Annotated in this window: 44 protein-coding genes; 20 read left to right on the top strand and 24 right to left on the bottom strand. The window is 52.3% G+C overall.

Annotation, left to right across the window (positions count from 1 at the left end; genetic code table 11):
- The 11 genes from HVE01_RS14270 to purL all read right to left on the bottom strand — a co-directional run.
- Nucleotides 1–530, bottom strand: a 530-nt coding sequence (locus tag HVE01_RS14270; RefSeq protein WP_146944853.1) for a BapA/Bap/LapF family prefix-like domain-containing protein, incomplete at its 3' end; no start/stop codon positions are given.
- Between the two features lie 205 nt (nucleotides 531–735).
- Nucleotides 736–1,155: an OmpA family protein gene (locus HVE01_RS14265; protein ID WP_146944852.1), complete on the bottom strand. Its 420-nt coding sequence runs from the start codon at nucleotides 1,153–1,155 to the stop codon at nucleotides 736–738.
- Between the two features lie 498 nt (nucleotides 1,156–1,653).
- Nucleotides 1,654–2,886: a beta-barrel domain-containing protein gene (locus tag HVE01_RS14260; protein WP_146944851.1), complete on the bottom strand. Its 1,233-nt coding sequence runs from the start codon at nucleotides 2,884–2,886 to the stop codon at nucleotides 1,654–1,656.
- On the bottom strand, nucleotides 2,883–5,093 hold the full coding sequence (locus HVE01_RS14255; protein ID WP_146944850.1) for a type I secretion system permease/ATPase: 2,211 nt from the start codon (nucleotides 5,091–5,093) through the stop codon (nucleotides 2,883–2,885). Before HVE01_RS14255 ends, HVE01_RS14260 begins: the two co-directional genes overlap by 4 nt.
- 129 nt (nucleotides 5,094–5,222) lie before the next feature.
- The gene (locus HVE01_RS14250; protein WP_244973752.1) at nucleotides 5,223–6,608 is read right to left on the bottom strand and encodes a TolC family protein; all 1,386 of its coding nucleotides are present in this window, start codon (nucleotides 6,606–6,608) and stop codon (nucleotides 5,223–5,225) included.
- Nucleotides 6,609–7,654: 1,046 nt separating this feature from the next.
- Nucleotides 7,655–8,524 carry a 23S rRNA pseudouridine(2605) synthase RluB gene (rluB, locus tag HVE01_RS14245; protein ID WP_125751341.1) on the bottom strand — a complete coding sequence of 290 codons (870 nt, stop codon included), beginning with the start codon at nucleotides 8,522–8,524 and terminating at the stop codon, nucleotides 7,655–7,657.
- Nucleotides 8,511–9,311, bottom strand: a complete 801-nt coding sequence (gene scpB, locus HVE01_RS14240) for an SMC-Scp complex subunit ScpB (RefSeq protein ID WP_146944849.1) — start codon at nucleotides 9,309–9,311, stop codon at nucleotides 8,511–8,513. Before scpB ends, rluB begins: the two co-directional genes overlap by 14 nt.
- The gene (locus HVE01_RS14235; protein WP_146944848.1) at nucleotides 9,308–10,267 is read right to left on the bottom strand and encodes a segregation and condensation protein A; all 960 of its coding nucleotides are present in this window, start codon (nucleotides 10,265–10,267) and stop codon (nucleotides 9,308–9,310) included. The genes scpB and HVE01_RS14235 overlap by 4 nt, the downstream gene beginning before the upstream one ends.
- A 108-nt stretch (nucleotides 10,268–10,375) precedes the next feature.
- Complete coding sequence (radD, locus tag HVE01_RS14230) at nucleotides 10,376–12,205, bottom strand: DNA repair helicase RadD (RefSeq protein WP_146944857.1); 1,830 nt, start codon at nucleotides 12,203–12,205, stop codon at nucleotides 10,376–10,378.
- Between the two features lies 1 nt (nucleotide 12,206).
- Nucleotides 12,207–12,998: a crotonase/enoyl-CoA hydratase family protein gene (locus tag HVE01_RS14225; RefSeq protein ID WP_146944847.1), complete on the bottom strand. Its 792-nt coding sequence runs from the start codon at nucleotides 12,996–12,998 to the stop codon at nucleotides 12,207–12,209.
- A gap of 225 nt (nucleotides 12,999–13,223) precedes the next feature.
- A complete protein-coding gene (gene purL, locus HVE01_RS14220) occupies nucleotides 13,224–17,165 on the bottom strand; it encodes a phosphoribosylformylglycinamidine synthase (RefSeq protein WP_146944846.1) in 3,942 nt (1,313 codons plus the stop codon).
- A 182-nt stretch (nucleotides 17,166–17,347) separates the two neighbouring features.
- Between purL and mltF the strand changes: the two genes are divergently transcribed.
- Nucleotides 17,348–18,811 (top strand): membrane-bound lytic murein transglycosylase MltF, encoded by a 1,464-nt coding sequence (mltF, locus tag HVE01_RS14215; protein ID WP_146944845.1) that lies wholly within the window; start codon nucleotides 17,348–17,350, stop codon nucleotides 18,809–18,811.
- A gap of 49 nt (nucleotides 18,812–18,860) precedes the next feature.
- Here mltF and tadA read toward each other — a convergent pair whose 3' ends face one another.
- Entirely contained in the window at nucleotides 18,861–19,313 is a 453-nt protein-coding gene (gene tadA, locus HVE01_RS14210; protein ID WP_206049819.1) for a tRNA adenosine(34) deaminase TadA, read from the bottom strand.
- Between the two features lie 110 nt (nucleotides 19,314–19,423).
- Between tadA and HVE01_RS14205 the strand changes: the two genes are divergently transcribed.
- Nucleotides 19,424–20,248, top strand: a complete 825-nt coding sequence (locus HVE01_RS14205) for an acyl-CoA thioesterase (RefSeq protein WP_125751365.1) — start codon at nucleotides 19,424–19,426, stop codon at nucleotides 20,246–20,248.
- Nucleotides 20,249–20,332: 84 nt separating this feature from the next.
- On the opposite strand, the gene HVE01_RS14200 is transcribed toward HVE01_RS14205, so the two are convergent.
- Together HVE01_RS14200 and rpmE are read right to left on the bottom strand one after the other, a co-directional pair.
- Entirely contained in the window at nucleotides 20,333–21,604 is a 1,272-nt protein-coding gene (locus tag HVE01_RS14200; RefSeq protein ID WP_146944844.1) for a malic enzyme-like NAD(P)-binding protein, read from the bottom strand.
- A gap of 476 nt (nucleotides 21,605–22,080) precedes the next feature.
- Entirely contained in the window at nucleotides 22,081–22,296 is a 216-nt protein-coding gene (rpmE, locus tag HVE01_RS14195) for a 50S ribosomal protein L31 (protein WP_009724828.1), read from the bottom strand.
- Between the two features lie 19 nt (nucleotides 22,297–22,315).
- On the opposite strand from rpmE, the gene HVE01_RS14190 reads away from it, so the two are divergent.
- The 13 genes from HVE01_RS14190 (at nucleotide 22,316) to tatC (ending at nucleotide 35,326) form a co-directional block, all read left to right on the top strand.
- Nucleotides 22,316–24,700 carry a primosomal protein N' gene (locus HVE01_RS14190; RefSeq protein WP_146944843.1) on the top strand — a complete coding sequence of 795 codons (2,385 nt, stop codon included), beginning with the start codon at nucleotides 22,316–22,318 and terminating at the stop codon, nucleotides 24,698–24,700.
- A gap of 144 nt (nucleotides 24,701–24,844) precedes the next feature.
- A complete protein-coding gene (argS, locus tag HVE01_RS14185; protein ID WP_125751374.1) occupies nucleotides 24,845–26,530 on the top strand; it encodes an arginine--tRNA ligase in 1,686 nt (561 codons plus the stop codon).
- A gap of 3 nt (nucleotides 26,531–26,533) precedes the next feature.
- Nucleotides 26,534–27,319 (top strand): SPOR domain-containing protein, encoded by a 786-nt coding sequence (locus HVE01_RS14180; RefSeq protein ID WP_125751376.1) that lies wholly within the window; start codon nucleotides 26,534–26,536, stop codon nucleotides 27,317–27,319.
- 209 nt (nucleotides 27,320–27,528) lie between these two features.
- Entirely contained in the window at nucleotides 27,529–28,062 is a 534-nt protein-coding gene (gene hslV, locus HVE01_RS14175) for an ATP-dependent protease subunit HslV (RefSeq protein WP_009724832.1), read from the top strand.
- Nucleotides 28,063–28,073: 11 nt separating this feature from the next.
- Nucleotides 28,074–29,396: an ATP-dependent protease ATPase subunit HslU gene (gene hslU / locus HVE01_RS14170; protein ID WP_146944842.1), complete on the top strand. Its 1,323-nt coding sequence runs from the start codon at nucleotides 28,074–28,076 to the stop codon at nucleotides 29,394–29,396.
- Between the two features lie 237 nt (nucleotides 29,397–29,633).
- On the top strand, nucleotides 29,634–30,035 hold the full coding sequence (locus HVE01_RS14165; RefSeq protein WP_146944840.1) for a gamma-butyrobetaine hydroxylase family protein: 402 nt from the start codon (nucleotides 29,634–29,636) through the stop codon (nucleotides 30,033–30,035).
- A gap of 121 nt (nucleotides 30,036–30,156) precedes the next feature.
- Nucleotides 30,157–30,912 (top strand): bifunctional demethylmenaquinone methyltransferase/2-methoxy-6-polyprenyl-1,4-benzoquinol methylase UbiE, encoded by a 756-nt coding sequence (ubiE, locus tag HVE01_RS14160; protein ID WP_125751384.1) that lies wholly within the window; start codon nucleotides 30,157–30,159, stop codon nucleotides 30,910–30,912.
- A 22-nt stretch (nucleotides 30,913–30,934) separates the two neighbouring features.
- Nucleotides 30,935–31,612 carry a ubiquinone biosynthesis accessory factor UbiJ gene (locus HVE01_RS14155; RefSeq protein ID WP_146944838.1) on the top strand — a complete coding sequence of 226 codons (678 nt, stop codon included), beginning with the start codon at nucleotides 30,935–30,937 and terminating at the stop codon, nucleotides 31,610–31,612.
- A complete protein-coding gene (gene ubiB, locus HVE01_RS14150; protein ID WP_125751390.1) occupies nucleotides 31,612–33,234 on the top strand; it encodes a ubiquinone biosynthesis regulatory protein kinase UbiB in 1,623 nt (540 codons plus the stop codon). Before HVE01_RS14155 ends, ubiB begins: the two co-directional genes overlap by 1 nt.
- A 96-nt stretch (nucleotides 33,235–33,330) precedes the next feature.
- Nucleotides 33,331–33,687, top strand: a complete 357-nt coding sequence (locus HVE01_RS14145) for a phosphoribosyl-ATP diphosphatase (RefSeq protein WP_146944836.1) — start codon at nucleotides 33,331–33,333, stop codon at nucleotides 33,685–33,687.
- 23 nt (nucleotides 33,688–33,710) lie between these two features.
- A complete protein-coding gene (gene tatA, locus HVE01_RS14140) occupies nucleotides 33,711–33,995 on the top strand; it encodes a Sec-independent protein translocase subunit TatA (protein ID WP_125751410.1) in 285 nt (94 codons plus the stop codon).
- Between the two features lie 3 nt (nucleotides 33,996–33,998).
- The gene (gene tatB / locus HVE01_RS14135; protein ID WP_146944834.1) at nucleotides 33,999–34,547 is read left to right on the top strand and encodes a Sec-independent protein translocase protein TatB; all 549 of its coding nucleotides are present in this window, start codon (nucleotides 33,999–34,001) and stop codon (nucleotides 34,545–34,547) included.
- Nucleotides 34,544–35,326 (top strand): twin-arginine translocase subunit TatC, encoded by a 783-nt coding sequence (gene tatC, locus HVE01_RS14130; protein WP_125751416.1) that lies wholly within the window; start codon nucleotides 34,544–34,546, stop codon nucleotides 35,324–35,326. The genes tatB and tatC overlap by 4 nt, the downstream gene beginning before the upstream one ends.
- A gap of 126 nt (nucleotides 35,327–35,452) precedes the next feature.
- On the opposite strand, the gene elbB is transcribed toward tatC, so the two are convergent.
- The gene (gene elbB, locus HVE01_RS14125; protein WP_125751419.1) at nucleotides 35,453–36,112 is read right to left on the bottom strand and encodes an isoprenoid biosynthesis glyoxalase ElbB; all 660 of its coding nucleotides are present in this window, start codon (nucleotides 36,110–36,112) and stop codon (nucleotides 35,453–35,455) included.
- A 208-nt stretch (nucleotides 36,113–36,320) separates the two neighbouring features.
- Here elbB and hemB point away from each other — a divergent pair, with 208 nt between their 5' ends.
- Entirely contained in the window at nucleotides 36,321–37,328 is a 1,008-nt protein-coding gene (gene hemB, locus HVE01_RS14120) for a porphobilinogen synthase (RefSeq protein ID WP_125751422.1), read from the top strand.
- Nucleotides 37,329–37,451: 123 nt separating this feature from the next.
- Nucleotides 37,452–39,665, top strand: a complete 2,214-nt coding sequence (gene ppk1 / locus HVE01_RS14115) for a polyphosphate kinase 1 (protein ID WP_146944832.1) — start codon at nucleotides 37,452–37,454, stop codon at nucleotides 39,663–39,665.
- 199 nt (nucleotides 39,666–39,864) lie between these two features.
- On the opposite strand, the gene metE is transcribed toward ppk1, so the two are convergent.
- On the bottom strand, nucleotides 39,865–42,162 hold the full coding sequence (gene metE, locus HVE01_RS14110) for a 5-methyltetrahydropteroyltriglutamate--homocysteine S-methyltransferase (RefSeq protein ID WP_146944830.1): 2,298 nt from the start codon (nucleotides 42,160–42,162) through the stop codon (nucleotides 39,865–39,867).
- A 99-nt stretch (nucleotides 42,163–42,261) separates the two neighbouring features.
- Here metE and HVE01_RS14105 point away from each other — a divergent pair, with 99 nt between their 5' ends.
- Nucleotides 42,262–43,200, top strand: coding sequence for a LysR family transcriptional regulator (locus HVE01_RS14105; protein ID WP_125751431.1), 939 nt, complete (start codon nucleotides 42,262–42,264; stop codon nucleotides 43,198–43,200).
- On the opposite strand, the gene HVE01_RS14100 is transcribed toward HVE01_RS14105, so the two are convergent.
- Both HVE01_RS14100 and HVE01_RS14095 read right to left on the bottom strand, forming a co-directional pair.
- A complete protein-coding gene (locus HVE01_RS14100) occupies nucleotides 43,163–44,758 on the bottom strand; it encodes an ATP-binding protein (RefSeq protein ID WP_146944828.1) in 1,596 nt (531 codons plus the stop codon). The two genes, HVE01_RS14105 and HVE01_RS14100, sit on opposite strands and share 38 nt — an antisense overlap.
- 18 nt (nucleotides 44,759–44,776) lie before the next feature.
- Nucleotides 44,777–45,535 carry a winged helix-turn-helix domain-containing protein gene (locus HVE01_RS14095; RefSeq protein WP_125751438.1) on the bottom strand — a complete coding sequence of 253 codons (759 nt, stop codon included), beginning with the start codon at nucleotides 45,533–45,535 and terminating at the stop codon, nucleotides 44,777–44,779.
- 227 nt (nucleotides 45,536–45,762) lie between these two features.
- On the opposite strand from HVE01_RS14095, the gene HVE01_RS20135 reads away from it, so the two are divergent.
- On the top strand, nucleotides 45,763–45,885 hold the full coding sequence (locus HVE01_RS20135) for a hypothetical protein (protein WP_268763070.1): 123 nt from the start codon (nucleotides 45,763–45,765) through the stop codon (nucleotides 45,883–45,885).
- A 134-nt stretch (nucleotides 45,886–46,019) separates the two neighbouring features.
- Here the strand turns inward: HVE01_RS20135 and HVE01_RS14090 are convergent, their stop codons facing one another.
- The 3 genes from HVE01_RS14090 to HVE01_RS14080 form a co-directional block, all read right to left on the bottom strand.
- The gene (locus HVE01_RS14090; RefSeq protein ID WP_146944826.1) at nucleotides 46,020–46,535 is read right to left on the bottom strand and encodes a retropepsin-like aspartic protease family protein; all 516 of its coding nucleotides are present in this window, start codon (nucleotides 46,533–46,535) and stop codon (nucleotides 46,020–46,022) included.
- 14 nt (nucleotides 46,536–46,549) lie between these two features.
- Entirely contained in the window at nucleotides 46,550–47,899 is a 1,350-nt protein-coding gene (locus HVE01_RS14085) for an MFS transporter (RefSeq protein WP_125751445.1), read from the bottom strand.
- 386 nt (nucleotides 47,900–48,285) lie between these two features.
- A complete protein-coding gene (locus HVE01_RS14080) occupies nucleotides 48,286–49,911 on the bottom strand; it encodes a BCCT family transporter (RefSeq protein WP_125751448.1) in 1,626 nt (541 codons plus the stop codon).
- Nucleotides 49,912–50,134: 223 nt separating this feature from the next.
- On the opposite strand from HVE01_RS14080, the gene HVE01_RS14075 reads away from it, so the two are divergent.
- Nucleotides 50,135–50,491: an FxsA family protein gene (locus HVE01_RS14075; RefSeq protein WP_089039809.1), complete on the top strand. Its 357-nt coding sequence runs from the start codon at nucleotides 50,135–50,137 to the stop codon at nucleotides 50,489–50,491.
- 23 nt (nucleotides 50,492–50,514) lie between these two features.
- On the opposite strand, the gene HVE01_RS14070 is transcribed toward HVE01_RS14075, so the two are convergent.
- From HVE01_RS14070 to HVE01_RS14060, 3 genes are all read right to left on the bottom strand, one after another.
- On the bottom strand, nucleotides 50,515–51,408 hold the full coding sequence (locus HVE01_RS14070; RefSeq protein WP_125751451.1) for an AEC family transporter: 894 nt from the start codon (nucleotides 51,406–51,408) through the stop codon (nucleotides 50,515–50,517).
- A 118-nt stretch (nucleotides 51,409–51,526) separates the two neighbouring features.
- On the bottom strand, nucleotides 51,527–54,511 hold the full coding sequence (gene glnE, locus HVE01_RS14065; RefSeq protein ID WP_146944824.1) for a bifunctional [glutamate--ammonia ligase]-adenylyl-L-tyrosine phosphorylase/[glutamate--ammonia-ligase] adenylyltransferase: 2,985 nt from the start codon (nucleotides 54,509–54,511) through the stop codon (nucleotides 51,527–51,529).
- Between the two features lie 73 nt (nucleotides 54,512–54,584).
- The gene (locus tag HVE01_RS14060) at nucleotides 54,585–54,956 is read right to left on the bottom strand and encodes a diacylglycerol kinase (protein ID WP_038478183.1); all 372 of its coding nucleotides are present in this window, start codon (nucleotides 54,954–54,956) and stop codon (nucleotides 54,585–54,587) included.
- Nucleotides 54,957–54,974 lie beyond the last annotated feature (18 nt).

The raw sequence follows: 54,974 nt of genomic DNA, 5'->3' as shown, positions 1-54,974 counted from the left end.
TCTGCATCTGCGTCAGCATCTGCATCCGAGTCGCTATCAGAATCCGAGTCGGCATCTGCGTCTGCATCGGCATCGGCGTCAGCGTCGGAATCAGAGTCGCTGTTTGAGGAAGACGAAGAGGAGGCAGCTGCAGCAATGCCAACTAAACCAAGCATTCCTAATGCAGCTGCCAAAGTTGGGGAGCTACTATCTTGCATTTGCCCGCCTGCTGCCACTAGGGTTTCAGAGAACTCAAATCCAGACCAAGGTACCTCGTACTGCCCCCACCAAATCACCTCTTCAGAATCCTTGAGAAGTAATTCCGTGCGCTCCCCCTCTAGGGTATTAAAAAAGCCAGCGATGACAATTTGCTCACCGGATTTCAGGGTGATAATCAGATCCATTCCCGACTGATCAAAAGCGGCAGTTTCTTCAGGTCCTACAGAAATCGTAACGACGCTCGGTTCCTGCAAATCAACAACACTGCCTCTTGGTATTTCAACCGAATCACCACCCGCTTTAGGAGTAATGACAATGAGTGCATTGTCCATGCTTCACCTATTTTCGTTTTACTTCCAAAGGGTTACCTTGACGAATTCGCTTTCCCCAAACATCCTGTAGAACACTGGTGCATCTCGGCCAGAAAACTCTCAAGGCTGGAAAGAACTTTCAAAGTCAAAACCAATTATTGTTGGATTAGGCCCTCCTTTAATTAGAAGTGTTTGGCAAACTTGAAAAAGCTAGCCACGCTCAGTTTCAAATACTTTCTGGTGAGAAAATCTCGACGCGGCGGTTAAACGCCAAGCACTCTTTTGATAAAGCAACTGCTTTTTTCCGCTGTTCAAAAAGCCGCAAGTTGTATTCTGCCGAACCAATTTGGCCTTTCTTCCCAGCCACTAAAATCTTGGAAACTTGAAACCTCGCCTGGGCGCCTTGAATAACACACTGATGTTCTGATAGGCCTGACGAAAGAAAGGCATAGCTATCAAACTCAAATAAAAAATCAGCTAAAAAGCTGACTTTCTGAGACTGGGCTGACGTTGAGAGTTCAGCATCTGCGTGAGATAGTTGAGCACTAGGAAACGCCTCTACATAAGCAGAACAGATAGTACTGCTTGATGCTAACTCCCCCCCACCTACCGATAGCACAGCCCTTGGTTGATTATATTGTTCCATAGCTTTTCCGTTACACGTCATCGCTACCGATACGATTGGAAGAGCGCCCCCACCAATGCTCGAACCTTGCTAGCCAGTAACAGTAGCTTGTTTGCGAAACGTCTCACGTGCGTGGAGCATGTCATCAACTCGGCCCCGACGACGTAACCTTATTTATTATTCATTACGAAACTCACTAAAATTAGATCACATTAATAATACGCGCCACTTATGCCACTACACTTTTTGAGCAGTGCCAAATTGACGTATTTAAGTAATAGTGCTACTAGAACGACCTACTGTGCTAGCCCTAGTGATCTGCTCCAGTAGGCAAGGAGAAAGTTAAGCAGTTAATGAGGAAAGGGAGGAAGATTAACACCAATAACTCTCAGCCAAAGAAGCTTATCGATGAATTATTACTAAAGATAACTTACGAAGCAGTGAAAAAAATGGCGGCAATCACCCAAAATTCGCCACCACTTACTTGTAGTATTCACTACTCGCGACACATACTACCTGTTATCTTTCTCGCATCGCGTTCTGTGCGCGATTCAGTGGTTTTACCAAGTAATCAAAGACAGTTTTACTGCCCGTGCGTATATCCACTGTCGCCACCATACCAGGCACAATATCAAATGTTGTGCCTATATCATTTTCTAACGAATCCTTCTCTGTTCGTACAAACACACGGTAGTAAAAAATATTAGGGTCGGCTTCATCCTGTACCGTATCCGGTGAAATCGTCACAACCTCACCTTCCATGCCACCATAAGTACTATGGTCATAAGCCGTTATTTTAATGTTAGCCATCTGCCCAGGATGAATAAACGCGATATCTCGTGGCGAGATACGTGCTTCGATCAGTAATTGATCATCCAAAGGCACAATAGTCATTAACCGACCATTAGGTGGAATCACCCCTCCCCTGGTTGTTACCTCCACATCTTTTACCACCCCCCTTACTGGAGAAAGCATAGTAAGCCGGGAAAGCGTATCCGAGCGCCCCATAATCACAGAAGAAAAAGCTTCTATGTCAGCGCGAGCCTCAGCAAGTTCTTCCCTAGCCAACACAAAGTACTCTGATCGGACATCGGCAGCTTGGAGCTCCAACTCAGCTTCCTGGCGGCGCAGCCTGAGCACTTCCACGTTACTTGCTGCCCCCACCTGAGCGAGTGATCTTGTTAGCCCTAACTCTTCTCGCACTATTGCTAACGTATCTTCGATACCTGAAAGCGAACTCTCTAGTGCATTGGTTCTTGTTGCGTACAGTGACCGCTCTCCGGCCACTAAACCTGAATAATTATCTAGTTCTTCTGGAAAAGTAAGAGGCTCTTCATTTACCTCAGCCTCCAGTCTGCTTGCCCGTGCTAAGGCCGCTCTGTATCTAGCTGCTGTTTCTTCAACGATAGATTGAGACTGGGTTGGATCTAGTTGAGCCAGCACTTGCCCAGCTTCAACAATATCTCCTTCTCGCACGTTTAGCTGGGTCACGATCCCACCTTCAAGCGACTGCACAATTTGTTCGCGTGAAGAGGGAATCACCTTGCCCTCGCCGGAAGCCACTTCGACCAGCTCTGCGAAGTAGGCCCAGACAGCGAAGCTCAAGAAGCAGGCTAATACCCACCAAATAATACGCACCGAACGGGTCGTTTTAGCATCATCGGAATGTTGATCCTGGCGTTGCCTATCTTGTTCAAAATCAAGAAAAAGCAACCTTTTCGAATCTGCTTTATGATTGTTTGACTGACTCATGATGCCCCCTCCCCACCTTTCCGATGCAGGTTTTGCGACGAATTTACACCACGTTTAACAGTCGTAGGGTTACGTTTAAGTTTAGCGAGCACGTCAGCTTTTTTACCATCCATCACAATACGGCCATTATCAACCACGATAATACGCTCCACTAAGCTCAATAAGGCCATGCGATGCGTGGAGACCACTAAGGTTTTATTAGCCGCGAATGCAGCTAGTGATTGAATGATATGTTTCTCTGAACTGTCATCCAGTGACGCGGTAGGCTCATCAAGCAGCAAAACATTGGGCTGGCGAAGAAAGCAACGGGCTAACAATAGTGCCTGTTTCTGCCCTCCAGAAAGGCCGCTGCCACCTTCTAAAATAACGTGGTCGAGCCCATCTGCAAGCTTGCGAATGAAACCTTGGGCACCTGACATTTCCAACACCTCGATCAAGTCCTGGTCGGATGCCATGGGTTTAGCCATCAATAGGTTTTCACGGATAGTGCCGTGAAATAACCTTGCGTTCTGGCTAAGGAAAGCCACATCACGCCGAACATCAGCAGGGTCAATGTGTGAAAGGCGGATACCGTCCAGCGTTACTTCACCCTCCGAAGACTCCAACATCCCCGAACACGCCTGTAACAGCGTCGACTTACCCGCACCATTACGTCCTAAAACAGCCACTTTCTCACCCAGTTTTATTTGTAGCTGCTCAATCTTAAGTGATGGCGTTTTAGCGTCGGCACTGTATTTAAACGTTGTATCGCTAAATAGATAATCACCGTTGATAACTGGACGATGAACACTTTTTTCTGTTTCAGGATAGTCCGTCGAACGCTGCATTAATTTATCAAGACCTTCAGCAGCCACCTTGGCTTGTTGCCATTTGCTAAGCACTTGCGTCAAACCTGTCATTGGCGACAACATTCTGGACGATAGAATAGAAGCCGCTATCAACGTACCGCTTGTTAGGTCACCAGACATCACCATTGGAGCCCCAACCAGAACAACCGTTGCAAACACCCCTGTGATAATGGTTTGGCTCCAGACACTTAATGTGTTGGTAATGTATCTTAGCCTAAGACTTGAGTCGGCAACTTCGGACGTATAATGATTCCACTGGCCTTGAAACCTAGGTTCAGCCTGTAGCGATTTTATATCATCCATACCTTGTATAGACTCAACTAACATTGCATTACGCAGCGACGACTCTCGCATTGACTCAGTAGCTAATTTCTTTAGTTTCCCCTGTATCAAAATAGCGGGCAACAGCATGAGCATCACCGCCACCACTGGCACTAACACTAAAGAGCCGGCGATATACCAAAAAACAAAACAGAAAAGGATAAAAAAGGGCATATCTGAAAACGCAGTAACCGTCGTTGACGTCATTAGCTCTCTAACGCGTTCTAACTCGCGAATTTGCGATATAAATGTGCCTGTTGACGTCGGTCTTTCTGAGTTTTTAATTCTTAGCGCATGACCATATACTTTATCAGACATGCGTAAATCAGCACGTTTGCCCAGTAGATCTGTTACCCGAACCCTTACCCTTCTCAAAATAAAGTCAAAGATCAGTGCAACCACAACGCCACTAAATAACACATAAAGTGTTGAGTAGGATTCAGCGGGTATCACACGATCATAAACTTGCCGCGTAAATACAATTCCAGCCAGCGCTAGAATATTAGAAATTAAAGCGGCCAACATAATGTGTCCATACGGTTTCCAATCCCGCAGAACAATTTTTCTTAACCAGTGCTTATCATGAGGTTTTATATATTCATCGACGCGTGAATCAGGCACCGAACGTGCTGGCCGAGCCATATAAAGACCTACAGCGTGCTGTTCAAGCACACTTATATTAAGCCTGCTTTTTACTCCCCCATCACCACAATAAACCAGTCCAACTTCATTCTGACTGCTTATTGTTTCAATAACAGCTAGCTGGCCATTGTCAAACTGCACAACAATGGGCAACCGCCAGGGCGTCATTAATTTTTTATTGTAAGGCTCAATCGTCAGTGTCATGCCCAATTGATGAGCAATACCACGAAACGCATCAGAAAGCGCCGCCCCTTGGCTCCAAGCTGAACGAATTTTAGCGTTTTCAGCAGAGTAATCTAATCGATAGTGGCGGGCGACTATTGCTATTGCCTCTATCCAATGATCAAATATGGCGTTTTGAGCCTCACCATGCTCTACTGATTCTTCATTTGGCATATTTATACACCTTATATTTTATAATTAAATCATAGTAGACAGTTGTGCGAGAAAAAGCGCATCTCATAAACACATAAAAGCCTCACGGAGAGCACTCAAAGAAAAATCATGAACAAGAGGCGAGCGCAACTACAACGGAGATAAACTAACACCTTGAACAGTTTCATTACTTATTTCAAACATATCGCGAAAACCTGAAGATGCATAAAGGCAGTCAAGTTGAACCGCATACATATCGTAACGCGCACTCTCCATATTAATCCTAGCCTGCTGTATTTCTTCCTCTGCGTTCAACAAGTCAAGCAATGAACGCGTCCCAAGTGATAAATACTGTTGTCGATATAGCTCCTGAGTGATCGCCATGTCCTCTACTCTTTTCCTTAGAATATCAATTTGGCTCATAGCACTACGAGCTTGCTCCTGGGCATCCTGCACTCTTCTTTGTAACTCAATTAAAATATTATCTTTTGATGCCTCTAGTGCTTGCAGTACATAGTCAGCAGATCGCCGTTGCGCAAGGGTGGCTCCACCTTGATATAGGCTGCTGGATACATTAAACCGCAGCGATACATCTGTATCATCATTGTTGCCGATCTGGTTAACAAATTGATTAAAGCCTGCCTCTGCGGAGATCGTTGGGTAAAAATCTGCCTCACGCCGAGCAATTTGTGCTCGTGCTTCTTCGCGCTGGGCATCAGCCACCATGATTTCCGGTACATTATGAAACTGATCAGAAGCTGCCTTACATACTTGTAACAGGCCATCAGGAAGTGTGTCCGCAACGCTAACTGGCCCTTGCGCTCCGATAAGCCGACTTAAGTTATTTTGACTAATCGTCAACTGTGACTGGTACTGCTCACGTATTGCTCTAGCCGCTTCCACCCTTGACTGCGCCTGCACCTCATCAGAGCGTGTACTAGCGCCAAGTTCTGAACGTCTTTCCGCTAACAACTGTATATCGGTGACACTGTTAATTTGATCATCTGCAATCGCTAGCAAAGCTTCAAATCGCTGAATATCAATCACCGCTTGAGCGACTTCAAGCGCTAGCTGATCAATTGCCAATAGAACTCTTGCCTGATCGCGCTCTACTCCAAATAATTCGGCTTTTACCTCATTTTCAACTTTGCCAAAGTCATAGAGCATCTGGGAGGCAGTAATATTAAACGCCTCTTCCGTTTGGCTACTGGATGTTCTGTACTCTGATGAGAGTCCTGCATTGACTTGAGGTAGCGCCCCTGAACGTGCCACCGCCACCTGCTCATTTTGCTGATATAAGCGTCCCAATGTTTCCGCAATAGAAGGGTACCAGTTAACCGCTTGTTGCACCGCGGCTTGCATGGTTAGCTGTCGAGCCTCTTGCACTGGCTGATTAGTGTTACCCTCCAATGTCGACGGTTCACTCACCTGCGCCCACGTCGTGTTAATCCCGCCCCATGACAAAAAACTGGCAGCCAATGCCCATGCTACGTAGGGAGTCTTATTTTTAAGTTTGTCAGCACTGAGGTTTCTCATAGTTAGCTTCACTCCATGTCGCGATGATCACTTGAGTGACATGACGGCTTTCCTTGCAGCATCTATTCCAGTATTTAGCCATCAATACCACTAAGAGTGGCCGCATCGATTGCAAAAAACTGCGTGCCAATATTGGGCTATCTTTGTCTAAAAAACGTACAAGCCCTTCGGACTCGGTTCTTTGGCAATAATGCCAACGTTAAAGTCTTAATCAAGTCACATCTGTATTTTAATTAAGCTCATCTAAAGTGGATTCTGCAACTCAGAGCCCGCTACCAACACCTCGCCAAGGGTTTCAAAACCATTTGGTACTTTACCTTTCTCGTTACTGCTGTCTTTAAACTCAGGTAAAACCAAGGCTCCTTCAACCATAACGATTAAATTAATATGGATGACAAGGCTTCGGCTGACGGCTAATCAACTTTAGAATTACGCTACAATTTTTAACTCAACATCACCTTCCATATACACGCATTGCTTTACAACAATATCTTCCACAACTGCTATAACATCATGCTGTCAAAGAGGGCCTACCTGTAGTACTAGCGCTGTGGTTAATATAGACGTCCCATTGCGTCAAAATCATATCTCTTTCAACCAATTACCACCTGTCGGTGTTAAGTAAAAAGAGCCCCAACTAGTATTCTTATTGAGCAGACGGGCCACCTCACAGCTCCCAATTATTACCGTTTGACCTGTCAGCGCATTACTTTTATTGATTGTAGATACGGCATTAAATCGCCGCATCTCTGGTGAGATAAATCCACCTTGCAGTAAATCTTTCTCACTTGATGAAGTTCAGAGGCATTAGAGAATCAACATTGATCAAAGAGAGGAAATACACGCCCACCGGTTGGGCTTAATCGCAACTCGGTAACGTAGATGGCAAAAAAGCAGCACAGGAACGGGGCCACACCACTGGGCATTGCTAGTAACACAGTGGCTGAAAACACAAAAGGGTCCCGAAGACATTGATGCCTACGGAGACCCTCATCGAATTACCAGAGAGGCACTACTCGTTATAGTGCCGATGGTGTTGATCGTTATTAGCGACGCTTAGGCTTGCGCATAGCTTGAACCGGGCGGCGTTTGTGTTTATCACGGCTCCAGCGGTTTTTCTCATCGGGTGTTAGTGCAGGTACCTTGCGAGTTTCTAGATTTGCTAACGTAGCTAGGTCGTCGACCTCATCTTGGGAGAGCTCAACCCATTCGCCGGCTTTAGCGCGCTTATCAAGGAAGATGTTGCCGTAGCGCACCCGCTTCAGACGACTAACCGTTAGCCCCTGAGATTCCCACAGGCGGCGTACTTCGCGGTTACGACCTTCTAAAATCACCACGTGAAACCAGGTATTAATGCCTTCGCCGCCAAATTCTTGTACATCAGTAAAGCGCGCTGGACCATCTTCTAGCATAACGCCATCAACCATGGCGACAATATGCTCGCGCTTGACCTCACCCATCACGCGAACCGCGTACTCTCGCTCGACCTGGGTCGAAGGGTGCATTAGTCGGTTTGCAAGCTCACCGTCTGTGGTGAATAGCAACAAGCCACTAGTGTTAATATCCAAACGACCTATGGCAACCCAGCGCTCGCCTTTCAGGCGAGGGAGACGTTCAAACACCGTGCGCCGCCCTTCTGGGTCTTTACGCGTGCACAACTCTCCTTCCGGCTTGTTGTACATAATCACACGGCGCGGCACTTCCTCTTCGGGGCGCAGCGACACCGGGCGATCATCAAAACTGACCTTATCGCGGGCTTCTACTCGGTCGCCTAACTTGGCTACCTGGCTATTAACCTTTACCCGACCATCGGAAATGGCAGTTTCCATTTCACGGCGTGACCCTAGCCCTGCCCGGGCCAGTACTTTTTGCAGCTTTTCACTGGCGGGGGGCGTGGTGTTATTACTCTGACTCATGGTCGTCTGACCTCACATCGTTAGTCTGCGTGCGCGCATCATCATCGTTACGCTGCGCACGTGTCGCTAAGCGAGCCTCTAAATCGGCAAAACTCAGCGGCTGGGTTAACGCCGTCTCGGCGTGTTTATCAGCTATCTCTGCTGCAACAATCTCAGCTGAAGCTATCTCTTCACTCTGGGGTGGCGCATCCTGCACGGTTTCAGGCATTTCGTCCAGTGCTGGCTGCGTTTCATCTTGCTCAATAACCGTATCGCTTTCATCGGCATTGACCAGTTCATGCATCGGCGGCAATGCATCCAAGGTTTTCAAGCCAAAATCATCTAAAAAGCTGCGGGTGGTGGCATAAACGGCTGGTCGCCCAGGCACATCTCGATGGCCTACCACGCGAATCCACCCTCGCTCCATTAGCGTGCGGATAATAGAGCTACTAACACTCACACCGCGCACGTCTTCGATATCTCCCCGCGTCACCGGCTGGCGATAGGCAATCAGCGCCAGTGTTTCCAACAGTGCCCGGGAGTAGCGCTGTGGCCGCTCGTCCCATAGTCGCGACACCCAATGAGAGAGCCGCGGGCGAATACGCAACTGGAATCCTGACGCGGTCTCTACTAGCTCCAGCGCTCCTTCTTCATGGCGCAGGACAAGGCGGGACAAGGTATCGCGCAGCGCTTTTTTAGACGGGCACTCGTCTGCTAAAAACAGCGTTTCAAGCCGCTCTAAAGAAAGCGGCTCGCCAGCGGCCAGTAATGCCGCTTCAATAATATCGTCTAACGTGGTGTCTCTCACGGCGACTCCTCGTCAGGCTCAAATGCAGATTCCTCAAATGCAGACTCTGAGGCGCCATCGTCTGAGTCAGCCTCTTCAAATGCGCTCTCCTCTCCATCTGTGAGGGCTGCACGTCGCGCACGCACATGAATGGGCGACAATGGCGCGTTCTGTACAATTTCGATCATGGCTTCTTTGGCTAACTCTAAAATGGCCATAAACGTCACCACTACTCCGGCGCGCCCTTCCTCCAACGTAAACAATGCTTCAAACGGGGTATAGCGCTGATGGTCCCCATCGTGACTTAACTGCTCCATAATTTTCAGCATGCGTTCGCGGGTAGAGAGCACCTCGCGGCTGATTTGGTGAGCTTGCGCCAACTCAGCGCGTTTCAGAATATCCGACAGCGCCCCAAACAGCTCATCCAATCCAACATCGGGATGAATTATCCGCGCCTCTAACGGGGGCAGGCCCGCCTGTACACTAAACCAGTCACGCCCTACTCGAGGCAGCGTGTCCAACGTTTCGGCGGCTTCCTTTAAGCGCTCATACTCTTGCAGACGGCGAATCAGCTCAGCCCTGGGATCTTCTTCCTCTTCGCCTTCTGCCTTCGGTGGGCGCGGCAGTAGTGTGCGGGATTTAATTTCCGCCAGCATAGCCGCCATTAATAAGTACTCTCCGGCCAGCTCAATCTCCATAGCTTTCATCAATTCCACATACTCAATGTATTGATGAGTAATGGTCGCCACATTGATCGTCAAAATATCCAGGTTCTGACGGCGGATAAGATAGAGCAGCAGATCAAGCGGCCCTTCGAAGGCCTCTAGAAACACGCGCAGCGCCTCTGGCGGTATATAGAGATCCTCCGGCAACTGCATGATGGGCTCATCAAACAGGCGCCCAAGCGCTTCCGCTACCGGTTCGGCAGTTGGCTCAATAAGTTCGTGATCAACATGGGCGTTTGGCGTCTCGCTCACGCGGGGCGTGTTCCTTGTTAGTTAAACATCCATGGTTAGCTGAGCGCCCATGGTTAGTTAAATGGCTATGCTCGCCAGTGTAACAGCGTGTCACCTATCGAGGTATTGCTAGCCTGCCTCAGCCGCCTTGCGATAACGCCCTTGGTAGTCAAACAGCTTATCGCGAAGCTGCCAGTGCCGTCCGACTTTACGCCCCACAACAAAATCGGGATGGCGCAGGCGGCGCTGCTCTTCGACCACTTCGACCGGCGAAACAGGCTGCCACTTAGCGCCTGGCGCACGCAGATGGTTACGTAAAAAAACAGCATAAAATGCCCGCCGCTGAGCAGGCGTTTCCAGCGCAAACCACTCTGCCAAGCTCGCGCTATCTTCATCGTAATAGGTCACTTTTAGACGTGGCAGCCCCCGCCCATTGGTCGTGGCCTCTAACTGCATACCGCTGACTCGCAGCACTTTGGCATCTTTTAATTTGAGTGCGTCTTTGAGCTTATCGTCGGCATCCACCAGCAGTTGCTCACAACCATGACATCGGCGAGCGGCAATATCATTCTCAGCGCCACACTGCTCACAAACTTTAAAGCGAAAACGAAAATCGCACTGTTTTTGATAGATGCCCTGCTTACTCTTGCCCGGCTTAGTGGGCGGATTGGGGTTGTCTACCAGCCCCTGGCAGCGGCGGCCAAAATGCTCAATCACCAGCTCTCCATCACGCTTACCCCAGAACAGGTTGGCATGGCCACACGCGGGGCACTCAACCTGGACCGGTTCGCTGTCGCTGTCTGGTTTTGGCTCACCTACTTCTGGCGCATAAAGATCCCAGGGGTTGCCTGCAAAATCCAACACTAGGCAGTTGGTTTTATCCGGTGATAAACGCAGCCCTCGACCAACAATCTGCTGGTAAAGGCTCACAGATTCCGTGGGCCGCAGAATAGCGATTAAATCCACATGAGGCGCGTCGAACCCTGTGGTTAGCACGGCCACATTAGCTAGAAACTTAAGCTTACGCGCCTTGAACGCCTCAATCAGAGAGGTGCGCTCTTGGGAGGCCGTCGCACCGGTAATCAGCGCCGCTTGGTCCGCGGGTAAGTAGCTGACAACTTCTTCAGCATGCGCGACCGTTGCGGCAAAAATCATCACCCCTTGGCGTTCTTCAGCGTACTCAACCACCTGCTGAATAATCCTTGGCGTAGCACGGCTACCAGCAACAACGCGATTGAGCTCTTCCTCACGAAACCAACCGTTAGAGGCAGGAGCCAAGGCGGAAAAATCGTAGCCTTCAATGGCCATATCTAGCCGTTTAGGATCCGCCAAAAAACCTTGTTTCACCATCAATCGTAGCGGCTGCTCAAAGACGCATTCGGCAAAGAAGCACGCTTCATCGCCGCGTACCATGCCGTGATGATGGCGGTGGTAGATAAACCCCTGCCCTAACCTATACGGCGTGGCGGTTAAACCGAGAATCTTTAGCTGCGGATTCTGACGCTGCAGATGCTCAATCACTTGGCGATAGCTGGCATCTTTTTCCAGCGACACTCGGTGGCATTCATCAATCACTAATAACGTAAAACTGGCGTCACTGAAGCGCTCTAGATTACGCACCACTGATTGCACCGAGCCAAACACTACTTGTCGGCTGGCCTCTTTACGTTTGAGGCCCGCGCTAAAGATATCTGCCTCAAGCCCGTAGGCTTGGTACTTGGCATGATTTTGCTCAACCAGCTCACGCACATGGGCCAGTACCAGCACACGGCCACGAGCTAGCCTGGCCAGCTCAGCAATCACTAACGACTTACCGCTCCCAGTGGGTAATACCACCACTGCAGGCGCGCTGCTGGCACGGAAGTGACCGACTACACGCTTTACCGCCTCCGTTTGGTAGGGGCGCAAACGGGGTGGTGAGCCAGAAATGGGATCGCTGGAAGGATTGAATTGGGGCATGTCAGTCGAAACGCGGGGCGCGACGCTCCATTCGTGCACTTACCGCCTCACGCTGCTCAGCACCGGCTAAAAGCTGCCGCTGCAGCTGCGCTTCGAGGGCTAGTCGATCGCGAGGAGCCAGATTCGGACCATGAGCAAACAGTTCACGAGCCGCAGCGACGGCACGAGGTGAGCGCGAGGCAATAAGCGCTGCGGTTTCTCGGGCAGCACCCTGAGGCGTATCGCTCAGGCGGCTGCCCAAGCCAAGCTGATAGGCTTCCTCCCCTGACACCTTGCGTCCACTTATCGCCAGCTCCTGAAGTACATCCTGGCGTAGCCCCACGCCCGTCACGCTAATGGCCATATCGGGGATGATGCCCCAATCAATCTCCAGCAGCGCCAATTTTGCGCTGGGGTGGAGAATACGGATATCGGCACCCAGCGCTATCTGCAGGCCGCCACCGTAGACATGCCCATGCAAGGCAGCTACCACGGGAACCCCCGCTTCACGCCAGCCTAGAGCCAAGCGCTGAACCGGGTTGATACCCGCTTCGTCGGGCGCCAGCAGGGTGGGCAGCCGTTCCGCCTCGCTCATGATCGACGCCATATCGAGCCCCGCGCAAAAGCTGTCACCATCGCCGCTCAAGACCACTGCACGCAGCCCAGCGAGTTGGGTCAGGCAGTGTTGGGCTGCCAACAGACCATCAATCATGGCCCAATCCAGACCATTGTGGTGATTAGGTCGCGACAACATGACCTCAGCCACATGATCAGCAAACGTCAGAGTCACACGTTCATTGAGGAGTTGATGCATTCGAGCTCCCGAAGATTCCTTTGGCTCGCCACCGGTGGGCGATCGCCGTGCTGGTAAAGTAGTGCGCTTATGGCGTGATAAACGCGCCTGTGAACTGAGTGTGGCGCGTAGACGAGGCATTTTCAAACAAACGTTTCATTTTATCGCCACCACTACCAAGATCACTTCTCCACCACAGGAAAAAAGCGGCCCGCAGGCCGCTTTTGTTTAGCATGACAGGGTATATCAGCCCAGCCACACACGGGCGTTACGGAATAAACGCAGCCAAGCGCCATCCTCAGTCCATTCGGCCGGACGCCAGGAGTTGGTGACCGCGCGAGTCACCCGCTCTGGGTGAGGCATCATAATGGTCACACGGCCATCCGGTGTGGTGAGGCCGGTGATTCCTGACGGCGAGCCGTTAGGGTTAGCTGGGTAGCGGGTTGTTACTTGACCGTAGTTATCGATATAACGCAGCGCTATCTGGCTGCTGGACTGCATACTGCGCAGGTGCGCGGTATCACGGAACTCGGCACGCCCTTCACCGTGGGCCACAGCAATCGGTAACTTAGAGCCTTCCATACCCGCCAGCAGAATCGATGGGCTTTTCTCTACCCGCACCATCGCTACGCGTGCTTCAAACTGCTCAGATTCGTTACGCTCAAACGCAGGCCAGCTTTCAGCCCCCGGGATCAGTGTCTTGAGCTGCGAGAGCATCTGACAACCATTACACACACCCAGCGAGAAGCTGTCGTCACGGGTGAAGAAGTTGGCAAACTGCTCACGGGCACGCTCATTGAACAACACCGACTTTGCCCAACCGCCGCCAGCACCCAGCACGTCACCGTAAGAGAAACCACCGCAGGCGACTAAGCCTTTGAACTCATCAAGCGAAACACGTCCTTCCAGGATGTCACTCATGTGTACATCCACAGCGTCGAAGCCCGCTTTATGGAACGCCCAGGCCATCTCGACCTGACCATTAACGCCTTGCTCGCGCAGTACAGCAACAGCGGGCTTGGCCGTGTTAATAAACGGCGCGCTAATATCATCGTTGATATCAAAGCTAGGTGCAGCGCTTAGGCCAGGATCACGCACATCCAGCAGGCTATCGAATTCGTTCTTGGCGCACTCTGGGTTATCACGCAGTGCCTGCATGCGGTAGCTGGTTTCTGCCCAGGTGCGCTGTGTCAGTTGGCGAGTAGTTTCCAGCAGCGGTTCTTCAAACAGCGTTACCCGCACTTGGTCGTCATAACGGGGACGCGCAATAACACCGCATGTTTCGATACCTGCCATGGCGAACTGGGTGAGCACTTCTTCAGTGTGCTCACGGCTCACCTGAATCACCGCACCCAGCTCTTCAGAGAACAGCGCATTGAACGCTTCCACCGGCTCATCAATCAGCCAGTCCAGCTTAATCTCAAGACCCGCATGGGCAGCAAAGGCCATTTCCAACAGCGTGACCAGCAGGCCACCATCACTACGGTCGTGATAGGCCAGCAGCTTGCCATCACGGTTGAGGCCCTGAATGACCTCGAAAAATGCTTTCAGGTCTTCTGGGTCATCAACATCTGGACAGTCATTACCGACTTGCCCATAGACTTGCGCCAGCGCAGAACCACCTAAGCGGTTTTGTCCATTTCCCAGGTCGATCAGAATCAGGTCTGATTCGTCCTGCTCCAGATTGATTTGCGGTGTCAGCGTCGCCAGCGCATCGGTGACCGGCGCAAACCCAGTGACCACCAGCGAAAGCGGCGATGTGATGCTCTTTTCGTCAGCACTGTTTTCGCCCGAACTGTCGCCTTCCTGCCAAGCGGTACGCATTGACATGGAATCCTTACCTACCGGAATGGCAATGCCGAGTGCCGGACACAGCTCCATACCGACGGCGTGTACCGCATCATAGAGCGCCTGGTTTTCACCAGGATGGTCGGCAGCGCTCATCCAGTTAGCTGAAAGCTTAATATCTGACAGTTTGCCAATTGGCGCCGCCGCTAAGTTAGTAATCGCTTCGGCAACCGCTAAACGGGCGCTGGCAGCAGGGTTAATTAGCGCCACTGGCGGGCGTTCGCCCATCGCCATGGCTTCACCAGCGTGGGTGTCGAAGCTAGCCGTGGTCACGGCCACATCAGCCACCGGCACCTGCCAAGGGCCAACCATCTGATCGCGGGCGACTTGGCCGGTAATTGAACGGTCGCCAATGGTAATCAAAAAGCTCTTCGATGCCACGGTGGGCAGGCGCAACACCCGATCCATCGCTTCGCGCAGATCCAGGTTATCAAGCATAACGCCAGACAGCTCTGGAGTCTGACGTTCAAACGAGCGCGTCATCTTTGGCGGCTTGCCAAATAGCACGCTCATCGGGAGATCGACCGGCTTGGTATCAAAATGGCCGTCGCGAACCTCCAGGTGGTGATGCTCCATGGCCTCACCGACCACTGCATAGGGGCAACGCTCACGCTTGCACAGTGCGTCAAAGGTAGCTAAGTCGTCAGGGGCAACAGCCAGCACATAACGCTCTTGGGCTTCGTTACACCAAATTTCCAGCGGGCTCATACCCGGTTCAGCGTTAGGCACGGCACGCAGGTCAAACAGGCCACCGCGGTTACCGTCTTTGACCAGCTCCGGCAAGGCGTTGGATAGCCCGCCTGCACCTACATCGTGAATAAAGCGAATCGGGTTTTTATCGCCCAGCGCCCAACAGCGGTCGATGACCTCCTGGGCGCGACGCTCAATTTCCGGGTTTTCCCGCTGCACCGAGGCAAAATCCAAGTCCGCGCTGGACTCGCCTGATGCCATGCTAGACGCTGCGCCACCACCCAGACCGATCAGCATGGCCGGGCCACCCATCACGATGAGCTTGCCACCTACGGGAATCTCCCCTTTCTGCACATGGTGAGCACGAATGTTGCCATAACCACCGGCCAGCATAATCGGCTTGTGGAAGCCGCGACGCTCGATACCATCGTCGCTCAACGTATCCTGTTCGTAGGTACGGAAGTAGCCCGTCAGATTGGGCCGACCAAATTCATTATTAAACGCTGCACCACCGATGGGGCCGTCCAGCATAATTTGCAGCGCTGACTGCATGCGCTCTGGTTTGCCGTAGTCAAACGCTTCCCAAGGCTGTACGAACTCGGGGATACGCAGGTTGGATACGGTAAAGCCCGACAGGCCGGCCTTCGGCTTGCCGCCGATACCGGTCGCCCCCTCATCACGAATTTCACCGCCGGAACCGGTCGCCGCGCCTGGGAATGGTGCAATCGCTGTAGGGTGGTTGTGAGTTTCCACCTTCATCAGAATGTGGATAGGCTCTTGGTGGGCGTCGTAGCTAGCCCGCTCCCCCTCAGCGCCAGTCAGTGGCGTGGGGAAGAAGCGCCCTCCCTGGCTACCTTTGATCACCGCTGCGTTGTCGCTATAGGCCGAGAGCACGTTATCCGGCGAGGTCGCGAAGGTATTCTTAATCATCTTAAACAGCGAATGGCTCTGGGCCTCACCATCAATAACCCAGTCCGCGTTGAAGATTTTGTGGCGGCAGTGCTCAGAGTTCGCCTGGGCAAACATCATCAGCTCGACATCACTAGGATTGCGACCCAGCTCAATAAACGCAGCTACCAGATAGTCGATTTCATCGTCGGCAAGCGCCAGCCCTAATTCTCGGTTGGCCGTCGCCAACGCATCGCGGCCGCCTTCCAAGATATCGACACTGCCCAGTGGCGCAGGCGCGTGATGAGCAAACAGCTTGACCGCATCGGCAACGTCAGACAGCACGTTCTCCGTCATACGATCGTGCAGTAGCGCGCTGATTGCGCCTAACTGTTCAGCGCTAGGCGCTCCGCGCAGTGCTACCCGATAATCGACACCGCGTTCGATGCGATCAATCTGGTGCAGCCCACAGTTATGAGCAATATCAGTTGCTTTAGAAGACCATGGCGACTGAGTACCTAAACGCGGTACAACCAGGAAGCGCTGGGCGTTGTCAGGAATGTCTTGGCTCGCATGGCTGCCATAATCAAGCAGCTTGGCCAAACACTCCTGGGCAGCATCATCCAGTGTCTCGCGGTGGTCTATGAAGTGGACGTAATGGGCGGACAACGCCTCCACCTCGGGAACACGTTCACGCAACACCGTTAACAGCCGTTCATGGCGGAAGGCAGAAAGGGCAGGTGCGCCTCGCAGTTCGAGCATATCTGGGAGCCTCTAAAGCAGGAAGAGTTCGTGCGGGAAATCAGTGGGCCGCAGCGCGGCCCTCTTTAATGACACTAATAGGCACTATGATACTGGAAAGCGGCGCCCACACGAAATCAACAAGGTGACAGCATCTCTCAGGCTGGGTATCGTGGCAGCTTGTTTCATGCCGACAAGACGCCATGCTGCCGTTGATTTGCCGACATTTTATAACGCGTTATCGCGCCTATTTTGCAGTTATTGTTACGCTTTTCTTAGCGTTAATTCCGCGTGCCACACCGATACCGCAAGGTGAACACCTCGCTCAGATCATCGCGAAAGACTTTATTACTATTCATACCCGCAACACACCAACTACTTACTATGAAGGCCGCCAAGGCCCCACTGGCTTTGAATATGAGCTGATGCATCGGTTTGCTGACCACTTAGGAGTTAGCTTAAATCTCAATACAAGCCACCATCCTGAAAGCGTGCTACCTGCCGTACGAGAACAAGGAGACCTAGGTGCCGCAGCGCTGCCCTTGCTGCCAGATTCACCAGGCATTCATTACACCCGCTCGATTATCCAAATGCAGCCACTGGTGGTTTATCGTCGCGGCTTGAACAACATAGACGAGCCAAAAAATTTAGTTGGCTTAGAGTTAGGCACGCTTAGCGAAGCAGGTACCAGCCAAGCACTTCTCGCCCTTCAACGCGACTACCCTAGCTTAAGCTGGAAAGAGTCTCACGAGCTAGAAGTAGCAGAACTGTTAGCCCAGGTGGAAAACGGCACGCTGGATGCTGCGATTATTTTTGATCATCAGTTTCGCCTCAATCGGCTTTTTTTTCCTAACGTCGAGCGCGGTTTCTTTTTGGGAGAGCCGCTATCGTTAGCCTGGGCGGTACCTAGCGGGCGCGGGCTGGGGCTATTGGAAGCTGCCAATCAGTTTCTTCAAGAACTGCAGGAAAATGGCACGCTGGAGCAACTGGTTAGCCGTTACTTTGGCCATGACGATTATTTGGAGTACGTGGGAACACGCACGTTTTTAGCCCACCTTGATGAACGTCTGCCAGCCTATACCGAGCTTTTCAAAAAGGCGGCTCGAGACACGGGGTTTGACTGGAAACTGCTGGCTGCCGTGGGCTATCAGGAATCTCACTGGGACCCTAACGCAGTATCTCCCACCGGGGTGCGCGGCCTAATGATGCTCACCAACCCAACCGCCAGCGAGATGGGTGTCGCTGACCGCACCAATCCTGCTCAGAGCATTGACGGCGGCGCCCGCTATTTACGCAGTATTAAAGACCGTCTGCCAGAAAGCATTGTCGGCAATGACCGGCTTTACATGGCAATGGCAGCCTATAACGTAGGACTCGGGCACCTATACGATGCCCGCAATATCGCCGAAATGCGCGGTGGCAATCCAGACAGCTGGCAAGATGTCCGTGCAGCGCTGCCCTTACTTCAGCAACGGGAGTGGCATAGCCAAACTCGTCATGGCTATGCACGCGGCGGTGAGCCTGTGATCTATGTACGCAACATTCGCCGCTACTACGAGATGATTGAGTACGTCGAACGCAGTCGCCAGCAGTTTTTTCAGCTGGGACAAACGCTGGTAAGCGAGGAGCCTCTGTTACTTTTTGATATTATTCCTCCCGTGGAATAATGATCGACGGCTACCCCCAACGCCGCCACTCGTTGGCGATAGTCGCGGGCTAGCGTTTCGTAGCAAAAAACTGTTTTAGCAACTTTTTTGCCGGCGCTGCCAGCACGCCACTAGTGACGACCACTTGATGATTGAACCACGGCTGAGCAAGCAGGTTAGCTTTTGATTCGACCATCCCGGTGCGCGGCTCTGCCGCACCATATACCAAGCGTGTTAGACGGGCATGGACCATGGCACCCGCACACATCATGCACGGCTCAAGCGTCACAAAGAGTGTGCAGCCCTCTAAACGGTAGTTAGCTAATTGCTGTCCCGCTGCTCTCAGCGCGCAAATTTCCGCGTGGCCGCTAGGATCGCAGCTAGCTACCGATGAGTTTCGCCCTGCTCCTATAATGGTTCCCAAAGCATCCACCACTACGGCGCCCACCGGCACCTCGCCCTCTTTAAAGGCAAGGTGTGCCTGGTCAAGCGCTCGGTGCATGTAAAATTCGTCGCTGCGTATCAAGGCAAACTCCGCTAAGGTAGCAAAACGATCGTTTTAATTGTGCCATAGCCGCATAGCTACTTCGGCAAACATTAGCGGCCAAACGGACAGCACTAAGGATACCGAGAATGAACGATGCGCTGAAGTTACTGGTAAGCTTACTAGAGCTGGAAACACTTGAAGAGACGCTATTTCGTGGCCAAAGCCAAGACCTCGGCTTCCCGCAGCTCTACGGCGGCCAAGTATTAGGCCAAGCATTAGCAGCTGCGGCTCGCACCGTGCCCGAAGATCGTCGCCCACACTCACAACATGGCTATTTTCTGCGTCCCGGCGACCCTCATCGCCCGGTCGTCTACCAAGTAGATACCATTCGCGATGGCGGTAGCTTTACGACTCGACGCGTGACCGCTATTCAAAAAGGGCGCCCGATCTTCTTCTGTAGCGCCTCGTTTCAAAGCGCCGAAGAGAGCATTAGCCATCAGCGCGCCATGCCACACGTACCTACGCCAGAAGCGTTAATCGACAGCGGGGATGTCAAGCACGCGCGCTTTCCAGGTCATCCTATCGAGTTTCTGCATTTAAAAGGCAATCCAGACAATGCCTCGCCTGCAGGCCAGTGCCTATGGTTTCGCCTAGCGGGCGGAACGCTGCCCGATGATCCAGCCCTGCATCGCCACTTGCTTTCCTACGTATCGGATTTCAATCTACTAACAACCGGGTTGATCCCTCACGGCATCAAGTTTACCGATCCTAAACTGCGCATCGCCAGCCTAGACCATGCGCTGTGGCTGCACGAAGATACCCGCCTGGATGACTGGTTACTTTACGTGATTGACTCTCCCTGGGCTGGCGGCGCCCGCGGTCTGGCACGCGGGCATATTTACCGACGCGACGGTCGCTTGGTGGCATCTACCGCTCAAGAAGGACTGGTGCGTTACCCGCAACAGCACTAAAGCGCACCAATCAAGCGACTGGCAAAAACACCAACGCCCGCTATCAGCGGGCGTTGGAGGTTACATCAACCTGCGCAGTACCGTTTACGCGCCGTAAACGTCATTAACCGTTTTGAGCGGATAGTGCGCCGGATAAGGCTTACGCGCCACACCTGAATCGACTGCAGCCTGAGCCACCGCCGAAGAAACTCGCTCAAGCAGGCGAATGTCGACCGGTGTCGGGATAATGTACTCACGCCCAAAACTCATCTCAGTACGCTCATAGGCGTCTAAGACTTCCTGGGGTACCGGCTCTCGAGCCAGATCCTTCAAAGCGTGGACAGCAGCCAGCTTCATGGCCTCATTGATACGTGTCGCCCGAACATCCAAAGCACCTCGGAAAATAAACGGGAAACCTAATACGTTATTTACCTGATTAGGAAAGTCCGAACGGCCAGTGGCCATAATCACATCCGGACGTGCCTCGCGGGCCACAGCCGGGTGGATTTCCGGATCAGGGTTAGTACAGGCGAAAATAACTGGGTCTGCGGCCATTTTTTTCACTTGCTCGGCAGAAAGCAGCCCTGGACCTGAAAGACCAATAAACACATCAGCGCCGTCGATGGCATCGTCTAGCGTGCGCATATTGGTATGGCGGGCGAATTCAGCTTTATACTCGTTAATGCCATCGCGATCAGCGTGAATAACACCGCGACGATCAAGCATCACCAAATTCTTTTTACTAGCGCCACACGACACTAGCAAACGCATGCAGGCAATTGCCGCTGCCCCCGCGCCCATGCAGACAATCTTCACATCTTCAATACGCTTATTGGCAATATCCAGCGCATTAAGCATACCGGCAGCGGTCACAATGGCCGTACCATGCTGATCATCATGAAATACTGGAATACTGCAACGATCAATCAAGGCTTTTTCGATTTCAAAGCACTCGGGGGCTTTGATATCTTCCAGGTTAATGCCGCCCCAGGTATCCGCAATACGCGCCACCGTATCGATAAACGCCTGTGGGCTTTCAGCATCCACTTCAATATCAACTGAGTTAATGCCTGCAAAGCACTTAAACAGTACGCCCTTACCTTCCATAACCGGCTTACTGGCCAGCGGACCAAGGTTACCAAGGCCTAAAATGGCAGTTCCGTCAGAAATGACAGCGACCAGATTTCCTTTACCAGTGTAGCGATACGCATTTTCCGCCTCACGGGCGATTTCGCGAACCGGCTCAGCAACGCCAGGACTATACGCCAGCGCCAGATCACGCGCGGTAGCCGTGGGTTTAGTTAACTCCACAGATAGCTTACCGGGAATCGGTTTAGCGTGATAATCCAAAGCCGCTTGCTTATTTGCATCCATCATGGTCAAGGTCCAATCAGCCTAAAGTAGAAAAGTTGCTTCAGAATATAGAAAAAACTCATGCGTCTCAAGCACGTAGTAAACTTTGCAGAAAAACAGTTGTTTCATTCCTATTTCCAACATGTTCGTAACTTTTCAACACCATTTACTGCAACTTATAAATAAGCTCAACAGCCATAAAGGTTTACTTATTGATGCAATGCGGCATTTATGAAAATAAATTCCATTAAAAATTATAAAAAACCAAATTTTTCCACAGGCCTGCTTGTGTAGAAGCGGCTGTGGAAAAGTATCTACTTAAAGCATCTGCTAGAAGCATCCATGGATGCATCATTACTTGGTAGAATAAGACCTCAAAGGCCCATCAGGTTAAGAAGGGAATGGAAAAAGCGTGCCTCTGAGAATAAAAAGCCCACGCCGTAGCGTGGGCTTATATTGCAAACACATTGTGTGTTTGCAGCAGCGCAAATCCGTTAGGATTAGCCGCGCTTAACGGCAGCGCCGAAACGCTTGTTAAAGCGTTCTACACGGCCACCAGTGGTCGCTTGCTTCTGCTTACCAGTGTAGAACGGGTGGCAGTTGGAGCACACGTCCAGAGAGAAGTCCTGACCAGAGGTAGAACCAACCTGGAAGCTTGCACCGCAAGAACAGCTAGCGGTGACCGTGTTGTAATTCGGGTGGATACCTTGTTTCATCTTGAGCCTCATGAGCTGTATGCCGCCACCTGATCCATTGCCAGGCACCGCATACGGGTTTGAAAAAACTGCTAACCGGTTACCCGCTCCATTCTATAGATTCAGAGCGGCCGAGCATTCTAGCAAACTAAACGCCGGAGGCCAATTGTCCGACTCTGTTTCTAACCAGGCACGCCCTCAAAGCGCTTCCTCAGCATCTTTTCAAGTGCTAAAAGTCGCTCTACCATCACCGCTGCGGCGTTTATTTGACTATTTACCAATACGCCAGCCACCCGCTTGTGGCTGGCAGGTAGGCCTAAGAGTGCGCGTCCCCTTTGGCCGCAGAGAAGTGGTCGGCGTGGTGGCAGAGCTTGCCAATGGCAGCGAGCTTCCCCATGAGAAGCTGCGCGCCATTAGCGAGGTGCTTGATGACGCTCCCCTGCCCAACGACTGGCAGTGGCTATGCCATTTCGCTGCGCGTTATTATCAGCACAGCTTAGGCGACACGATGCAACTGGCCATGCCTGCTAGGCTACGCCAAGGCCACCCGGTAGGAGGACGAACACAAACCCTGTGGCTACCGCTATCACCTGGAGACGACCTAGCACTTCAGCGAGCACCCAAACAAGCTGAGCTGTATGCCCTGCTGCGCCAGCATCCACACGGACTCGCTGGTCGAGCCATCACTGCTCACGGTTTCACCCGTGAACAGCTGCTAGCCTTGCAAAAAAAGGGCTTCGCCCGTGCCCAGGAAACCACGCTAACCGCCACACCGCCCGCTGGCGGCAATCTGCTGGCCTCACCATCACTTGCGCTAAACAGAGAGCAGGCCTCGGCACTTGCCGCACTGCATGAAAAGCTCGAAAGCTACCACCCCTGCCTACTTGAAGGCGTGACCGGTAGTGGTAAAACCGAAATCTACCTTCAGCTAATTGAAGCCCTTGCCGCTAAGGGCAAGCAGTCCCTGGTACTGGTGCCAGAAATAGGCCTCACACCTCAAACCCTGGCACGCTTTAAAAGCCGCTTTAGGGTACCGGTAGTGGCGCTACACTCAGGGCTTACCGACCTGGAGCGCTTGGATGTATGGGAAGCCGCAGCCAATGGCCGCGCGCTAGTCATTATCGGCACCCGTTCGGCTATTTTCACGCCACTCAAAAACCCAGGCGCCATTATCGTCGACGAGGAGCATGATGGCTCCTATAAACAGCACGACGGGCTTCGCTATCACGCCCGGGACTTAGCCGTTGCCAGGGCGCATTACCACAATATCCCCCTGCTGTTAGGCAGCGCCACACCTTCTTTTGAGAGTTTGCAGCAAGCGCTTTCCGGCCACTACCGTCATCTACGCCTCACCCAACGCCCCAGTCGGCACCCGCCAGCCAAGCTTGAGTTGATCGACCTACGCCATCAGCGACGCCAAGGCGGGCTTCTGCCCAGCGCCATCACCGCTATCAAAAACACTTTAACGTCAGGCAAGCAGGCGCTGGTTTTTATTAACCGACGGGGGTTCGCGCCAACGCTGGCTTGCCATAGCTGTGGCTGGATCGCTGAGTGCGGGCAGTGCGACTCACGCATGACGCTGCACCGTCAGCCTGCTCTTTTGGCCTGCCACCATTGCGATAGTCGGCGCGCACTACCAGACGCTTGCCCCGAGTGTGGCAGCGGCGACCTGCGCGCTCTGGGCAGCGGCACCGAACGAACGGAAGAGACATTGCAGGGATTGTTCCCAAGCGTCACCGTTCATCGAATTGACCGCGACAGTACGCGTAAAAAAGAGAGTTTTGAGCAGATACTCAAAGAGATTCAGCGAGGCGAACCATGCTTGCTTGTTGGCACCCAGATGCTGGCAAAAGGCCACCACCTGCCCCATGTCACGCTGGTGGTCGTCGTTAATGCCGACGGGGGGCTTTACGCTGCTGATTTTCGCTCGTTAGAACACAGCGCGCAGTTACTGGAACAGGTCGCCGGCCGCGCAGGGCGTGCCGCTCATCCTGGGCGAGTACTGGTGCAAACGCTGCATCCAGATGACCCGCACTTGGGCCAACTTGCGGAGCACGGTTATGGCGCACTCGCCCGCAGCCTTTTGGAAGAGCGCCGCCTCGCAATGCTGCCGCCTTTTTGCTTTATGGCCTTGCTACGCATTGAAAGCCCCCATGAGCAAGCCGCCACCGCATTGGGCCAGCAGGCTGCTCAAGCGCTCCGCCAATGGTTAACAATTGTAAAACTGCCGGTGCGCTGTTTGGGCCCCGTTCCAGCTCCCATGGAGCGCCGACAAAACCGTTATCATGTGCATATCATGCTGGCAGCAGACAAACGTAGCCAGCGCCATACCGCCGCTAACTGGCTGGTACAGTGGTTAGAGGCCAATCGTGAGGCGCGCAAAGTCCGTTGGTCAATCGACATTGACCCGCAAACGCTCGCGTAGAGACAGGGATATCACGGGCCATTGGCTCGCCCTGTAATGTAATACGGCTTTGAAACTGCGCGCCAATTGCCGATAATGGCCGCTTTGCCGCTGCCTAACATGAGCGCATGCACACGCCGCCACTGACGACATTCGGATATTTAAATGAAAGACACAATTGTTACTTTGCTAGAAGGCGCGATTGACGCGCTTAAGCACCAAGGCGTGCTGCCCGACGATCTACAGCCGACGATTAAAGTTGACCCCACTAAAGATAAAGCGCACGGCGACTACGCCACCAATCTAGCGCTTATGCTGGCGAAGCCAGCAGCGAAGAAGCCGCGCGAGCTAGCCGATCTACTGGTCGCCGCCCTCCCCGCGAGCGATGCCATTCAAAAAACCGAGATTGCTGGCCCCGGTTTTATTAATTTTTTTGCTGCCACAGATGCGGCCGCTCAAATTGTTGCTCAAGTGCTCGATAGCGGCGACGCCTTTGGCCGCAGCCTGATTGGCAAGGGCGAGAAGGTCCAAGTGGAGTTTGTGTCTGCCAACCCGACAGGACCTCTTCATGTTGGCCATGGCCGTGGCGCAGCCATAGGCGATTGCATTTGCCGCCTGCTAGAAGCCACCGGCTACGATGTGACGCGCGAATTTTATTACAACGATGCCGGTGCCCAGATCAAAAATCTGGCGCTTTCTGTTCAAGCTCGCGCCAAGGGCCTTGGGCCAGACGATCCCAGCTGGCCAGAAGACGGCTACCGCGGTGAATACATCGTTGATGTGGCTAATGACTACATGGCCGGCAAAACGGTGGCAGCCGATGACCGTGAAGTCACCGCTAAAGCAGATGCTAATGATCTAGATGCCATTCAGGCCTTCGCTGTCGCTTGGCTACGCCGAGAACAGGATTTAGATCTGAAAGCGTTTGGCGTTGAGTTTGACGTCTACTTCCTTGAGTCATCGCTTTACCAAGACGGCAAAGTAGACGCGACCGTTGAAAAGCTCGTTGCGAATGGCCATACGTACGAAGAAGACGGTGCCATGTGGCTACGCACCACTGACTTTGGCGATGATAAAGACCGCGTGATGCGCAAACGCGAAGGCGGTTACACCTACTTCTTACCGGATGTGGCCTACCACCTGAACAAGTGGCAACGCGGCTTTAAAACCGTGATTAACGAGCAAGGTGCTGACCATCACTCCACGGTTACCCGTGTTCGTGCAGGTTTGCAGGCACTTGAGGTCGGCATTCCAAAAGGCTGGCCCGACTACGTTTTACATCAGATGGTGATGGTGACCCGCTCAGGTGTCGAGGTAAAGCTTTCCAAACGTGCTGGCAGCTATGTCACCGTGCGTGACCTAATTGACGAAGTTGGCCGCGACGCCACTCGCTTCTTCCTGGCCGCACGCCGGGCGGATTCACAGCTTACCTTTGATATCGATTTGGCGCGCTCGCAGTCGAACGATAACCCGGTGTATTACATTCAATACGCCCACGCGCGGGTAGCTAGCATGCTGCGCAAAGCCGAGGATGCTGGCCAGCCATTCAGCCACAGCACTGCTCTAGCTAACCTCGCATTGCTCGATAGCGACCAGGAAAAAGCGGTACTTAATCGCTTGGCGCGCTACCCAGAAGTGGTTGAGAACGCCGCTAAAAATCGCGAGCCCCAGCAGGTTGCTCAGTATCTATTGGACCTTTCAGGTGATTTCCACACCTGCTACAACGCCGTTAAAGTCATGGTTGAAGACGATACCCTGCGTAACACACGCTTAGCTCTTGGCTTAGCCACCAAGCAGGTGCTTCGCAACGGCCTTGACCTTATGGGGGTCAGCGCCCCAGAGGAGATGTAAGCGATGGCCAGCCCAAAAGAGAAGCCCGCCCGCCGAGGAGCCACCTCTCAGCGCAAAGCCAGCAAAAGCTCAGGCGGCGGATTCAAAATCCCTGGTTGGCTTTGGGGGATAGCAGGCTTAGCGGCAGGCTTCTTCCTAGCACAACATCAACATGGCACCGCTCCTTGGCAAGAGCAGGAAGACACGCCCCAAGCAACTGTCTTACCTAAGCCTGCCGACAGCGATGAGCGCAGCGCTGCGCGTCAAACAGAAAACGTCACCGAGCCAGCAATGCCGACGTTTGAGTTCTACACACTGCTGCCAGACACAGAAGTCATCGCTCCAGGCGTGTCGCTGCCATCAACTGTGAATCGCCCTGAAGCAGCAACAACGCAGCAGCAAACAACCGCAAGTAACAGCGCGACAGCAAGTGCAACAACAACGAGCAGTGAAACAACGACAAGCAATGCCAGTGCACGCCAGAACGATGACCCTATTGCTCAGGTGATTGCGGCAAATATGCGCCCTGAAGAGCAAGTGGCCGCGGCCCAGCAAGCACCTGCCAGCAACACGCCTAACCGCTACATGCTACAGGCCGCATCGTTTCGAGAGTTAAGCGATGCCGAGCAGTTGCGTGGCCGCCTGCGCAACTTGAGCCTGCTGGCCCAAGTTAGCGAGGTAAAGGCTAATGGCGATACCTGGCACCGTGTTCAAGTAGGCCCTTACGAAGATACCCGGGAGCTTAACCGCGCCCAAGACTTAATGGCCACACAGGGCATTGAGCCACTGCTGATCCAGCTACAGAACTAATCTAACCACAGACGACGTTAACCAACGGGCTAGGCAGGCTTTTATCGTCATAAGCCCCGTTAAAAAACACTTTATCTAACAGCTTTATTTAGCGGGCGGTTGATTTTTTATCAGCCGCCCGCATTTTGTTGTGAATCGCTTTTTATACGGTCTTTTAAAATGGCCGATCAGTCATCGGGAGCATGTGCCTCCCCCAAGGAGTTATCTCCATGACCACTATTGTATCCGTACGCCGCGGTAATCAGGTTGCCCTTGCAGGCGACGGCCAAGTATCACTAGGCAACACCGTAATGAAAGGCAATGCGAGTAAAGTGCGCCGCCTGTATCGAGGCAAAGTGCTCGCGGGTTTTGCTGGCGGCACCGCCGATGCCTTCACCCTGTTTGAGCGTTTTGAAGCGCAGTTAGAAAAATACCAAGGACACCTCACCAAAGCAGCGGTTGAGTTGGCCAAGGATTGGCGCACCGATCGAGCGCTGCGCCGCCTGGAAGCACTACTGGCTGTAGCTGACCACAGTGCATCACTGATTATCACTGGCAACGGTGATGTGGTTGAGCCTGAACGCGGCATTATTGCTATTGGCTCTGGCGGCAACTTTGCCCAGGCAAGCGCCCGCGCACTATTGGAAAATACCGAGCTTTCTGCTCGTGAAATCACTGAAAAGTCACTCGAAATCGCCGGCGACATCTGCGTATTTACCAATCACCACGTGACGCTCGAAGAGCTGAACATCAACGACCGTTGAGGCCCCTTTTTATGACTCAGATGACACCCCGCGAAATCGTTCACGCCCTGGATCAATACATTATTGGCCAGCAGGATGCCAAGCGCGCTGTGGCCATTGCCCTACGTAACCGCTGGCGGCGCATGCAATTAGACGACGAATTGCGTCCGGAAGTAACGCCCAAAAATATTCTGATGATTGGCCCGACCGGCGTAGGTAAAACTGAAATTGCTCGCCGCCTTGCCAAACTAGCCAGAGCGCCCTTCATCAAGGTCGAGGCGACTAAATTTACCGAAGTAGGCTATGTAGGCCGGGACGTTGAGTCGATTATTCGCGACTTGATGGAAGCTGCCATTAAAATGGTGCGCGAATACGCGAAGGAAGAAGTTGGCCATCGCGCTGAAGATGCTGCTGAAGACCGCGTTCTAGACGCGCTGCTACCCCCGCCCCGCGGCCAGGAAGATAAGCCTCGGGAAGATAGTGGCACGCGTCAAACCTTCCGCAAAAAGCTTCGGGAAGGCCAGCTGGATGATAAAGAGATCGATATCGAAGTTTCCTCCCACGGGCAAGGCATCGACATAATGACGCCGCCGGGCATGGAGGAGATGACCAACCAGCTACAGAGTCTGTTCTCCAACATGGGCCAGCAAAAGCGTGAGCAGCGCCGTGTAACGGTGAAAGAGGCACTGGTTCTACTGCGCGATGAAGAAGCTGGCAAGCTGGTCAATGAAGAAGAGATCAAAGCCCGCGCCGTCGAAGCCGTCGAGCAGCATGGGATTGTCTTCCTGGATGAGATTGACAAAGTTGCCAAAGGGAGCGGCCAGTCTAGCGGCGGCGAAGTCTCCCGCGAAGGCGTTCAGCGAGACCTATTGCCGTTAATCGAAGGTTCTACCGTGTCAACCAAGTACGGCATGGTCAAAACCGATCATATCCTGTTTATTGCTTCGGGCGCTTTCCACCTATCGCGTCCCTCGGACCTTATTCCAGAGCTACAAGGACGCTTGCCGATCCGTGTTGAACTGGACGCGCTGACCCCTGGCGATTTCCAGCGAATTCTCACCGAGCCCTCCGCCTCGCTCACCAAGCAGTATCAAGCACTGCTGGCTACCGAAGGGCTGGATATCGAGTTCACTCCAGACGGTATTGAGCGTATTGCCGAAATTTCCTGGCAAGTCAACGAAGGCACCGAGAATATTGGTGCTCGCCGTTTACATACAGTGCTGGAACGACTGCTTGAAGAAGCCTCCTTCAAAGGCGGCGACATGAATAGCCCGCTGGTCATCGATGCCGATTACGTCAATGCCCAGCTGGGTGAGCTAGCAGTGGACGAAGACCTATCGCGATACATTTTGTAAACGCGCTTATATCGGTATAGCCCGCAGCAGCTTGCCCGCTTTTTACGCACGCAAATGCTGCTGTTCAGGCTGCGCTGCGTCTAACGTCACGCACGAAAACAACATCCCTGTTGCTCGTGCTTGATCGACGTCCTGTCGATCAAACGTTAGCCGTGGCGCTTGCCTTCACGCATTTGCTAAAGCGCAAATAGTCGGTCAATCCGCTTTAGCTCAATATCGTAAGAGGTGACGTCATCAATGAACGCCCCTGTTTCTACGAATGCCCCCACCCCAACGCGGGTTCACTACCATAAGCAGGCTCGCGAGCTAGAGCTCGGCTATGCCACGGGTGAAAGCTATCGGCTACCTGTCGAATTTTTACGGGTCTATTCACCCTCAGCCGAAGTGCGTGGCCACGGCGGCGATACTGCCGTACTACAAGTGGGTAAAAAAGATGTCGGCCTGCAAAACATTACCCAAGCAGGTAATTACGCTCTGAAATTGCACTTTGACGACGGCCACGACAGCGGACTTTACAGCTGGAACTATCTTTATGACTTAGCTCAGCATCAAACAGAGTATTGGCAAAACTACCTACAACGCCTCGAAGAGGCTGGCGCCTCCCGCGAACCAACCGGTATCCAATTCAAACAGCTGTGACGCTTGACCTCAGTTGAAGCGCAGACAAGTTGGGGGTGAGAAGGCTACAATGTCGCTAACCATTTATTGCGACGACCTTTTGGTCGATTATTACCGCCTCGAACCCGGGAGCTAGAGCCCCATGAGCCCCTCTGAAAAACGCACCACCCATTTTGGTTACCAGGAAGTCGCGGTTGACGAGAAAGCGTCTCGTGTTGCCGATGTCTTTCACTCGGTCGCTACGCGCTATGACATCATGAATGACTTGATGTCCATGGGTATCCATCGCATCTGGAAACGCCTTGCGATTGAGCGCGCAGGTGTTCGCCCTGGGCACCATGTGCTGGATATTGCTGGCGGCACTGGCGATTTGACGCTCAAGTTCTCTCGCTTGGTTGGCCCGCGTGGCAAAGTGGTATTGGCCGACATTAACGCCTCCATGCTCAACGTTGGCCGCGACAAACTGATGGACAATGGCGTTGGAGGCAACGTTGAGTTTGTACAAGCCAACGCCGAGTGCCTGCCATTTCCGGACAACAGTTTTGACTGCATTACAATTGCCTTCGGGCTGCGCAACGTCACCGACAAAGACGCTGCGCTGCGCTCTATGACACGCGTGCTAAAGCCTGGCGGACGGTTGCTAGTGCTTGAATTTTCGAAGCCAAATAGCGCCCTGCTGTCAAAAGCCTACGATGAGTACTCCTTCCGCCTGCTGCCTAAAATGGGCGAACTAGTAGCCGGGGACGGTGAGAGTTATCGCTACCTCGCCGAATCTATTCGCATGCATCCCGACCAGGAAACCCTGAAAGGCATGATGGAAACGGCCGGGCTTGATCGGGTCGAATATACCAACCTGACCGGCGGTATCGTTGCCCTTCACCGCGGCATTAAATTATGAATTCACCGACAATGAGGTCAGCATGCTAGTCACCCCGACCCTGTTGCTGGCCGGATGTGAACGCACGTTGAATGCCTTGCTTGCCCGTGATCCAGCCGCGCCTGCGCGCTTATCTGCGTTAGCAGGGAGTCGACTACTGGTAAGGCTTGAAAAGCCTCACCTTCAGCTGGTGCTGCACTACCACCATGCAGGGATTGATCTGCTGCGTGGCGATGATTTAGACGAAACTGACGTCGATGCCATCGTCGAACTCACTCCTGAAACACTCTCTGAGTGGTTAAGTGGTGCCTCCATTGAGCGGCTGATGTTTGACGGCAAGCTTTCTGTGCGCGGCCGCATCCACCTTCTGGAGGCTACCCGTGACCTGCTGTTTGATCTGGATATCGACTGGGAGGGCGAGCTAGCTCGCTGGCTGGGAGATATGCCCGCTCATTCACTGGCCGAAGGCGTCCGACGCGCCGCGCGCTGGGGGCTAAGAGCAAAAGATGAGCTGTTACAAGACGTTTCTGAATACGTATTTGAAGAAGCCCGCATACTCCCCGGCCGCCAGCAGCGCGACGTGCTCCGCGACCACTTGACCGAACTTGAGATCGCCACCGACCGTCTGGAAGCCAAGCTCAATCGCTTGCATAAGCGTTTGACACAGTTAACGACCAGCCAGTCGCCCAACAAGCAACCACACCTTGAGGAGCCGCGCTGATGAGCCTGCGGTTATTAAAAATCTCTTGGATAGTGGCTCGCCATCGCTTAGATACGTTGATACCCGTTGAGCGGCTGCCGTTCTGGCTACGTGCCTTAATGACGCTTTCGCCCCTAAAACTGCTCCCTGTCGGGCAGCGCAGTCGCGGCGAGCGGCTGCGCCTAGCCCTGGAAGCACTGGGGCCGATTTTTATTAAATTTGGCCAAATGCTCTCGACCCGTCGAGACCTACTGCCAGAAGACATCGCCGATGAATTAAAACGGTTACAAGACCAAGTGCCGCCCTTCCCCGGCGAACTAGCCGCTGCACGGGTCGAGAAAGAGCTTGAAATGTCGCTGGTAGAGGCATTTGCCGCCTTTGATCGAGTGCCTTTGGCATCAGCTTCAATTGCCCAGGTGCACGCGGCCACGCTGCATAGCGGTGAAGATGTCGTCGTCAAAATTATTCGCCCCGGCATCGAGCGCATTATGCGCCAAGATATGGCGTTGATGTACCAAATCGCTAAGTTGCTGGGTAAGGTGCCTGACGCAAAACGCTTACGCCCCGTAGAAGTGATTCGTGATTACGAAGCCACCCTATTTGACGAACTTGATCTCTACAAAGAAGCAGCAAACACATCGCAACTTAAGCGTAATTTCAAAGACTCACCGCTGCTGTTTGTACCGACAATTTATTGGTCATACACCCGTCGCCATGTCATGGTTCAGGAGCGTATTCGCGGCGTGCCTGTGGCTGATTTAGACACCCTCAAGGCGCGCGGAACCAACCTTAAGAAGCTAGCTGAACGCGGCGTAGAAATCTTCTTTACCCAGGTCTTCCGAGATAACTTCTTCCATGCCGATATGCACCCCGGCAATATCTTTGTTAATTGCGATGATCCTGAAGACCCACAGTATATCGCCATCGACTGCGGCATCGTGGGGAGCCTTACCCGAGAAGATCAAGACTACCTTGCACGTAACCTACTGGCATTTTTCCATCAAGATTACTACGAAGTAGCCGCGTTACATATTGAGTCCGGTTGGGTAGGCGAAAACACCCGCGCCAACGAGTTCGCAGCCGCGATTCGTACCGTATGCGAACCCATTCTTGAAAAACCGCTCAAAGATATTTCGTTTGGGCAGGTGCTGTTAGGGCTGTTTCAAACGGCACGGCGTTTTAATATGGAAGTACAACCACAGCTAGTATTGTTGCAAAAAACGCTGCTGAACATCGAAGGGCTGGGTCGCCAGCTCTATCCTGATCTAGATCTGTGGAGCACCGCGAAACCATATCTAGAAAAGTGGATGAAACAGCGCGCGGGTATCGGCGGTCTTTGGGAGTCGCTCAAACGCCAAGCGCCAGAGCTTTCTCATCAGTTGCCTGAACTCCCCGTGCTAGCGCATCAAGCGCTAAACCGAATGGAGCATGAGCACCGTCAGCGTCATCAGCAAGCAACGTCAATTGGTGCGGTTCAGCAGCAACTGACGCGCCAGCATAAACGTCATTACCGACTGCGTATCGGGCTTATTTTGCTTGCTATTGCCCTGGCCTGGCAGCCGCTGAGCGGCTGGGCATCGGCTCAAGAGTGGCCTGTTTTAGCAGCGGCGGGCGTCGGCTTATTGCTGCTGCTATGGCAATGAAACAATCAGGCAGTAAGATAAAGCGCCTCAGTGTCGCTTTTGGCGAAAGCACTGACCTTTGGTGACCGCGCGGTGATGATTGATAAAAGGATGCCTATGACTGATTCTACCCAGACGACGCAAGTGCTAGATGCACTCGCAGAGGTCTTAAAGCAGCGTCGACACGCTTGTGCAGAAGATTCTTATGTTGCCTCCTTGCATCATAAGGGTTTGAACAAGATACTCGAAAAAGTCGGCGAAGAGGCGACCGAAACAATTTTGGCTGCTAAAGATGCTGAGCACGGCGGTGAACAGGCGCATCAAGCGGTGATCGCTGAAACCGCCGACCTGTGGTTTCATAGCTTAGTGATGCTGTCGCACCTTGAACTGGATCATCAGCGCGTTTTAGATGAGCTAGCACAGCGGTTTGGTATTTCGGGTCATGAAGAAAAAGCGTCCCGCACACAACGTTAACCTGCACTGATGAGGAAATGCATATGTTAGGTGGTATCAGTATTTGGCAGTTGCTGATTGTTCTAGGCATTATCATCCTAATTTTCGGCACCAAGAAACTGCGTAATGTGGGCACCGATTTAGGCGGTGCAGTCAAAGGCTTTAAAAAGGCCATTAACGAAGAAGAGAAAGACGGCGACAAAAAAGATGCTGACCAATCTCAGGCGAAAGTCAGCCACGAAGAGACTGGCAACACCTACGATGTTCAAGCAGAAGAGAAGCGTGCCGCCGAAGAACGCCCCACAGAACGTAACGAAGAGCGCAAATAACCCATGCTGGATATCGGCTTTCTTGAACTGATGCTGATTGGTATCGTCGGGCTTCTGGTGCTTGGCCCAGAGCGCCTGCCTAGAGCCGCTCGCACAACAGGTATGTGGATTGGCAAAATCAAGCGTACGGTATCCGGTATGCAGCGCGAAATCAGCGCTCAGTTGGAAGCAGAGGAGCTGCGTCAAAAGCTCAACGAGCAGCAGAAAAAGCTCGATGACAGTCTCAAAAAAGCCAAGCAGGATGTTGAGAGCATTGCCGACGCACCCTCTTCTTCCAGCTCTTCAAGCTCATCGACACAAGCGGCCCAAAATGACACCGAGCAGCGGGTTGCCAACGCGAGTGCTCGGTTAGACGACGCCCTGCAAACGGTACGCGAAGACACGCCAGCAGCCTCTTCCCCAACGCCTCATCAACCTGCTACCGATGAACTGCGCGCGGTGAACCCTAGCGGCAAGCATGAACCTAGCAAGGCAAATGCTGAGCAGGCGGATGTGGAGCATGATGCCGCTATTCAAAAGGCGGATCTTACAAAGGATAGTAATCACCAATGAGCATGTCTGGCGATTCCCAGGAGCCACATAAAGACCAAAGCCAAGCGCCTCTTATTGAGCACCTGATCGAGTTACGCTCGCGGCTTATGAAAGCGGTCGTAGTGGTATTAGTCGTGTTTCTTGGCCTTTATGCCTTTGCTAATGACATCTACAGCTTTGTAGCCGAACCATTAATGGCCCTGTTGCCAGAAGGTTCACAGATGATCGCCACCGAGGTGGCCTCGCCCTTCTTAGCCCCCTTTAAACTAACCCTGGTAGTCGCTGTCTTTATCGCTATCCCCTTCGTACTGCACCAAGCATGGGCGTTTGTAGCACCTGGACTTTACGATAACGAAAAAGCGCTGGCGATCCCGATTCTGGTCTCCAGCATAGCGCTATTTTACGCTGGAGCGGCCTTTGCTTATTACGTGGTCTTTCCGCTGCTATTTGAGTTTTTCACCCAAACCGGGCCGGAAAATGTGGCGGTAATGACCGACATTAATCAGTATTTGAACTTTGTACTTAAACTGTTTTTCGCCTTTGGTGTTGCGTTTGAAATCCCCATCGCAACATTTCTGCTGATACTGTCTGGCGCAACCACGGTCGAAAGCCTTTCTAAAAAGCGCCCCTACGTTATTTTAGGCTGCTTTGTGGTGGGCATGCTGCTTACTCCTCCCGACGTTATTTCTCAAAGCCTGTTAGCGATACCGATGTATCTACTTTATGAGGTGGGCCTACTGTTTGGCCGATTGGTACGCCGTAAGGCCAAGGCGGATGACGCTGAGGAACAAGAGACCTAAAAGCACTGTTAACGGCGCTGCACTGCTTAAAAAAAGCCTCTGCCATTGAAACATGGCAGAGGCTTTTTGCTCTTCATACGAGAGGCTGTTTGCCTTTAATACGAATAGCCGATTACCGAGAAAATATTAGCCCATCATTTCATCAATGCGGTCGACCAACTTAAAGATACCTGTGGCGGCCTCACTGATACGGGTCGCCAGCATATAAGCAGGCGTGGTTACCACCCGGTGCTCATGATCCACCACAATATCTTCTACGCCACAGCTGCGGTGCAGGCCACCCATCGCACTAATGGCACCAGAAACACCGGGATCATGACCAATCGTCACGGCCACCCCTTCGCCAAGTAGGCGCGGGACCAAAACAGGAGCAATACACATCAGGCCAATGGGTTTTGCCTCTTCTTTAAAGCCTACCAGCGCCTCTTTGACACTCTCAAGTACCTGCATACTGTCGCTCTTGTCGGCAAAATCAGACAGGTTTTTAGCGACACCAAAGCCACCAGGAACAATAACCGCATCAAAGTCGTCAGCATCTAGCTCCGTAATCGGGCTAATATCACCACGGGCAAGACGCGCCGACTCCTGTAACACATTGCGCTGCTCGCCCTCGACAGGCTCTTGAGTTAAGTGGTTAATCACGTGGTGCTGAGCGACATCCGGCGCAAAGCAGCGATAGCCAATCCCTAACTGATCAAGGCGCAGCAGCGTTAGCGTTGTTTCATAGATTTCTGAACCATCAAAAACGCCGCAGCCTGCTAATACGATTGCTACCTGTTTGGTCATGCTTATCTCCTTGTTGTAGCGCTTATTATCGCTGTTAAATCGTCGCCACTTAGCGTCGCTGAGTGACTCACTTTAGTCAGTCTATAAAGCCACTACAAGCCAGCTATCACAAGCCCGCTTTCGCTGCAGTGCAAGACTGATATACTCACGTTAGGCCTTTTAAGGCATCCACTATTCGATTGACTATGCGATTGTTTGGAGAAAGCCGTTGAACACCTCTGCTCCCCGCCATTTCCCTGCTACTCGACTTCGCCGTATGCGTCGCGACGATTTCTCCCGTCGCTTAATGCAGGAGTCAACGCTAACACCCAGCGATTTAATTTTGCCGGTTTTTGTACTGGAAGGCGAAAATCAACGCGAAGCGATTGCCTCAATGCCCGGTGTTGAACGCCTTTCCATCGACCTGCTGATTGAGCAGGCACGTGAGGCCTATGCGCTGGGTATTCCCGCCCTGGCGCTCTTCCCAGTTATCGATACTGAGCAAAAAAGCGAGTTGGCGGAAGAGGCTTACAACGCTAACGGTCTTGTCCAGCGAAGTGTACGGGCGCTAAAAGAAGCGCTACCCGAACTTGGCATTATTACCGATGTCGCCCTTGACCCCTATACGAGTCATGGTCAGGACGGCATTCTTGATGAGCATGGCTATGTGCAGAATGACCGCACAGTAGATACGCTACTCAAGCAAGCGCTCTCACACGCCGAAGCAGGCGCCGATGTCGTAGCACCTTCCGATATGATGGATGGTCGCATCGGCGCCATCCGCCAAGTGTTAGAACAGGAACACCTGCATAATGTGCGCATTATGGCGTATAGCGCTAAGTACGCCTCTAAGTATTACGGTCCCTTCCGTGATGCGGTCGGGTCTGCCGCCAATCTTGGCAAAGCAGATAAACGCACCTATCAGATGGACCCCGCCAATAGCGATGAAGCGCTGCATGAAGTGGCTATGGATATCGCCGAAGGCGCCGATATGGTGATGGTGAAACCCGGCATGCCTTACTTGGATATCGTACGCCGTGTAAAAAGCGAACTCCAAGTACCGACATTCGCTTATCAAGTTAGCGGTGAATACGCTATGCATCGCGCCGCGTTCGATAACGGTTGGCTTGAGGCCGAACCGGTGATTCTTGAGTCACTAATGTGCTTCAAGCGCGCAGGTGCCGATGGAATTTTAAGCTATTTCGCGTTAGAAGCAGCACGCTTGTTACAGCGCTAGTTTAATAGGTCAGTCCTTAAAGATGACAAACCAGTGACACTTGTTTGTCATCTTTCCCCGGCATACTGCTCCCAACAGTCGTAATCACGCTATGATGAGTATGAACCACTACTGGGGGCAACCATGGACGATCAATCAGCAGATTCCACGCCAGCATTCTCTAGCGAGTCAACAAACGCTACACACGAAACGGTAACTGGCGAGGGAGAGGCTTTGCCATTGCGCATCAATCGTACCCCCACCGGAGTTCACGCGAAAGAGTCTCATTTGGAGGCGGATCTTGACGACCCGCAGCTCTACTTCAATCGCGAGCTTTCTCATCTGCAGTTCAATATCCGAGTGCTTGAACAAGCCTTGGACGATGCGCATCCGCTACTTAACCGGCTGATGTTTCTGCTGATCTTTTCATCCAACATGGATGAGTTTTTTGAGATAAGAGTCGCCGGGCTTAAACACCAAATGGCATTAGGCGACGACACTACCGCCGCCGACGGCCGCTTGCCCAAGGCGGTGCTGGCAGAAATCTCGGATATCGCGCATCAGCAAATTGCTCGTCAATATCAAATATTGAATGAGACGCTACTGCCCGCGCTGGAAGCTCAGGGGCTACGCTTTCGTCGGCGCGATCAGTGGACCGACGAGCAAAAAGCCTGGGTTAAAGATTTCTTTGATAACGAGATCATGCCGGTCATCAGCCCCATTGGCTTAGACCCCTCCCATCCGTTCCCGCGTTTAGTTAATAAAAGCCTAAACTTCATTGTGGAACTCGAGGGAAAAGACGCCTTTGGTCGGGCTGGTGGTATGGCAATACTGCCCGCTCCCCGCTCATTGCCTCGCTTAATGGCACTGCCTAAAGCGCTATGTGCAGAAGGCTTCTCCGAATATATTTTCTTATCGTCAATGATTCACGCACATGCAGAGGAACTCTTCCCCGGCATGCGTGTGCGTGGTTGTTATCAGTTCCGGCTGACCCGTAATGCCGATATGACCGTCGATCCTGAAGAGGTCTCAGATTTGGCCTCAGCGCTACGCGGCGAGCTATTAGCCCGCCGTTATGGCAGCGGTGTGCGCCTTGAAGTCGCTGATAACTGTCCTGATGACTTGACCAGTTTCTTACTGCGCCAGTTTGAGCTAGAAAGCAGCGACTTATACCGTGTTCAAGGGCCGGTAAACTTGACCCGCATGATGGCGGTTCTCGGCGACGTTGACCGACCAGAGCTGCTCTATCGGCCCTATTCACCTAGCGTGCCAAAAGTATTAAAAGGCGGTAGCCTGTTCAGCGCTATTGCCAAAAGCGATATTCTGCTTCACCACCCGTTCCAGTCCTTTTCACCTATCGAAGACCTACTGCGCGAGGCCGCCCGCGATCCAGACGTACTGGCAATCAAGCAGACGCTGTACCGCACCGGTGCAGACTCTACGATAGTGAGTGCTCTGGTCGATGCCGCCAGCCAAGGTAAAGAAGTCACCGTTGTTATCGAGCTACGGGCGCGCTTTGATGAGGCCGACAATCTTCAGTTAGCATCACGCCTGCAGGAAGCCGGCGCCATCGTGATTTACGGCATCATGGCCTATAAAACCCACGCCAAGATGCTGCATATCGTGCGACGCGAGAAGGGCGAGTTGCGCCACTACGCACATTTAGGCACTGGCAACTACCACTCTAAAACCGCCAAGCTATATACCGATTATAGCCTGCTGACTGCTAATACTGCGCTATGCGCGGACGTGCACAAAGTGTTTCAGCAGCTTTCTGGCATGGGCCGCGCGCGCAAGATCGACACCCTACTTCACGCCCCCTTTACGCTTCACGAGCGCCTAGTCGAAATGATTGATCGTGAAGCGCAGGTAGCGCTAAAAGGTAAGCGTGGCCATATCATTATTAAGTGCAATTCGCTAACAGAGCCCAAGCTTATCAAAGCGCTTTATCGCGCCTCGCAAGCAGGCGTAGAGTGCGACCTGATCATTCGTGGCATGTGCTGTTTGAAACCCGGTATCGAGGGTGTTTCAGAGAATATCCGTGTTCGGTCGATTATTGGGCGCTTTTTAGAACATACCCGTGTTTTCCACTTCCACAATGACGGCAAGCCAGAAACATGGTGTTCAAGTGCTGATTTTATGTCACGCAATATGTTCCATCGCGTAGAAACCTGCTTTCCGCTATTGGATAAAAAGCTTGCCACCCGAGTACGTAAAGATTTGGAGACCTACCTGGTCGATAACTGTCAAAGCTGGCTTCTACAAAGCGACGGTAGCTATCAACTGCAGAGCCCTGGCAATGGCGACCCGATCAGTGCCCAGGAAACACTGCTCTATGCCTACGCTTCAAAAAGCTAGCCATCACCGCTAGAGAAACAATAAGCCCCGCTGTCTGTTGCAGCGGGGCTTAAATGACAAGTACCTGTGTTTAGAAGTACTTATATTTAGAAGCACCTATATTTATAAGTACCTATGTTCAGAAGTGCCTATATTTATAAGCACCTATGTTCAGAATTAACTTTTATCACCCTTACTTGTCTAGTGGGTAATCAGCTAATTACCCGTAACGCTGACGCAGTTGATTCGCCGCTTCCACCATATTCGCCAATGCAGGCTCTACTTCTGCCCAGCCACGAGTTTTCAGACCACAATCAGGATTCACCCACAGCCGATCGGCAGGGATTTTCTCTAGCGCTTTTTCCATCAACGCCACCATCCAGGCAACATCCGGAATATTGGGCGTGTGGATATCATAAACCCCTGGCCCAATTTCGTTCGGGTATGCAAAATCCTGGAAAGCGTCCAGCAGCTCCATATCGGAGCGAGACGTTTCAATAGTAATCACATCCGCGTCTAGTGCAGCAATGGCACCAATGATGTCGTTAAATTCCGAATAGCACATATGGGTATGAATTTGGGTGCTATCCTTAACGCCAGCAGCGCTTAGCTGGAAGCTTTCTACCGCCCAATCTAAATAGTCTTGCCACTCGTGCTGGCGCAGCGGTAAACCTTCACGTAACGCAGGCTCGTCAATTTGAATAATTTGAATACCGGCTTTTTCCAAATCCAGCACTTCGTCACGCAGCGCTAGGGCGATCTGGCGACAGGTGGTTGCGCGAGGTTGGTCATCACGCACAAACGACCATTGCAAAATCGTCACGGGCCCTGTCAACATGCCTTTCATGGGCTTATCAGTAAGCGATTGGGCATATTCGCTCCACTTCACCGTCATTGGCACCAGTCGGGTGACATCACCAAAAATAATCGGTGGTTTCACGCAACGGGAGCCATAACTTTGTACCCAGCCAAAGCGCGTAAAGGCAAACCCCTCTAACTGTTCACCAAAGTACTCCACCATGTCATTACGTTCAGCCTCACCATGGACAGGCACATCCAGTCCTAGTGCTTCCTGGCGCTCTACGACGAAAGCAATTTCTTCCCGCATACGGCCTTCATAATCCGTTTGGCTCAGTTCACCGGCTTTAAATGCTCGACGGGCAGAGCGTATCTCACCCGTTTGCGGAAAAGAACCAATGGTGGTGGTGGCAAACAGCGGCAATGCAAGTGCTCTGCGCTGTGCCGCTGCGCGGGCAGCATAAGGCGACTGACGTTGGCTATCTTGAGCCGTTATTGCAGCTAGACGTGAGCTAACAGCAGGCTGATGAATTCGCGTTGACTCACGACGCTGATCCAAAGCATGGGTTGCCTCGCTCACCCGCTGTTCATCAACAGGCGTTGTGCGGTTATCAATGAGCCGAGTAAGGGTCACCACCTCATCTAGCTTTTGGCGTGCAAATGCTAGCCAGCCGACCAGCTCGCTATCCAGCTCGGTTTCTTGGGACAAGTCTACCGGTACGTGTAGCAATGAGCAGCTGGGCGCCAGCCATAGCCGCTGGCCTAAACGCACTTTTAAAGGCAGCAAACGCTCACGTAGGGCTGCCAAATCAGCACGCCAAATATTGCGGCCATCAACTAAGCCAATTGAGAGCACTTGATGAGGGCCTAGTCGATCAATCACGCTCTCTACCTGACCCGGCGCACGCACAGCATCAATATGCAAGCCAGCTACTGGCAGGCGAGTGGCTAGCGAAAGATTATCACCCAGCGCACCAAAATAACTGGCAACGAGTAGCTTCAGCGGCGCCGATTGCAGACGATGATAGGCGCGCTCATACGCTTGCTGCCATGCCAACGGCAGGTCTTGTACCAAGGCAGGTTCATCAAGCTGCACCCACTCGATACCTTGAGTGGCTAAGCGTGCCAGAATCTCGCTATACACATCCAGTACGCTGTCCAGCAGGCTCAGCCGGTCAAAATCGCTACCTTTGGTTTTACCCAACCATAGCCAAGTAAGCGGGCCGGTTAGCGTTACTTTAGGCGTAAAGCCTGCCTGTAAGGCTTCATCTACTTCATTAAATAAGCGCTCAGACGCTAGCGTAAACGACTGCCCCTTATGCAGTTCAGGTACTAAGTAGTGGTAGTTGGTATCAAAGTACTTGGTCATTTCGCAAGCAGCTGCGGGCGTGCCGCTAGGGGCACGGCCACGAGCCATGCGAAACACAGTATCCAAATCGACATTGCCTGCGCTAACCTCATGCTGAGCATTGAAGCGTGCGGGCACCGCTCCTAGCATGACGGAAACATTAAGTACTTGGTCGTAAAATGCAAAATCGCCAACACTGATAAAATCGAGGCCAGCGTTTTGCTGGATCTGCCAATGCGAAAGTCTAAGCGCTTGCCCTGTTGCTTCAAGGTCTTCCCGCGATATATCTCCTTTCCAGTAGGCTTCGGTGGCTTTTTTAAGTTCGCGCTGAGCGCCAATTCGGGGATAGCCGAGAATATGAGAAACTGTCATGATGAAACCTTCCAACGTGAATGATTTCGCACAGTCTGCTCACCCCAAAAAAATGAATCAAACTAAAGTTTTTAATAGAAAACATGAAAAATACTCACAATGATTGAATTACGTCACCTGCGCACGCTGCTCGCCCTCCGGGAAACCGGCTCTCTCGTGGAGGCTGCTGATCGGGTTCACCTAACACAGTCGGCGCTTTCTCATCAGCTAAAAGACTTGGAAGGTCGCGTTGACAGTGCGCTGTTTGTACGTAAAACGCGTCCCGTAGAATTCACAAGAGCGGGGCTTCGCCTTTTAGCCCTAGCGGATGAGATATTGCCCGAGGTGCGTAAAGCTGAACGCGACCTTGCTCGCTTGGCAGGTACCGAGCAGGGGCGATTACACATGGCTATCGAGTGCCACAGCTGTTTTCAGTGGCTGATGCCAACGGTGGATTATTTTCGCGACCATTGGCCAGAGGTGGAGATCGATATTCCCAGTGGCCACCACTTTGACCCATTGCCTGCCCTTGCTAGAGAGCAGTTAGACTTGGTGATTACCGCCGATCCCCAGCCACTGGAAGGGGTTCACTACGCGCCACTATTTCGTTATGAGGGACTGCTGGCGGTTGCTCGACAGCATGCTTTTGCTGGCCGTCCGTTTATCGAACCACAAGCGTTAGCCGAGGAGACACTGATCACCTATCCGGTCGAGCACTCTCGGCTGGACGTGTTTACCCAGTTTTTGTCTCCCGCCAATGTGCGACCACAGGAAATCCGCACCGCAGAGCTCACCATCATGATGATGCAGCTTGTTGCCAGCGGTAGAGGCGTCTGCGCGCTACCCAACTGGGCGCTCACCGAGTATTTAGAGCGGGATTACGTTAGCGCCGTAAAACTGGGCGAGAATGGTATTTGGAGCACGCTTTATGCAGCCATTCGCGAAGAAAATAGAGAAGCGCCTTGGATGCAGGATTTTTTGCGCACCGCTAAAGAGACGTCATTTGCGGTGCTATCAGGGATTAAACCGGCAACTCGCGACGAGGAATCAGCAGCGTAAAGCGCGCACCGCCCAGTGTAGGGCTGGTATCCACAGTGACGCTACCGCCATGGCCTGCCATAATTTTTTGCACAATGGATAAGCCAAGCCCGTAGCCCCCAGAGCTACGGGCACGACTGTCATCAAGCCTGGCAAACGGCTTGAAGATATCGCTACGCGCCTCGGGTGGTATGCCAGGCCCATCATCCTCAATATCAATCCGTACAAGGTGAGGCTCATCCCATAGGCGAATCACTACTTGCGACTTGCCATAGCGACAGGCGTTGCTGACAAGGTTCTGCAGCGCTCGTTGTAAATAGCGGGGTTCGGCGTACAGCTCAACTTCAGCACTACCATCCAGCGTTAACGATAAGCTTTGGTGCAACGGTGACAGCGTGTCGATGACTCGCTCAGCCATTGCCCGGCATTCAACCAATGCCATCTCTAATTCAACGCCATTGATCGACTCTCCCCCCAAACGGGCATAGGTGAGAATTTCGTCTACCAATTCGTCTAGCTCGGAAATATCAGCATCGATCCCCTGAAGCTGACGACGAATCGCTGGTTGGTCGGTCATATCTTCGACCATTTGCACTGCAAACCGTATACGAGCCACCGGCGTGCGTAATTCATGAGAGACCGCGCGAATCATTTCTTGCTGACCTCTTAGCAAACTCTGAACTTGATTCGCCATCCCATTGAATGCCATGCCCAGACGGCCTAAAAAGTCTCCGCTTTCCACCTTTACCCGGGTTTCTAAGCGCCCGCTGGCGATTCTAGTCGCGGCAAGCTCCAAACGCGCCATACGCGCTTCAATGCTGCGCATAATTAAATAAATAATTAGGCTCAGCACCACCATTAACCCCACCAGTAAAGGCAGGTGCAAATTGGCTGGCAGCGTATCGCCACGCGAGGTAGGCCCCGCTTGTAACCATTGATTATCATCCGGCAGCCGATAAAGCAGCATCAGTGAGAGCTTATCCGACACCAGCCGAGTCAACACGCCTCCCTGGGCGAGTTGAAACTGCTGTTCTGGAGTAAGGTCAGAAGGCGGCGCAGAAAGCAAAACAAGTGGCCAACTACCCGCGTCTAGCGAGGCGATGGCGTCAGCCCTCGCCTCATGAGGCATACTAGCAAGCCACCCCCCGAGTAGTATCATGCTGCCCTGCCACTGACGCTCGCTCCAGGCGGCAAATGTTGCCTCCAGCAGCCACTCATCGTTAGGTATACGTTGCCGTAACCGCCAAGGATCTTCAGCAACTAATACCGTGCCTCGCTCGACGCGAGCTTGCTCAAAATAGTTAAGCCCTACACTCTCAATACGCTTAAGTGAGAGCTGCATCCCCAGCTGTTCCGAGAAGCGGGCAAGCAGGCTTTCTCTTCCCGCCAACGGACTTGATGCTAACTGCTGTGTCATTAATGACATCGGCAATGCGGCAAGCTGTTCACGATAATCTTCGCGACGAATCTGCTCAATAAAAGAGCGCCCGCCCAATGCAATAAAGAATACTACGCACAGTGCAAGCCCCAGCAGAAGATAAAACCTTAAGAAAGAACCGTGGCCCAGCACTCGCCGCATGCGGTTAGCCTCTGTTAGTTAACTGTCTTTGACGAAAAGGTAGCCTTTGCTCCGCACTGTTTTGATTCGGTGCGGTTGGTTAGGGTCGTCGCCTACTTTGGGGCGAATACGCGAAACCCGCACGTCAATCGAACGATCCTGTCCATCGTATTTAATGCCACGCAGCTCATTAAAAATTTCTTCTCGGGTTAATACACGCCCTGCGTTGCTCGCCAACAGCCACAGCAGATCAAACTCTGCGCTAGTGAGATCTATACGCTCACCGGAAAGCCAGGCCTCACGCGTTGCGTTATCTATCTCTAGATTTTCGAAGCGCAGGCGCATCTCACCACCCGGCGCTGGTGCATCGGCACGACGCAGTAGCGCACGCATACGCGCAAGAAGTACACGGGGTTGAACCGGCTTTGGCACATAGTCATCGGCCCCCATTTCCAAACCCAGTACCTGATCAAGGTCATCTGTGCGGGCCGTTAACATCATAATAGGACCAGCAAAGTTAGGCCTAACACGACGGCAAATAGCCAAACCATCCTCGCCCGGCAACATTAAGTCCAAAATCACCAAGTCAGGCTGAAGTGTTAAAATACGATCCACGCCCTTTGCACCATCTGCCTCTAGCGTTACTTGAAAGCCATTTGCCTCCAGGTAGTCGCGGGTCAGCTCTGCCAAGCGCTGGTCATCTTCAATAATCAGCACGTGATCTTGATCGGGATAGCCAAGTGTGGCGGCGTCTTGAGTCCCAAGCGCCTGAAATTGCTGTTCCAAGTGGTCTACCATCCTTTATATTCACTCCGCTTAGGCAGTTTGTGTAATCACCCGCTCACCCTATGTAACCGCAGGTTGCAATATCTTCCAGGATACCTCAAAACCGTTCAAACGCCTGCCTTCTTACCTCTTTCCCATATTCCGAGTACTGGTTTGCCTGCTAGTCACCTTGATTCTCACACCGCCAAACGCTAGTGTAGCTTTGCTAGCTGTCGACAATTTGACAGAAGGAGGACATTATGGGAAACAGCAAAACTAAAAGTGTTATTAAACGCGTTTACGTACCCGCTCAAGTGCGTGATCTACCGAATGGAGAGAAGCTGACCATTCCTGGACATTATAAAGCGCCGCCTAGCGAGTAACACGGCTTGTGTACTTAGCCACTGAGCACTCAGTACGCTAACCTAAACAGCTAGGTTACCAAAAAGGCAGGTTTGAACACTGCCTGCCTTTTTTCACCAGACAATTACTTGTTGGCCAGACTCTTCAGCAAGATCTACTCCGCAGGCAGGCTCAACACCATTTCCCCAGCGCGTATTTCAATCACCAATAAGTTAAGAAAACTCATGCCAAGCAGTACGGTATCGTTTTCCATACCAGGGCTTATAGACCCTTGCACGCCCTTCATACGTATATTGCCCAACACAACCTCATCTAGCTTTGTTAGCGCGCCCTCTGCACGACCATTCGCGGTATTAAACCAAGCGCTGCGCCCCGGCTCTAGCCCCAACTCACTAGCTAAATTGCGCGGTACTGCAACATAAGTCGCTCCTGTATCTAATAAAAAGGTCACCGGCTTTCCGTTAATTTCCCCAGGTGCTTCAAAATGACCAGCACGATTTCGTGTCAAACTGACAGGCCCATCATCGGCGGAGGTGTACATCACATGGGCATTCGGCGTCATGACCTTCGCGAAACCACCATCTAATAGCCATGTGCCAGCAGCCAATAGCAGCACCCAAAAGAGTAGCACTGTGACGATACCACCTCGTTGCATAGCGAGGGTTTTCATACGCCACCTCCAAACTAAGCGCTCCTTTTCCAGGCAAGTGCAGCCTCACGTCCACGCTGCTCATTCACGCCAGCGCATATCAACATCGCGATAACAAACAGCGCTACACATAATAGGATAGACGCTTGCAAACCAATTAACGTTTGCAAAATGCCCAGCATGACAATGCCGAACACGCCAGCCAATTTATTAGCGAGCCCCCAGAAGCCAAAAAACTCAGCAGACTTCTCCAGTGGTGAAAAAACGCCGACCAACGCTCGGCTAGCTGATTGGCTAGACCCCAGACTAAGACCTGCCAAGCAACCGACCACCAAAAAAACGTACTGTGCTTGCCACTGCACGGCGTAATGGCTGTTAACCCAGCCAGTCAGCTCCGGCGTCGCCCATATCGATACAATAGCAATGACCCACAGCGCTAGTGTCATTTGATATGTGCGCTTGGCACCCAATTTATCTTGTAAAAAACCAAATCCCAGCGCGCCTGCCGCTGCCGTTATTTGCACAATAATAAACATAATATTGCGCACGCTCTCTTCCCAACCAATCACCTGAGCGCCATAAATAAATGCAAACGCAATAATGATATAGACACCTGCCATTGAGAATAACAGTGACACTAAAAAGACCGTTAAGTCTTTAAAGTAGCGCAGCTCAGTAAATGTTGAGCGAACGCGTTGTAACGCAATCCGGCGATAGGAAACAGCATGGGGTTGAGGCACACCGCGCTCTTTCATCCATAGGAAGGTGGGAAGCGCCGCTACTAAGAAAAAGCCAGCCGCAAAAGGACCTACCCAACGTATGCGCTCAAAGTTATCGGCCGTCGCCTCCCCTAGCACCACTAGCGTAAACCCAGCAGCAAAGAGGCCGCCAATATAGCCAAGTGCCCAGCCAAACCCAGAGATCTTACCCAGTGCATTAGGCGGGCCTAGCTCCGGTAAAAAGGCGGCAATAAACGACTCGCCCATCGAATAAGCATAGTTTGAAAGTATAATTAACAGCAGTCCCGCGACTACGTAACCAGGCTCGACAAAGTAAAGCATGGCAGTTGTCGCCACCGTTGCGAGATAGCTGATAAATAAAAAGCGCTTTTTTTCTGCTCGATAATCCATCACTGCACCGCAGAGTGGAGCAGTTAATACGACCATGAGATAGCTCAACGCTAGCGCGAGGCTCCACAAGAAATTGGCTAGGCGAAAGCCATCGCCTCGATCACCTACGATTACCGTTGTGAACAGTTCTCCAAACACGACTGTGATAATGAGCAAGGTGTAAGCCTGGTTGGCAAAGTCAAACATTGCCCAACCAAATATTTCACGTCGCGATGCGTAGGTGGGAGCAACCTTGGCGGGGTTAGCAGACAGCATGCTGGCTCTCTCAAAAAAGTGTGTAGTAGCGTCATTGCCCTATTAACGACAGCTAATTCATGACGATCATAGGGCAGGTGATTATTCAAAACAGCGGCGTCACCGCGGATGGGGCCTTGAAAAGCAAACGCCCGGCATAGCCGAGCGCGACACACTGATCATGGTTGCTTTTGCCATCTTTAGCGTTGCGATTCATAGCAACCAGTGCGCTACCACAGCCGTGATCCCTACCACCATCGCCGTAATAACAGCAACGGTGACAAGACGATCTAACCAGCGGTCAAAAACCTCCCTTTTGGGCTGTTTTCGCGTGGCACCGTGGTGTCCTTGCCGGGCCATCAGCACGCTTTATCCATGTGTGCATTCCCCATAAATCAGCGAATAATTTAACTATTAATGCGGCGATTGACGACACTTGGAGCACGGCGCAGGCGCTCTTCCTCGCCTAACTGTTCGGCTTCAAATGCATCAGCACCAACCGGCGTTTCCCCGTGGCGACGATATAGCTGCGTGAGCATCGCCTTGCGGTCAGCACGCAGCTCACGAACCAGCACGACAACCATCATATACAAAATAAAAGTAAACGGTAATGCCGAAAGCACCGCCGCTGACTGCAGGCCAGAAAGCCCACCCGCCACAATCAGTGTTAAACAAATGGCGGCGATCAATACTCCCCAGATAATACGCTTATAAAGTGGCGGATTGATGGAGCCATTGTCGGTCATTTGCGCCACGATGTAGGAAGCAGAATCTGCAGACGTCACCAGGAAAATAAAGATGAGCAACATAGCGACGACCGATAATGCACCGGTAAAGGGCATCAGCTCAAACATCTCGAACAACGCCACAGTAATATTGGCTTCAGTGGCGGCCGCTAATCCTGCATCGCTGCTCGACATTTCCAAATTAAGTGCAGCACCGCCAAAAACACCTATCCATAAACAGGCTAATAGAGGCGGCACAAACAATACACCAAAGACATACTCTTTAATCGTGCGGCCGCGGGAAACACGCGCTACAAAGGTGCCCACAAACGGCGACCAGGCAATGACCCATGCCCAGTAAAATATGGTCCAACTACTCGCCCATTGATTATCGCTATAGGGCGAAATACGTAGGCTCATGCCGATAAAGTTTTGCAGGTAATCGCCAAGCCCCAGGGTAATAGTCTCTAAAATTGCAATAGTCGGGCCGGTAATTAATACATACAGCATCAAGCCAATACATAAAATCATGTTTATGTTCGATAACCGTTTAATACCTTTATCCAAGCCTGACCATGTCGATGCCATGTAAGCACAGAACATGACAAATAGAATAATAAACTGCCAAAAGCCATTTTCCGGCAAACCAAATACTGCATTAAGGCCACCGTTCATTTGCAGCACACCTAAGCCAAGCGAGGTAGCAACCCCCATAACGGTGGCGACCACGGCAAAAACATCCAGCCAGGATGCGTAAGGACGAACGCGGGGATGTTTGGCGGTCACCGAAGAGAGCACGGAAGACACCAGCCCTGCTTGCCCTTTGCGAAATTGAAAGTAGGCAATAATCAAGCCCACAACAGAAAATGCCGCCCACTGATGGATACCCCAGTTAAAGTAACTGTATTGGATTGCATAGCGCGCAGCAGCGTCTGTTTCAGCAGGCACGTCACCATAAGGCGGATTGATATAGTGCGTCATTGGTTCCGCCATACCGTAGAACACCAGCCCAACGCCGAATCCAGCTGCCAGCAGCATGCTAATCCACGAGAAAAAACTGTAGCTGGGCGTACTATCCTGAGGGCCAAGGCGTACTTTTCCATACTTACTCAATGCTAAGCCAACCAGAAAAACCACAAAGCCAAACACTGAAAACAAATAGAACCAGCCGAACAATTCCGTAATTGAGGTGAGCGCCGCCTGGGCTGCATTACCAAAGCCTTCTGGGAATGCAGCGCCAATAACAACCAAGCCGAATATAATCACCGCAGAGGCGACAAATACCGACTTACCGCCATGATTTGCCATATAACCATCCTGTTAAATGAGCATTGTGTATAACAGCGTAATAATGTACTGATAAATGCAGGCTTTTTGAAATATATAACTAAACATTAAACAGCATGGCCTTTAAACTAACATATGCGTATAGAATTTCTTCGCGGCGTCAATCAAGAAATGTTAGTCCAGACCAGGAACTTGATACCCAGCCTGTGTTCCAATGAAACGCATATGAACGATGGAGGCTTTCATGCCGCAAATGAATCGTGATCAACGCAATGCCGCGTGGCAAGCTGCTAACCAGTGGCGTGCTCGGGCAGCTCAGACCCAGCCAACTGGTCTAATGGGCAGCATTAAACTGTTACTGACGTGGCTAGCGTTTGGTGCGCTGATGATCGTCGGTGTTGTACTAGGACTTTTTTTCCTGCTCATTGGCTGGGCAATGATGCCCTTTGTCCGCCATAAAATGAAAAAGCGCATGGAGCAGATGCGCGCTGACAACGCTCAAGACGTTGGTGGCGGCTATGCTTACAGCGACACCTCCACGAGCCAGCACGATGCAATAGAAGGTAGTTACGAAGTTAAAGACGACCACCACCGGTCCTAACCAGTCGCCCACTAACGCCGCTGTTAAAGCGGCGCTTGAATCCAGGCGAACGCTGCTGCTAACGTCAGCGGCATTACGATTAAGCTCCCTAAATTGCCGATGAGCACCAACGAAGCGACCTTCTGCGGCGCCAGTTTATACTGCTCGGCCACTAAGTAATTCAATACCGCTGGCGGCAGTGCTGCAAATACCAGTAGCACAGCTGTCTGTAGCGGATTCAATGGTAGTAACCACATGAGTGGTAGTGCGATCACTAAGCCAGAAAGTGGGCAGAGGAGCGCGCCCAACAAACCCGTTCGCCAGTCATTAAAATCAATTTCCAGCAACCGAACACCTAATGCAAAGAGCATCAGTGGAATACAGATTCCCCCTAACATATGCATTGCTTCTAGCAGCCAGCTCGGCAACGGTACATCTCCCACGTTTATGACTAGCCCTGCTAGGCTCGCCGCTACAATGGGCATTCGCAATAGTCGCCAAAGTGACGTGCGTGGGTCCAACATATAAAGACCTACTGAGAAATGCAGCAGCATTTCAACAATAAACACGACCACTGCAGCCGGTAGGGCTTCTGGCCCAAAGGCGAGCACCAATAGCGGCACTCCCATATTGCCAGAGTTATTGAACATCATCGGTGGCAAGAACACTTTTGTGTCCAGAGACAGCCATTTAGCGATCGGCCAAAGCACAACACCAGACCCTAGCACCACGGCCACCGCCGCAGTGGCAAGCCACGCATAGTCTGCTAACGGCGCTTGGCGATCAGCCAACACGGCAAATACCAGCAGGGGAACAAATAGCTCCATATTAAGCGTGTTAAGGCTGCGAATATCAGGGTTTCGGTAACGCCCGTAAACCGCACCACAGCCAGCAATTAAGAACACCGGTAACAGCGTTGCGAGAATATGACCGATCATACGCCCTCCGCCGAGCGGCGGGCGCAGAGACAAACTGTTGCATACATAGGGAGCTTTTCCTTATTGTTATCAAGCTATCTTCCCTATCGATGCTACTTAAAAACGCTCACTTCGCCAATCAGGGTTCAAGAAAACGCTGCCAAAGTGCAATAACCACATCGCGATGGGCCTTGAACGCCTGTGCATCCACGACGGTTTTCTCACCGGTTAACGCCGCACGATGGGTACGGCTACGATAAGCGAGGTACGCTTCCCGCAACTGCTCCGCTTCTGACTCGCTAATATGACCACACTTGGCGAGGGTTTCTAAAATGCGGATATTATCGCTATACGTGATTAATGCAGGCGTGTCATGGGCGAGCGATAGCACCGCGTATTGGCAAAGAAACTCAATATCGACCATGCCACCCACATCGTGCTTCAGACTGAATACCTCCCCGTCCGCACTATCTGATGGCCCTTTAGAGCTCTGTCCTTTAGAACCAAGGTGATCACGCATTTTATGACGCATGCTGACAACGTCGTCTCTTAAGGCTTGCGGGTCACGCTCGCGACACAGCATCTCGCCACGGATCGCATCAAATTTACTCGCCAGCGCATGACTACCGGCGACAACGCGCGCGCGCACCAGCGCCTGATGCTCCCAGGTCCAGGCATTTTGGCGCTGATAATCCGCAAAAGCATCTAAAGAGGTCACCAACAAACCCGCATTGCCTGAAGGCCGAAGGCGCATATCAACCTCGTAGAGGCTGCCAGCAGGCGTTATTGCGGTTAAAAGATGAATAATGCGCTGACCTAGACGGGTAAAAAAGACCGCTGTATCGATTGGCCGGGCACCATCGGTAGTGCCTTTCCCGTCACTATCATGAAGGAACACCAAGTCCAAATCAGAACCATAACCAAGTTCGATGCCCCCAAGCTTGCCGTATCCCACAATCAAAAACGCTGGTTCTCGTGGATTAAGTCCTTCTGGCACGCCATGTTTTCGCGTGACATGTTTCCAAGCCATCGCTAGCACGGCATCCAGAATGACTTCAGCGATATACGTTAAGTAGTCGCTTACCTTCATCAAGTGGCGTGTTCCAGCAATATCCGACGCTGCGACGTGCAGCATCTGTGCATGCTTAAACACGCGAAGCGCTTCCAACTGCGCCTCATCATCATCTTCTGGCAGTCTGCTTAAGGTCTGGCGTAACTCATCGGCAAGTCGTGATTTATCAGCGGGGGTGTAAAGCGTATCCGGTGTTAGTAACTCATCAAGCAGTATCGGGTAACGCGCAAGCTGCTCTGCAATCCAGTGACTGGCCGAGCACAGCTTCATTAAGTGCTCAAGCGCCTGGGGATTTTCACGCAGCAGCGCAAGGTAAGCGGTTCGCCTAAGCACCGACTCGATCAACGGCTGGACACCATTAAGCGCGTTATCCGGCAATTCACTTTCAGCAACGGCAACCAGTAGTAGCGGCATCAGTGCATCTAGCCGTTCAAAGCCGATACGCTGCATGCTTTGCACTTGGCGGGAATGGTAAAGACTCTGCAGTCGTTTAAGTGCTTTCCCTGGTTCTATAAAACCAGCCTCAGTAAGCAGTGCTTCCGCTTCTTCCTGCTCTAGCTCGCCGCGCCACAGTAACCGCCACTGAGACAGGCCAAGGTTATCGTCGCAACTCTCTGTATCGCTATCCTCTTCTGGGTCGGCGATCACCGCATCAAAGTGCTGGCGAACGCGTTCGCGCACTTCCTCCAGCCGCGCGATGAGTCCAGGCCAATCGTCATGCCCCAAGGCAAACGCGACCCGCTCCCGATCTTCATCGTCAACGGGCAGCATTTGGGTTTGACGATCTTCTAGTGCCTGAATCACGTGTTCCATGTCGCGAAGATACGCATAGTCGGGTAGCAAGTCATCGACAACTGCTTGGGGCAACAGTCCTAGTTCAGGCAGTCGTTGAAGGGCGGTCTTGAGTGAAGTCACTTGAAGCTCGGTATCACGTCCACCGCGAATCAACTGAAATGCCTGGACAACGAACTCAACCTCCCGGATTCCACCGGGCCCTAGCTTGATGTTGCTTTGCATGCCCTTGCGCTTTACCTCGCGATTGATCATCGCCTTGAGCTCACGCAGCGACTCAATCGCACCAAAATCCAGGTAGCGGCGGTAAACAAACGGCCTGAGACTTGCGAGCAGTTCATGCCCACCATCTATGTCTCCTGCAACGGGGCGCGCTTTGAGCATGGCATAACGCTCCCACTCACGGCCCTGATCCTGGTAGTAACTGGAGAGCATCGAGAAACTGCCCACCAGAGGGCCACCATCACCCAGTGGGCGCAGCCGCATATCAACGCGAAATACGAAACCGTCGGCCGTCATGGCATCTAAAGCGGCAATCAGTTTCTGACCTAGTTTGGTGAAGTACTCTTGGTGCTCAAGGGATTTGCGCCCGCCTTCGGTTTCACCTTTTTCAGGGAAGGCGAAGATCAGGTCAATATCTGAGGAAAGATTCAGCTCACCCGCGCCGAGTTTACCCATACCCAGCACCACCAACCGCTGGGATGAGCCATCTCTGCGGGCCGCAGGCAATCCCCAGCGCGGGGCGTAAAAACGCTCAAGCCAGCTTAGCGCGGCCTCAAGACAGACTTCCGCCAGCCACGAAACTGCCTGAGCAGTGTCCCACATGGTGTAGCCATCAGGACGATTAAGATCGCGCCACACAATCCCGAGCATGCGGGCACGGCGAAAACGGCGAATAGCGCGATGCATTGCCTCTTCATCATCGGCATTTTCCAGCACTTCATCTAACCAACTCGCTTGCGACTCCTTGCTTGCTGTCGCATCCAGCTCGCCAGCCACATCTAGATCAATCAGCCAGTGCGGAAAGCGTGCCAAGGTATCTAGGGCAAAGCTTGAAACAGTTATCACGTTGGCTAACGCTTCACGGCGCGTATCAGAAAGTGCCTCCCAACTACTGGAAGGCAACGACTGTTGGGTCATTGAAGCAAGATTATCTGCTTGGCTAAGTGCTTCACTTAAGCGCTGCCAGGCTCGCTGTGCGGCAGGCTTAAGCGCTGTTGGCAGCCCAGTTTGGGGTAAAAACGCGCCGTCTAACTGCATAACCACCTCTCTGCCAAGCGTCTATTATGTTTGTTGATAAAGCGAATCGCTGTATGAGCTGAATAAAATCAATTTAGCCTACTAGTTTTTGCCAGCCTAACAGCCCCCAGGTTAAACCTGCCATGATCAATGACAGCATAACCGCCGCCGAGCCAATATCTTTAGCCCGCCCTGAAAGCTCATGATGCTCGGTGCCAATACGGTCAACGACGTTCTCTATAGCACTATTAAGCAGTTCCACAATCAGCACAAGGCACAGGCTGCCGACCAGCAGCAACCAACTAATAGGCCCTTCTCCAATCCACCAAGCCAGCGGTAGCAACACCGCTGTAATCCCCACTTCTTGGCGAAACGCAGCTTCATTTCTAAAAGCGGCCTTTAGCCCCTTCCATGAATAGCGCGTTGAGTGCATTAAATGGGTTAACCCCGTATGTCCTGGCTTCATGCCTGTTGCCTCGGCGGT

Source organism: Vreelandella venusta (genome assembly GCF_007989605.1).
GTDB lineage: Bacteria > Pseudomonadota > Gammaproteobacteria > Pseudomonadales > Halomonadaceae > Vreelandella > Vreelandella venusta.
Note: the sequence above shows the minus strand (reverse complement) of the source record. Positions and strands in the feature narration are given on the sequence as shown.

Excerpts from the sequence above, each read along its gene's own strand:
- HVE01_RS14265 (WP_146944852.1), bottom strand. The coding sequence starts at position 1,155 with ATGGAACAATATAATCAACCAAGGGCTGTGCTATCGGTAGGTGGGGGG.
- HVE01_RS14260 (WP_146944851.1), bottom strand. The coding sequence starts at position 2,886 with ATGAGTCAGTCAAACAATCATAAAGCAGATTCGAAAAGGTTGCTTTTT.
- HVE01_RS14255 (WP_146944850.1), bottom strand. The coding sequence starts at position 5,093 with ATGCCAAATGAAGAATCAGTAGAGCATGGTGAGGCTCAAAACGCCATA.
- HVE01_RS14250 (WP_244973752.1), bottom strand. The coding sequence starts at position 6,608 with ATGAGAAACCTCAGTGCTGACAAACTTAAAAATAAGACTCCCTACGTA.
- rluB (WP_125751341.1), bottom strand. The coding sequence starts at position 8,524 with ATGAGTCAGAGTAATAACACCACGCCCCCCGCCAGTGAAAAGCTGCAA.
- radD (WP_146944857.1), bottom strand. The coding sequence starts at position 12,205 with ATGCCCCAATTCAATCCTTCCAGCGATCCCATTTCTGGCTCACCACCC.
- HVE01_RS14225 (WP_146944847.1), bottom strand. The coding sequence starts at position 12,998 with ATGCATCAACTCCTCAATGAACGTGTGACTCTGACGTTTGCTGATCAT.
- purL (WP_146944846.1), bottom strand. The coding sequence starts at position 17,165 with ATGCTCGAACTGCGAGGCGCACCTGCCCTTTCTGCCTTCCGCCATGAA.
- mltF (WP_146944845.1), top strand. The coding sequence starts at position 17,348 with ATGCTGCCGTTGATTTGCCGACATTTTATAACGCGTTATCGCGCCTAT.
- HVE01_RS14205 (WP_125751365.1), top strand. The coding sequence starts at position 19,424 with ATGAACGATGCGCTGAAGTTACTGGTAAGCTTACTAGAGCTGGAAACA.
- HVE01_RS14200 (WP_146944844.1), bottom strand. The coding sequence starts at position 21,604 with ATGATGGATGCAAATAAGCAAGCGGCTTTGGATTATCACGCTAAACCG.
- rpmE (WP_009724828.1), bottom strand. The coding sequence starts at position 22,296 with ATGAAACAAGGTATCCACCCGAATTACAACACGGTCACCGCTAGCTGT.
- HVE01_RS14190 (WP_146944843.1), top strand. The coding sequence starts at position 22,316 with ATGCCGCCACCTGATCCATTGCCAGGCACCGCATACGGGTTTGAAAAA.
- argS (WP_125751374.1), top strand. The coding sequence starts at position 24,845 with ATGAAAGACACAATTGTTACTTTGCTAGAAGGCGCGATTGACGCGCTT.
- HVE01_RS14180 (WP_125751376.1), top strand. The coding sequence starts at position 26,534 with ATGGCCAGCCCAAAAGAGAAGCCCGCCCGCCGAGGAGCCACCTCTCAG.
- hslV (WP_009724832.1), top strand. The coding sequence starts at position 27,529 with ATGACCACTATTGTATCCGTACGCCGCGGTAATCAGGTTGCCCTTGCA.
- hslU (WP_146944842.1), top strand. The coding sequence starts at position 28,074 with ATGACTCAGATGACACCCCGCGAAATCGTTCACGCCCTGGATCAATAC.
- HVE01_RS14165 (WP_146944840.1), top strand. The coding sequence starts at position 29,634 with ATGAACGCCCCTGTTTCTACGAATGCCCCCACCCCAACGCGGGTTCAC.
- ubiE (WP_125751384.1), top strand. The coding sequence starts at position 30,157 with ATGAGCCCCTCTGAAAAACGCACCACCCATTTTGGTTACCAGGAAGTC.
- HVE01_RS14155 (WP_146944838.1), top strand. The coding sequence starts at position 30,935 with ATGCTAGTCACCCCGACCCTGTTGCTGGCCGGATGTGAACGCACGTTG.
- ubiB (WP_125751390.1), top strand. The coding sequence starts at position 31,612 with ATGAGCCTGCGGTTATTAAAAATCTCTTGGATAGTGGCTCGCCATCGC.
- HVE01_RS14145 (WP_146944836.1), top strand. The coding sequence starts at position 33,331 with ATGACTGATTCTACCCAGACGACGCAAGTGCTAGATGCACTCGCAGAG.
- tatA (WP_125751410.1), top strand. The coding sequence starts at position 33,711 with ATGTTAGGTGGTATCAGTATTTGGCAGTTGCTGATTGTTCTAGGCATT.
- tatB (WP_146944834.1), top strand. The coding sequence starts at position 33,999 with ATGCTGGATATCGGCTTTCTTGAACTGATGCTGATTGGTATCGTCGGG.
- tatC (WP_125751416.1), top strand. The coding sequence starts at position 34,544 with ATGAGCATGTCTGGCGATTCCCAGGAGCCACATAAAGACCAAAGCCAA.
- elbB (WP_125751419.1), bottom strand. The coding sequence starts at position 36,112 with ATGACCAAACAGGTAGCAATCGTATTAGCAGGCTGCGGCGTTTTTGAT.
- ppk1 (WP_146944832.1), top strand. The coding sequence starts at position 37,452 with ATGGACGATCAATCAGCAGATTCCACGCCAGCATTCTCTAGCGAGTCA.
- metE (WP_146944830.1), bottom strand. The coding sequence starts at position 42,162 with ATGACAGTTTCTCATATTCTCGGCTATCCCCGAATTGGCGCTCAGCGC.
- HVE01_RS14105 (WP_125751431.1), top strand. The coding sequence starts at position 42,262 with ATGATTGAATTACGTCACCTGCGCACGCTGCTCGCCCTCCGGGAAACC.
- HVE01_RS14100 (WP_146944828.1), bottom strand. The coding sequence starts at position 44,758 with ATGCGGCGAGTGCTGGGCCACGGTTCTTTCTTAAGGTTTTATCTTCTG.
- HVE01_RS14095 (WP_125751438.1), bottom strand. The coding sequence starts at position 45,535 with ATGGTAGACCACTTGGAACAGCAATTTCAGGCGCTTGGGACTCAAGAC.
- HVE01_RS20135 (WP_268763070.1), top strand. The coding sequence starts at position 45,763 with ATGGGAAACAGCAAAACTAAAAGTGTTATTAAACGCGTTTACGTACCC.
- HVE01_RS14090 (WP_146944826.1), bottom strand. The coding sequence starts at position 46,535 with ATGAAAACCCTCGCTATGCAACGAGGTGGTATCGTCACAGTGCTACTC.
- HVE01_RS14085 (WP_125751445.1), bottom strand. The coding sequence starts at position 47,899 with ATGCTGTCTGCTAACCCCGCCAAGGTTGCTCCCACCTACGCATCGCGA.
- HVE01_RS14080 (WP_125751448.1), bottom strand. The coding sequence starts at position 49,911 with ATGGCAAATCATGGCGGTAAGTCGGTATTTGTCGCCTCTGCGGTGATT.
- HVE01_RS14075 (WP_089039809.1), top strand. The coding sequence starts at position 50,135 with ATGCCGCAAATGAATCGTGATCAACGCAATGCCGCGTGGCAAGCTGCT.
- HVE01_RS14070 (WP_125751451.1), bottom strand. The coding sequence starts at position 51,408 with ATGATCGGTCATATTCTCGCAACGCTGTTACCGGTGTTCTTAATTGCT.
- glnE (WP_146944824.1), bottom strand. The coding sequence starts at position 54,511 with ATGCAGTTAGACGGCGCGTTTTTACCCCAAACTGGGCTGCCAACAGCG.
- HVE01_RS14060 (WP_038478183.1), bottom strand. The coding sequence starts at position 54,956 with ATGAAGCCAGGACATACGGGGTTAACCCATTTAATGCACTCAACGCGC.